This window comes from Kitasatospora sp. NPDC085879, from assembly GCF_040686255.1.
Taxonomy (GTDB): domain Bacteria; phylum Actinomycetota; class Actinomycetes; order Streptomycetales; family Streptomycetaceae; genus Kitasatospora.
In genome coordinates, this window is sequence record NZ_JBFBJZ010000050.1 from 1 (window position 1) to 54,182 (window position 54,182).

The following is a 54,182-nucleotide window of genomic DNA, read 5'->3' on the forward strand; positions in this document are numbered from 1 at the left end:
AACGGCCCGCACCGACGTCGCGGTCGGCACCTCCAGCGAGGCGTCCATGTTCGACGCCACCGCCTTCGCCGGACCCCGCAACTGGACCAGCTCGGCGCCTGCCGCGTCGGTCGCCCGGGCTGCCGGCGCCGGTTCGGCGGCGGGGGCCGGCACGGAGACGGCGGCCGGTGCGGGGGCGGGCGCCGGGGGAGCGGTCACGGGCGCCACCGCGGGCGCGGGGACCGCCGCGGTGGCGGCGGGCGTTAAGGCGTTCTGCCCCTGGGCCGCCGCGCTCGCCGGGGCCGCCGCCCCGCCGGGCTTGTAGTCCGCGAACAGGTCCCACCAGGCCCGGTCCACCGAGTTCGGGTCCTGGAGGTACTGCTGGTAGATCTCGTCGACGAGCCACTCGTTGGGGCCGAAGGCCGAAGGGCTCGAAGAGTTGACGGGCACTTCAGGGTGTGGCGACACGGCGCTAACCGCCCTCTTCCGCTTCATATTCGGGATGTTGGACAAACGATACGCGCCCCCGCTCGGGCCCACGCACCGTGTACGGCGGAAACCGGGCAGCGCGCCGGAACGGGCGTAAAAGGCGCATCCTGGAGCGCATTTGACGGATCGCCGGACACCGTCGCGGGGCACCTCGGCGACGGATGCGCCGGAGCGCCCGGCGTGGCACGCCGGGCGCTCCGCACACGGGCCTGGTGGTCCGTCAGGGCCGGCCGTCGTGGTGGACCCGCCGGCTGCGGATCTGCCAGTCGCCATCCACCCGGACGAGTTCGTCGTGGCAGCGGGTGCTGCGGTCGAGCACCGGGGCCTCGCCGAGCCGGACGGCGAGCAGCATCGCGTAGCTCTGGGCGCGCACCGTCCGCTCGTCGACCCGGTCGACGACGAGCATGCCCATCCAGTGCCGGTGCCGGACGCCGTCGGCGTCGAGCTGCTGCTGGGCGCGGCGGATCACCCCGACGATCTCCTCGCGGCCGTGCGCGGGGCGCGGGTTGACGTTGTTGGAGATGGTGGCGTCCTCGGTGAAGGTCTCCACCCAGGCGTCCACCTGCCCGGCGTCGATCAGGTGCATGTGGCGGGCGTAGAAGTCCTGGATCTCCGCGTAGAGCTCCGGGGTGGCCGGCGCGGCGGGCGCCGTCTGCTGGGACATCGGTCCTCCGGGGTGGCTTCGTGGTCGTGGCAGGGGCCGGCGGTCGGCGCCGCGGCCCGGTCAGTCCTGCGCGGCGGCGCCGAACCAGCGGTCGAGGGCGTCCGCCAGGCCGTCGGTGGCGCCCGGCTCGGCACAGGCCCAGGCCACGTAGCCGTCCGGGCGGACGAGCAGCGCGGCCGCGTCCGGGGTCTTCGCCCGGTCGGCGGGCGTGGCCGCCACGTGGGCGAGCCGGTCGGTCCGGCCGTCCGCCCACGCGGCGGGCAGGCCGCCGGAGAGGTCGATCAGCAGCCCCCTGCCCTCGGCGAGCAGCTCGATGGCGTTGACCGGGCCGTCGGGCGTCAGCAGCGGCAGCGGGGGCATCCGCCGCCCCACCAGGGCGTGCGACGGCTCGGGTTCGCCGCTCTCGCCGCGCATCGGGTAGCGGATGTCCAGGCCGGTGATCATCTCGCCGATGTACCGGTTGACCTGGTCCAGGTCCATCAGCTCGCTGAACAGCTCGCGCAGCGGGTCGATCTCCGGCGCCGGGTGCATCATCGCCAGCTGGGCGCGGGTGTTCATGCAGACCCGCTTCGCGATCGGGCGCCGCTCGGCCTCGTAGCTGTCGAGCAGGGTGTCGGGGGCCCAGCCGTTCAGCGTGCCGGCCAGCTTCCAGCCGAGGTTCAGCGCGTCCTGGATGCCGGTGTTCAGCCCCTGCCCGCCGGCCGGGAAGTGGACGTGCGCCGCGTCGCCCGCCAGCAGGACGGAGCCGGTGCGGTAGCGGTCCACCAGGCGGGTGGCGTTCCCGAAGCGGGACATCCAGCGGGCCTCGCCGATGGTCAGGTCGAGGCCGGAGACCCGCTTGGCGGCCGCCGCCAGCTCGTCCGTGGTCACCGGCACGTCCCGCGGGACGGGCTCGACGTCGAACTCCACCGCGACCACCCGGTACAGGCCGTCCCCCAGCGGGATCAGGCCGAAGAGCCCGCCCTCCAGCCGCAGCAGCTCGCGGCCCGAGGGCTGCTCGCCGAGCAGCTGCACGTCGCCCAGCATGGCGTTGACCGTGGAGGCGGTGCCGGGGAAGGGCACCTCGACGAGCTTGCGCACCGTGCTGGCGCCGCCGTCGCAGCCGACCAGGTAGCGGCTGTCCAGCCGGTAGGTGCCGTCCGGCCCCTCGACGCCGGCGGTCACCCCGCCCTCGCCCTGCTCCAGCGAGACCAGCCGGTGGCCGCGCCGGATGTCGACCTTCAGCTCCAGCGCCCGCTCGTAGAGGATCTCCTCCGTCCTGGACTGCGGGACCATCAGGGCGTAGCTGTGCTCCGCGTCGAGCTTGGTCATGTCGACCTTGCGCAGGCCGGCGAAGTGGCCCTTGGGCCACACCGGCACCTGGTCGCCGACCCGGTCCAGCAGGCCGCGCTGGTGCAGGACCTCGACGGTGCGGGAGTGCAGGCCCAGCGCCCGGGACTCGCCGGTGGGACGCTCCAGCCGCTCCAGGACGACGGTGTCGATCCCGGCGAGTCCCAGCTCGCAGGCGAGCATCAGGCCGACGGGGCCGCCGCCGGCGATCACGACCGCGGTCACGGCTTCACCCCGACCAGCACGTAGTCGCTGCCGATGGTGCGGATGCGCTGCCCGCGCTCGACGGTGAAGCCGGCCTTCTCAAGCAGCTCCCGGCCCTCGTCCACGCCGTACTCCGAACCGCCGGTGACGAGCGCGACCTGCAGGCTGCCCAGCAGCGAGCCGAGCTCCGGCGTGCCGTCGTCCAGCATCTGGTCGTAGACGACGACGGCGCCGCCCGGCCGCAGCGCGGCGAAGGCGCGCTCCAGCAGGAAGGCCCGGCGCTCGGGCGTCCAGTCGTGCAGCACGTGCCCGAAGACCAGCACGTCCGCCTCGGGCAGCGCGTCCTCGAAGAAGTCGCCGCCGTGGAAGGAGATCTGCTCGGCGGTGCCGAGCTCCGCCATGTGCTCGTCGAACAGCGGCTCCACGGCGGGCAGTTCGAAGACGCCGCCGCGCAGGTGCGGGTGGGCGGCCACCACGGCGGCGGCGATGTGGCCGCGGGCGCCGCCCACGTCCACGAAGGAGCCGTACCGCGACCAGTCCACCACCTCGGCCAGCTGCGGGCCGACCAGCGCGTGCGCGGAGTCCATGTGCGCCAGGAAGCGCCGGGCGGCGTCCCGGTTCTGGTAGAGCCGCTCGAAGGCGTCCGGGCCGGTGGCCCCCTCCGCCTTGGGCTCGCCGTCGCGCAGCGCCTCGGTGAGCCGGGCCCACATGCCGTAGTGCCGGGCGGCGGCCGCGCGCACCGACCCGCCCAGGTAGTACGGGGAACCGGGCAGCAGGCAGGCCGCGGCCGAGGCGCTGTTGCGGAAGGTGCCGGCGGTCTCCTCCAGCAGCCCGAGCGCGACCAGCGCGCGCAGGAAGTCCGGCACCAGCCGGTGGTTCAGCCCGAGCCGCTCGGCGATCGCCGCGGAGTCCGCCGGCGCCTCGGCGAGCAGCTCGAACAGCCCGGTCTCCACCGCGCTGTTCAGGATGCGCGACTGGGCGTAGGCGGTGTTCAGCCGGCCGATCGCGATCGCCTCCTCGTACGGCACGTACGGGGTGTTCACGGCGGTTTCGGTTCCCATCACAGACCTCCTCGGTCGTTCACCAATCGGGGGCACGCGCCCGCCCGGCACCCGGGCGGGACACGGTCGTTGTGGCGCCGCGTCAGCCGGCGGCCAGGCCGGGCAGCGGGTGGCCCTCGGCGCGCAGGCGCGCGGCGGCCGCGCGCAGCGCCTCCCGGTCCGCCTCCGGCCCGCGCGGCGCCGCGGGCAGCAGGGCCGTGACGGCGCTCTCGCCGCGTCGCACCCGGGCGTGCCGGCGGGCGAGACCGGCCAGGCTCTGCCCGGGGCCGGTCTCCAGCAGGAAGAAGTCGCCGGAGCCGAGCAGCCCGTCGAGCGCCGGGCCGAACAGCACCGGGTCGACCGGGTGCCGCGCCCAGAAGTCCGGATCGGCGGCCAGCTCCGGCGTGAGCGGTGCCGTCGAGTAGGCCGACCAGAGCTCGGTGCGCGGCGCACCGAGCCGCACCCCGGCGTAGACGTCGGTGCTCACCGCGGCACCGGCCGCGGGGCTGTGGAAGGCGGTGGTCGCCCGCACCTCCCGGCAGGTGTGGCCCGCCTCGCGCAGGTCGGCGGCGACCGCGGCCAGCGGCCCGGCGGAGCCGGCCAGCATGGTCTGGCGCGGCGCGTTCACCGCCCCGACCACCACGTCCTCCCGCAGGAAGGGCGCGAGTTCGGCGGCGGTGGCGGCGACGGCCAGCATGCCGCCGGGCGGCAGTGCGGCGAGGCGCTCGGCGCGGTCCCAGAGGACCGCGGCCGCGTCCCGGACGTCGAACACCCCAGCCAGGACGCCGGCGGCCAGCTCCCCGACGCTGTGGCCGAGCAGCGCCACGGGCGCCACACCCCACGCGAGGACCGTCCGGGCCAGCGCGTGGTCCACCGCGAACAGCAGCGGCTGGGCCCGGGTCACATGGTCGAGGGGCACTCGAGGACACTCCGCGAGCCAGTCGTCCCGCAACTGCGGGCCGACCGCGCCGAGCGCGTCGAAGACGGTGTCCATGGCCTCGGTGAACACCGGCTCCCAGCCGTACAGGCCGGTGGCCATGGCGTCGTGCTGCGAACCCTGCCCGGGCAGCAGCAGCGCGACGGGGCGGGGGCCCGCCGGGGCGGGCGGCCCGGGTACGGCTTCGGTCTCCGGCATGGGGGTTCCCTCCTCGTCGGCTGCCGGGGGTCCGGCCTCCGGGGGCGCCCCGCGGCGCCCGTCCGGCACTGTTCCAGCGGGACCTTGCAATCGGCTCAAGACGGCCTCGCGGGCTGCCGGACGGCGGCCCGGGGCGGCCCTTCGAGGCGGGGTCGACCCCGTGTTGATCGGGTGTCGACCCGACGTCGACCGGGTCTCGAGCCGCACTGGGGAGATTGGCCGGGATCCCCCATCGGCCGGCCGGCCGCCGGGCCCGAGCACGCGCGGAGGACCACATGGACAGTCACCAGACCGGCGCCCCCCTCTATGTCGCGGGGTGCGCCTCGTGGCTGCCGCCCGCCGTCACCGCCGAGCAGGCGGTGGCCGCGGGAGAGGTCGGCGCGCGGGACGCCGCCCGCACCGGAGTGACCTCGGTGACCGTCTCCACCGGCCACAGTGCACCGGAGATGGCCGCGCTGGCGGCCCGCGTCGCGCTGCGCCGGGCGGACTGCCCGCCGCAGGACGTCGGGCTGGTGCTGCACGCGAGCCTCTACGACCAGGGGCACGACCTGTGGGCCCCGGCCTCGTACGTGCAGCGCCGGGCGCTCGGCGAACTGCCGGAGCACGCACCGGCGATGGAGGTGAAGCAGGTCTCCAACGGCGGCATGGCCTCGCTCGAACTGGCCGCGGCCTACCTCCGGGCCGGCACCGACCGGCCCGCAGCCCTGCTCACCAGCGGCGACGTCTTCTGCCCGCCCGGCTTCCACCGCTGGACCAGCGACCCGGGCACCGTCTACGCGGACGGCGGCGCGGCCCTGGTGCTCTCCCGGGACGGCGGATTCGCGCGCCTGCTCGGCCGGTTCAACGTCTCGGAGCCGCGCCTCGAAGGCATGCACCGCGGCGCCGCACCGTTCGCCCCGGCGGAGTCGGGCCTGCGCCGGGTCGTCGATCTCGACACCCGCAAGCGGGAGTTCCTCGCCGGGACGGGCCGGGCGGCAGCCGTCGCCTGGGTCGGCGGCGGGCAGCGCCGCGCCCTGGCGGGCGGGCTGGCGTCGCTCGGCCTGGAGGTCGGCGACATCGCCCGCTTCGTCCTCCCGCACCTCGGCGGACGCCGGCTGGCGGCCACCTACTTCCAGCCCTTCGGCATCGACCCGGAGCGGTCGACCTGGCCGTGGAGCCGGTCGATCGGCCACCTCGGCGGAGGCGACCAGTTCGCCGGTCTGGCGCACCTGGTGGAGACCAAGCAGGTCGGCGCGGGCGACCGGGTGGTGCTGGTCGGCGTGGGCGCGGGCTTCTCCTGGTCCTGCGCCGTCCTCGAACTGCTGGCGTGCCCCGACTGGGCCGCCTCCGACACCTGGCCGGACGAGGCGGAGGACGCCCCCGGGGACGGGGCCGGCACGGGCGGCTGAGCACCCGCCGGGGGGCGGTGCCGGCCCGTCCGGCACCGCGGGCACGCCGACGTGCCGGACCGCCCCTGTCCCGGGCTGGTCCGGCCGCTGCTGCCCGCCGGCGTCCGCACCGCCGGTGTCACGGCGGTGGGCGCCGCCTCCCGGCGGGCATGCGGAACGGGACCGCGCCGTGCTTCCGGCGCGGTCGCGGCATCGGTCAGGAAGCGACCGCGTGCCCGGCGAAGCGGTCCAACAGCAGGGTGCGGCTGCGCCGTTCGGCGTCCAGGGCGGGGTCCGAGACGATGATCGCCTGGTGGAGCCGGTACATCCTGGGTGAGGGCTCCAGGCCGAGCTCGTCGATGAAACGGCTCCGCAGCCGCTGGTACACGTCCAGGGCGTGCGGTTTGCGGCCGGAGCGGTAGAGCGCCAGCATCAGCTGGGCGTGCAGGTTCTCGTGCAGCGGGAACTCGCCCACGAGAGATGTGAGTTCGCTGATCAGCTCGTGGTGGCGGCCGAGTCTGAGGTCCGCCTCGATCCGCTGCTCGAGCGCGACGATACGGCCCTCCTGCAGGCGTAACGCCTCGACTTCGAGGAGCGGGCCCAACTGGACGTCGCAGAGCGCCGGCCCGCGCCACAGGGCGAGGGCGGCCCGCAGGGTCGACGAGGCCTGCTCGTCCTCCCCGCGGGAGAGCGCCTGCCGCCCCTCCGTGCAGAGCCGGTCGAAGGTGTGCAGGTCGAGCCCGCCGTTGCTGCGCAGTTGGTAGCCGCCCGGGCAGGTGACGAGCTGGGACTTCGCGGCGGCCATCGAGCCGCCGGCGGCCTGCATCAGCTGCTTGCGCAGCAGCAGGATGTAGGTCTGGATCGTGGTGGACGCGCTGGTCGGCGCGTCCTCTCCCCACAACTCCCGCTTGAGCGCGGAGGACGGGACGATCCGGTTGGTGTGCAGTACGAGCAGTGTCAGGACCTTGCGCGGCTTGGGAGCGGTCGGTGCGACGGGTATTCCGTTGAGCTCCACCTCAAGCGGTCCAAGGACGCGAGCAATCACAGGACATCCTTTGCTAGGAATTCACCGCTGAACAACGCTCGCACGTGGGATCTGAAATCACCGGCGTGGGCGGTGACCGTGCAGATAAACATACCCAGGCGAACCAATTTTCCCCCTTGGCTCTCCAACATCGACGACTTCGCCATCAATCGCGGAAAGTCGCTGCCGACCGCCTCATTGCGGCAGCAATTTGACTCGCAGTCAGGACGCTATAGCACGACCGCGCGGACTGTCCAGAGTAACAATCGTGCAGCCCTGCGGGCGGCCGGGTAAAAGACTTGGTAAAAAGGCCTGCTCGTGGCCGTTTCATTTGCTAAGCAATCCATCCCCATCACCGCGGGTGACCGTGTCGCATCGCAGCGTGCAAGTTCGCACGTGCGGGACCTCTAGGCGGCTTCAAGGGTTCCTGTAGCGCCGGCCGAGATTCTCGACCTGTACAGGCAGGGGGAGCTCCGGACGACTCGCGCTCCACAGACCCGCGTTCCGCCGAGGAGTGGCCAATGAATCGAAGAGTAGTCGTGACCGGAATAGGTGTAATGGCGCCCGGGGGTTCGGGGACGGCGGCATTCTGGGACCTGATCTCGTCCGGCCGCACCGCCACCCGGCCAATAACCGCGTTCGATGCCACGGGGTACCGCTCCAGGATCGCCGCCGAATGCGACTTCGATCCCGCTGTGCACGGGCTCACGCCGCGCGAGGTTCGGCGGATGGACCGTGCGGCGCAGTTGGCGACGGTCGCCGCACGTGAGGCGCTGCAGGACAGTGGAATTTCGGCCGCCGGCGTCCAGCCGCACCGGATCGGAGTCTCGCTCGGCAGCGCGGTCGGCTGCAGTGTGAGCCTCGAGGAGGAGTACGCAATTGTGAGCGATTCCGGCCGAAAATGGCTGGTCGACCACGCGTATACCTCACCCCATCTTTTCGGCCATTTCGTCCCCGGTTCGCTGGCCGCCGAGGTGGCCTGGGCGAGCGGGGCCGAGGGGCCGGCCGCCGTCATCAGCGACGGCTGCACCTCGGGGCTGGACGCCCTGGGCCACGCCGCGGACCTCGTCCGGGAGGGCACCGTCGACGTGGTGCTGGCCGGCGGGACGGACGCCCCGATCAGCCCGATCACGGTCGCCTGCTTCGACGCGATCAAGGCGACGACACCGCGCAACGACGACCCCGAGCACGCCTCCCGGCCCTTCGACAGGACCAGGAACGGCTTCGTGCTCGCCGAGGGCTCCGCGGTCATGGTGCTGGAGGAGTACGAGCACGCCCGACGCCGCGGTGCACGGATCTACGCCGAGTTCGCCGGTTTCGGGACACGCAGCAACGCGTACCACATGACCGGTCTGCGCGCCGACGGGCGGGAGATGGCCGAGGCGATCCGCATCGCGCTGAACGAGGGCCGGGTGGCTCCCGAGGACATCGGCTACGTGAACGCGCACGGCTCCGGCACCAAGCAGAACGACCGCCACGAGACCGCAGCGGTCAAGCTCTCGCTCGGCGAGCACGCCCGGCGGACCCCGATGAGCTCCATCAAGTCGATGGTCGGGCACTCGCTCGGCGCCATCGGCGCCATCGAGGTCGCGGCCTGCGTCCTGGCCATGCAGCACGACCTGCTGCCCCCGACGGCCAACCTGCACGAGCCGGACCCGGAGTGCGACCTCGACTACATCCCGCTGAAGGCCCGGGAGAAGCGGGTCGACGCCGTGCTGAGCATCGGCAGCGGCTTCGGCGGCTTCCAGAGCGCCGTCGTGCTCACCCGACCGGAGAGGACCGCGGCATGACCGGGACGACCGTGGTGACCGGCCTGGGCGTGATCGCCCCCAACGGCGTCGGCACCGAGGAGTACTGGGCCGCGCTGCTGCGCGGCGAGAGCGGGATCCGGCCGGTCGAGCGCTTCGACGCCTCCGGCTACCCCACCCGGCTGGCCGGCGAGATCCCGGAGAAGGCCTTCTCGGCCGGCGACCACCTGCCCAAGCGGCTGCTCCCGCAGACCGACCGGGTGACCCGGATGGCCCTGGCCGCCGCGGACTGGGCGCTGGCGGACGCCGCCGTGGACCCGGCCGAACTGCCGGACTTCGCGATGGGCGTGGCGACCGCCAACTCGGCCGGCGGGTACGAATTCGGCCAGCGCGAGCTGCAGCACCTGTGGGGGTCCGGCCCGGAGTTCGTCAGCGCCTACCAGTCCTTCGCCTGGTTCTACGCGGTGAACACCGGTCAGATCTCCATCCGCAACGGCCTGCGCGGCCCGAGCGCCGCCGTGGTCGCCGAACAGGCCGGCGGCCTCGACGCCCTCGGCCACGCCCGACGCTCGATCCGCAAGGGCACCGCGCTCATGGTCAGCGGCGCGATGGACAGCTCGCTCTGCCCGTGGGGCTGGATCGCCCACCAGTCCACCGGACTGCTCAGCACCCGCAACGACCCCGACCTGGCCTACCTGCCCTTCTCCGAGCTGGCCTGCGGCCACCTGCCCGGCGAGGGCGGCGCCATCCTCGTCCTGGAGGACGCCGGGCAGGCCCGCGAGCGGATCGCCCGGGGCGCCGCGCGGGTCTACGGCGAGATCGCCGGCTACGCCGCGACCTTCGACCCGCCGCCGGACTCCGGCCGCCCGGACACCCTCCGGCGTGCCGCCGAACTCGCCCTGGCGGACGCGGGCGTGGAGCCCGCGGAGGTCGACGTGGTCTTCGCCGACGCCGCCGGAAGCCCGGACGCGGACGGGGCCGAGGCACGGACCCTGCGCGAGCTCTTCGGCGAGCACGCCGTCCCGGTCGCCGCGCCGAAGGCCGCCACCGGCCGGCTCGGCTCCGGCGGCGCCGCGCTCGACGTCGCCACCGCCCTGCTGAGCCTGCGCGACCAGGTCGTCCCCCCGGCCGGGCCGGTGACCGCAGCCGCCGACCGGCACGGCATCGACCTGGTGGTCGGCGCGCCCCGCCCCGCACGGCTGCGCACCGCGCTGGTGCTGGCGCGCGGCCACGGCGGCTTCAACAGCGCCCTCGTACTCCGGACGCCCGCGTGACGCGGCCGTCCGGCACCGCCGGCGCCTGCCGCCCGGCACCACCGACGAACGGAGTGAAGCCATGAGTGAGGCCGTGAAGGAACCGCTGACCCTGGAGGACCTCGTCGCGATCCTGCGCGAGAGCGCGGGCGAGGACGAGGAGGTCGACCTGGGCGGCGACATCGCCGACGTCCCGTTCACCGACCTCGGCTACGACTCGCTGGCCCTGCTGGAGACGGCCGGCCGGGTCCAGCGGGAGCACGGGATCGTCCTGGACGACGAGGCCATGGCCGCGGCCGAGACCCCGCGGCTCTTCCTGGCCGCCGTCAACGAGGTGCTGTGCGGCACCGCGACGAACGCCGGCTGACCGCGTCCGGGGACGGGCCCTCGACGTCGAGCGAGCTGCGGTGGTGCCGCCCGGAGCGGCACCACCGCACCCCGCGCGACCATGACATGTTCCGGCTGGAATAATTGACGGCGCCTCAACTCCTGTACGAACCACGACACTGAAGGCCTGATGTCCTACCTTCTCCACATCGACTCCTCGGCCATGAACACCGGCTCCGTCTCCCGCGAGGTGGCCGAGACCTTCCTCGCCACCTGGCAGAAGGAGCACCCCGAGGGCCGCGTGGTCCACCGCGACCTCGGGGCCGCGCCGGTGCCGCACCTGACCGCCGACGGGATCGCCGCCCGCTTCGCCGATCCGGCCGCCCGCACCCCCGCCCAGGCAGAGGCCATGGAGCTGCAGGAGGAGCTGCTCGAGGAACTCCTCGGTGCCGGCGCCTACCTGTTCACCGTGCCGATGTACAACATGTCGATCCCCTCGACCTTCAAGGCGTGGCTCGACCAGATCATGATCCCGGGCCGCACCCTCGGGGACCCGAAGACCGTGCCGACCGCCGGCCGCCCCGCGGTCGTCGTCGCCAGCCGCGGCGGCGCCTACGGCGAGGGCACCCCGCGCGCGGGCTGGGACCACGTGGTGCCCTTCCTGACCACCGCGCTCGCCGACGCGCTCGGCATGGACGTCGAGTTCGTCGTCCCCGAGCTGACCATGGCCCACCGCAACCCGGCGATGGCCGAGCTGCGCCCGGCGGCGGAGGCCTCGCGCACCCGCGCGCACCAGGAGGCCGACCTGCACGCGCAGAAGATCGCGGCACGCCTGCTCGTCTGACCGGCGACCGGCGTCCCGGGCGGCACCGCCCGGGACGCCGGTCCGGCGGAGGCCGTGCCTCAGGCCGTGCGGCGGCGCCGGTGGACGGCCAGCGCGGCGGCGGTGGCGCCCGCCGCGACCCCGAGCCCGGCGGCCGCCGGCAGACCGACCTTGGCCGCCTTGCGGCCGGTGCGGAAGTCGCGGACCCGCCAGCCGTGCGTCCGGGCGTGCCGGCGCAGCGAGGCGTCCGGGTTCACCACGTACGGGTGGCCGACCAGGCTCAGCATCGGGATGTCGTTGGCGGAGTCGCTGAACGCCGCGCAGCGGGAGAGGTCCAGTTGCTCGCGCCGGGCCAGCGCCTGCACCGCCGCCGCCTTGGCCGGGCCGTGCAGCAGACCGCCGACCAGCCGGCCGGTGTACTCGCCGTCCGAGGTCTCCGCGACGGTGGCCAGGGCGCCCGTCATGCCCAGCCGGCGTGCGATGATCCGGGCGATCTCCTGCGGCGCCGCGGTGACCAGCCAGACCCGCTGCCCGGCGTCCAGGTGCATCTGCACCAGCGCCCTGGTGCCCGGCCAGACCTTGTCCGCGATGACCTCTTCGAAGATCTCCTCGCAGATCTGCTCCAGTTCGGCCGTCCGCTTGCCGGCCACCAGGCCGAGCGCGGTGTCCTGGGCGTCCGCGATGTGCGCCGGGTCCTCCGAGCCGTGCAGCCGGAACCAGGCCTGCTGCCAGACGAAGCGGGCGACGTCGCGGCGGGTGAAGAAGCGCCGCCGGTACAGGCCGACGCCGAGGTAGAACATCGCGGCGCCGCGCAGGATCGTGTTGTCGCAGTCGAAGAACGCGGCCGCCCGCGCGTCACCGGGCGTCGGGGTGTGGTCCTCGGACGGCGCCTTCCTGGCCCGCGCGGCCTTCTCCGCCTCTCTGGCCTTCTCCGCCTTCTCCGTCGTCACGGCCGGCCCGGTGCCCGTTGCGCTCCCCGCCGCGCCGTTGCGCTCCGCGCGCTGCGCGGCGACGGCGAGCAGGTCGGCCTCGGCCGCGTCGGCGGCGGCCTCGCCCGCCAGCGCGGTCCGCTCGTCGGGGGAACGCCTTGCGAGGTGGAGCCTTCGTAGCGCGGCCATGGACCGAGCATAGCCAGGGCGGGGCGGTGTTCCCGTGACGCCCGCGTGCAGGAGCCGTTAACGGTGTGCATCGGCGCCGTGACCCGCGCCGGGGGGCGCACAATGGCCGGGTGAGCCTGCTGCGACGCGACAAGAACAAGAAGCCCGCCGACCGGGTCGTCACCCTGATCGGCAAGCCCGGCTGCCATCTCTGCGACGACGCCCGCACCGTGCTCGTCCGGGTCACCGGCGAGCTCGGCGCCGCCTTCGAGGAGAAGGACATCACCCAGGACGAGGCGCTGTACCGCGAGTACGCCGAGCAGATCCCGGTCACCCTGATCGACGGCCGTCAGCACGACTTCTGGCGGGTCGACGAGCGCCGCCTGCGCGCCGCCCTCGGCGCCTGACGCGCCTGCCGCCTACGGCCGCCGGACCCCGCCGACCGCTGCCGGACCCCGCCGCGCCCACCGCCACCCCCGCCGATCGGCGGGGGTGGCGGACCGAATCGTTGCCGACCCGATAGAGATCACCCGCCGAATCGGTGAATTCGTCGGCTTACGATCGAGCCTGTTTCGTGTCCGCCGGGGGCCGCAGGCGAAGGAGAGAGCGCGATGGGCGGCTATGCCGTCGTCGACGTCGAGGCCACCGGCCGCAGCCCCTGGCGGCACCGGGTCGTCGAGGTCGCGGTCGTCCTGCTGGACGACGGGCTCCGTATCGAGGAGACCTTCTCCACCCTCGTCGATCCCGGCGGGCCGGTCGGGCCCACCCATGTGCACCGGATCGCCCAGGACGACGTGGTCGGCGCCCCGCGCTTCCGCGAGGTCGCCCCGTACCTGCTCGACCTGCTCGCCGACCGGGTCATGGTCGGCCACCACGTCACCTGCGACCACGCCTTCCTGGAGCGCGAGTACGCCCGGATCGGGGTGCCGCTGCCGCCCGTCCCGCTGCTCTGCACCATGCGCCTGGCCCGTACCCGGCTGCCCGCCGCCACCGGTTGGGGCCTCACCGCCTGCATAGAGGCGGCAGGCCTCGGCTGGTACCCGGCGCACACCGCGATGGGCGACGCCCGGGCCGCCGCCGACCTGCTCCGCCACTACGCCCGAACCGGCGCGCTGCCGCCCGCCGACCACCGGGAGCCGCCGCAGGACGCCGCCCCGGTGCCCTGGCCCCGGCTCGGCCGGGCCCGCTCGCTGGCGGGCGGCGCGCCCGTGCCGCTGCTGCGCCGCGAGGCCCCGCTCGGCCCGTGGCCGCAGGGAGTGACCGGATTCGGCGCAGCCGCTCCGGTGCACCCCGGAACGGTACCGGTCACGCAGGGAGGCGAGTGATGCGCATCACTGTGCAGGGACAAATCGGACACCATCTTTGTGCACACGTTCACAAACGCATAGCCTGGCTGCCTAAGCCCAGCTTCACCCTCGGGAGCACCGTGGCAATCGGCCGACCCACCCAGAGCAGTTCGCAGGCGCCCGACACCGGCGCCGCGCGCCGACCCTCGCGTGCCCGGGGCATCCCGGAGGCGACCGTCGCCCGCCTCCCCCTGTATCTGCGGGCGCTGACGGCGCTCTCCGAGCGCTCCGTCCCCACCGTCTCCTCCGAGGAGCTGGCCGCCGCCGCCGGCGTCAACTCCGCCAAGCTCCGCAAGGACTTCTCCTACCTCGGCAGCTACGGCACCCGCGGCGTCGGCTACGACGTCGAGTACCTGGTCTACCAGATCTCCCGTGAGCTGGGTCTCACCCAGGACTGGCCGGTCGTCATCGTCGGCATCGGAAACCTCGGCCACGCCCTCGCCAACTACGGCGGCTTCGCCTCCCGCGGCTTCCGGGTCGCCGCCCTGCTCGACGCCGACCCCGGCGTCGTCGGCACCACCGCCGCAGGCCTGCCCGTCCGGCACATGGACGAGCTGGAGTCCATCGTCGAGAGCCAGCAGGTCTCCATCGGCGTGATCACCACCCCGCCCGGCGCCGCCCAGCAGGTCTGCGACCGCCTCGTCGAGGCCGGCGTCACCAGCATCCTCAACTTCGCCCCCACCGTGCTGACCGTCCCGGACGGCGTGGACGTGCGCAAGGTCGACCTCTCCATAGAGCTCCAGATCCTCGCCTTCCACGAGCAGCGCAAGGCCGGCGAGGAGCCCGGCGGCGGCGACTCCGTGCTCGACCGTGCCCCCGGCCCGGTCCGCGCCGCGGCCGCCAAGCTGCGCCGCGCCGCCGGCGCCGCCAAGGGCGAGCCCGCCAAGGGCGCCGACCGCTCCGCCCAGGGCCGCGCCGCCAAGACCGCCGCCCAGAACGCCGCCGGCCCCACCGCCGGCGGCGAGGGCGACCTCTCGGCGGTGATGCCGGCATGAGCCTGCTCGTCGTCGGACTGAGCCACCGCACCGCCCCGGTCGGCGTGCTGGAGCGCGCCGCCCTCACCGGCGAGGTCCCCACCCGCCTGCTGCACGACGCCGCCGCCTCGGCCACCGTCGCCGAGGCCGCCCTGGTCAACACCTGCAACCGGATCGAGCTCTACGCGGACGTGGACAAGTTCCACGCCGGCGTCGCCGAACTCTCGCTGCTGCTCGCCCACCACAGCGGCGTCGACCTGGAGGAGCTCACCGCCCACCTCTACGTCCACTACGAGGACCGCGCCGTCCACCACCTCTTCTCGGTGGCCTGCGGCCTGGACTCGATGGTCGTCGGCGAGGGCCAGATCCTCGGCCAGCTGCGCGACGCCCTGGCCCGCTCCCAGGACGAGCACACCGCCGGCCGCGGCCTCAACGAGCTCTTCCAGCAGGCCCTTCGGGTCGGCAAGCGGGCCCACAGCGAGACCGGCATCGACCGGGCCGGCCAGTCCCTGGTCACCTTCGGCCTGGAGCAGGTCGCCGCCGGCGCCGGCGAGATCGCCGGCAAGCGCGTCCTGGTGGTGGGCGCCGGTTCGATGAGCTCGCTCGCCGCCGCCACCCTCGTCCGCGCAGGCGTCACCGACCTGCTCGTCGCCAACCGCACCGCCGAGCGCGCCGAGCGCCTGGTCGGCAACCTCGGCACCGGCCGCACCGTCGACTTCGCCAAGGTCCCCGAGGCGCTCGCCGACGTCGACCTGGTGGTCTCCTGCACCGGCGCCGCCGGCGTGGTCATCACCGCCGAGCAGGCCGCCGCCGCCGTCGCCGCCCGCACCGGCGAGGGCCCGCTCGCCTTCCTCGACCTCGCGATGCCGCGGGACGTCCACCACGACGTCCACGAGCTGCCCGGCGCGCTCCTGGTCGACATCGAGAGCCTGTCCCACGCGCACTCCGCCGACGGCCCGGGCGCCGCCGACGTCGACGCCGTCACCGGCATCGTCGCCGACGAGGTCGCCGCCTTCGGCGCCGCCCAGCGCGCCGCCCGGATCGCCCCCACCGTGGTCGCGCTCCGCTCGATGGCGTCCGACGTCGTCATCGGCGAGCTCGCCCGCCTCGAATCCCGGCTGCCCGACCTCGACGAGCGCTCCCGCGCCGAGATCGGCCAGACCGTCCGCCGCGTCGTCGACAAGCTGCTGCACGCACCCACCGTGCGGGTCAAGCAGCTCGCCGCCGAGCCCGGCGGCGCCTCGTACGCCGAGGCGCTGCGGGAACTCTTCGACCTGGACCCGGCGGCCGTGCACGCCGTCTCCGGCACCCCGGCCTCGTCGCCGGGCACCGGCCAAGCCCCCCGCGGCGGAGCGGCCGGATGAACCCCGTCAACCCCCACCGGCACGACCTGGACGAGCACCTCATGAATGGTCAACTGAGCAGCCCCCCGGGCGCCCCCGAGCAGCCGCTGCGCCTGGGCACCCGACGCAGCGCCCTGGCGATGGCGCAGTCCGGCATGGTCGCGCGCGAGGTGAGCCGGGTCACCGGCCGCCCGGTGGAACTCGTCGAGATCACCACCTTCGGCGACACCTCCCGGGAGGCGCTGGCGCAGATCGGCGGCACCGGCGTGTTCGTCTCGGCGCTGCGCGACGCCCTCCTGGAGGGCCGCATCGACCTCGCCGTGCACTCCCTCAAGGACCTCCCCACCGCCGCCCCGGCCGGCCTGCTCCTCGCGGCCGTCCCGGAGCGCGAGGACGTCCGCGACGCCCTGGTCGCCCGTGACGGGCTCACCCTCGGCGAACTCGTCGAGAAGCTCGCCGGCAGCGGCCGCACCGCCCGCGTCGGCACCGGCTCCCCGCGCCGGATGGCCCAGCTGAACGCCTGGGCGGCCGCCCGCGGCACCGCCCTGGAGACCGTCGCGATACGCGGCAACGTGGACACCCGGATCGGCTACGTCGCCTCCGGCGAGCTGGACGCCGTCCTCCTCGCCACCGCCGGCCTCAACCGGCTCGGCCGCGCCGCCGAGATCACCGAGCACCTCGACCCCGAGCTGATGGTCCCGGCCCCCGGCCAGGGCGCCCTCGCCGTGGAGTGCGTGGACGCCGGCCTCGCCGCACAGCTCGCCGCGCTCGACCACACGCCCACCCGGGCCGCGGTCGTCGCCGAACGCGCCCTGCTGGCCGCCCTCGAGGCGGGCTGCTCGGCGCCCGTCGCCGCGCTGGCCGTCTGGGCCGGCACCGAACTGCAGTTGGAGGGCGTGGTCGGCACCACCGACGGCGCCACCCTGCTGAGAATGACCGCCACCGGCCCGCTCGTCCTGGACGAGACGGCCGAGGAGCAGGCGGCGGCCCTCGGCCGCGCGCTCGCTGCCCGGCTGCTCGACCAGGGGGCGGCCGGCCTGATGGGGGAGCGAAACCGATGAGCCCCACCGCCGCCACCAGCCCGTCCAACGGCCCGGCCCAGCCGGCCGGCCGCTGCACCTTCCTGGGAGCCGGCCCGGGCGACCCCGGTCTGCTCACCCTCCGCGCGGTCGACGTGCTGGCCTCCGCCGACGTCCTGATCGCCGACCCGCTCACCGCCGCCGCCGTCCGCGCGCACTGCCCGGCCGGCGTCCAGGTGCACAACCCCGCCGAGGAGGCCGGCCTCGACGTCGCCAGGCTCGTCGCGGACGCCGTCCGGGCGGGCAAGCACGTGGTGCGCACCGTCGACGGCGACCCGGGCCTCGACGGCTGCGCCGCCGAGGAGATGCTCGGCTGCGCCGGCGCGGAGATCGCCTTCGAGGTGATCCCCGGTGTCGCCCAGTCGGTCGGCGTGCCGGCCTACGCGGGTGTGCCGCTGCGCAGCAGCCAGGGTGCCGACGTGCGCTTCGTGGACGCCGCCGCGCTGCTCGGCGGCGTCGGCGTCGACCTCGGCGCGCTGGAGACCACCCTGGTCGTCCGCACCACCCTCGGCCAGCTGCCGGCCACCGCCAACGCGCTGGTCGCCAACGGCCGCAAGCCGGAGGCGGCGCTCTCCGCCACCCTGTCGGGCACCACCACCCGCCAGCGCACCTTCACCTCCACGCTGGCCGGCATCGCCGCCGACCTGAAGGCGGCCCGGGTGCTGCCCTCCCCGGTGTCGGCCCCGGTCGACCCGGCCACCCCGGTGATAGCCGTGGTGGGCGAGCAGGTCGCCCACCGCGCCTCGCACTCCTGGTTCGAGACCAAGCCGCTGTTCGGCTGGAACGTCCTCGTCCCGCGGACGAAGGAGCAGGCGCACGGCCTCTCCGACCAGCTGCGCGGCTACGGCGCCGTCCCGCAGGAGGTGCCGACCATCGCGGTGGAGCCCCCGCGCACCCCGCAGCAGATGGAGCGCGCCATCAAGGGCCTGGTGACCGGCCGCTACGAGTGGATCGCGTTCACCTCGGTCAACGCCGTGAAGGCCGTCCGGGAGAAGTTCGAGGAGTACGGCCTGGACGCCCGCGCGTTCGCCGGCATCAAGGTCGCCGCGGTCGGCGAGACGACCGCCCAGGCGCTGGTCGACTTCGGTGTGAAGCCCGACCTGGTGCCCTCCGGCGAGCAGTCCGCCGCCGGGCTGCTGGAGGACTGGCCGCCGTACGACCCGGTCTTCGACCCGATCGACCGGGTGCTGCTGCCGCGCGCCGACATCGCCACCGAGACGCTCGTCGCCGGCCTGGTCGAGCTCGGCTGGGAGGTCGACGACGTGACGGCGTACCGTACCGTGCGCGCCTCGCCGCCGCCGGCCGAGACCCGCGAGGCGATCAAGGGCGGCGGGTTCGACGCGGTGCTCTTCACCTCGTCGTCCACCGTGCGGAACCTGGTCGGCATCGCCGGCAAGCCGCACAACGTGACCGTCATCGCCTGTATCGGCCCGGCCACCGCCAAGACGGCGGAGGAGCACGGCCTGCGGGTCGACGTGATGGCGCCCGCGCCGTCCGCCGCCGCACTGGCCCAGGCCCTCGCCGAATTCGGCGCCCGGCGCCGGGACACCGCGGTCGCCGCCGGCGAGCCGGTCTACCGGCCGAGCGAGCGCCGCCCCGGGTCGCGCCGCAAGGCCGCCCGCTGAACCCCGCCGCCGGGGAGGTACCGAGCCTCCCCGGCGGCTCCGTGTCGTACCGGAGAGAGAAGCAGCAGTTGTCCGCCGAATTCCCGACCGTACGCCCGCGCCGCCTCCGCTCGACCCCGGCGATGCGCCGGCTGGTCGCCGAGACCCGCCTGCACCCGGCCGAGCTGATCCTGCCGGCCTTCGTCCGCGAGGGCATCACCGAGCCGATGCCGATCACCTCGATGCCCGGCATCGTCCAGCACACCCGGGACACCCTGCGCCGGGCCGCGGTGGAGGCCGCCGAGGCCGGCATCGGCGGCATCATGCTGTTCGGCGTCCCCGAGGTGCAGGACGCCGTCGGCAGCGAGGGCACCAACCCGGACGGCATCCTGCAGCAGGCGATCCGCGACGTGGTCGCCGAGGTCGGCGACCGGCTCGTCGTCATGTCCGACCTCTGCCTGGACGAGTACACCGACCACGGCCATTGCGGCGTCCTCGCCGAGGACGGCTCCGTCGACAACGACGCCACCCTGGAGCGCTACGCCGAGATGGCCGTGGTGCAGGCCGACGCCGGCGTCCACCTGGTCGGCCCCTCCGGCATGATGGACGGTCAGATCGGCGTGGTCCGGCGGGCCCTGGACGAGGCCGGCCACCAGGACACCGGCATCCTCGCCTACACCGCCAAGTACGCCTCCGCCTTCTTCGGGCCGTTCCGCGAGGCGGTCGGCTCCTCGCTCAAGGGCGACCGCAAGACCTACCAGCAGGACCCGGCCAACGCCCGCGAGTCGCTGCGCGAGCTGGAGCAGGACGTCGCCGAGGGCGCCGACCTCGTCATGGTGAAGCCCGCCATGGCCTACCTGGACGTGCTGCGGCAGATCGCCGACGCCTCCCCGGTGCCGGTCGCCGCGTACCAGGTCTCCGGCGAGTACTCGATGATCGAGGCCGCCGCCGCCAACGGCTGGGTGGACCGCGAGCGGATCATCCTGGAGACGCTCACCTCGATCCGCCGGGCCGGCGCCGAGCAGATCCTCACCTACTGGGCCGTCGAGGCCGCCCGGATGCTGGCGTAGCAACGCCGGGAGGCCGGGCCGCGGGGTCAACCCGCGGCCCGGCCTCCGGTGCGTCTGCGGCCGGTCAGCCGATGTGCGCCTCGCCATCGGCGCCGCCACCGATGGACGTGCTGGTGGCCCAGCCCCAATCCTGGCCGATCACGGAGATGTTGCTGGTCTCGGCCCAGCCGTGGCCCTCGCCCGCGACGAACGGGTCGTCGGCGGTGGCGACCAGGCCGGCGCCGCCGCCCGCGTCCACGTGCGCCTGGGCGGGCGCCGCGACGCCGGCCACGGCCAGTGTGCCGACAGCGGTCAGCAGGGCCTTGCCGAGCACGGTCTTCATGATGGAGGGGTCCTCTCTACGACGGTGATGCGGACTCGACTGATCACAACAAGCCGCCCCGGCCCGGCAACCACGCACCCGGCATGACGCACCGTCACCCGAACGCCCTCCGTGGGGACCGCTGTGCGGAACGGACCCGGCGGACGGCGGGGGAGGGGTGACCGCGGCCCGGCCGGCGGACACCCGGCCGGGGGAACGGCAACCGCCGGACCCGGAGGAGCGACTCCCCCGAGCCCGGCGGCGGATCGGACCGGCAGGATCAGCCGATCAGGTGGGAGACGCCGCCGTCGCCGCTGCCCACGGTGTTCTGGCCCACCACGCAGGTCTGCTGCGGCTGGTTGTTGAGGACCGGGACCTCGATCGGCACGGCGAGGCCGACGACCGCGCCGACCGCGATGTTGTGGACCTCGGGCAGGCAGAGGTTCGGGTTGTCCAGGGTGTGGTAGTTCGGGCTGTGGTCACCGGTCGTTCCGGTGGCGTTGGTGCCGCCGTTGCCCTGGATGGAGGTGGCGGCACCGTCGGCGTCGCCGATCGCCATCGCGGGAGCGGCGGCCATGGCGACACCGGCGGCGGCGACGCCGGCGGCGGCGAGAGCCTTCTTGATCATCTCTGCGTTCCTTCGTGGGATCTTCTGAATGGGATGGAGCCTCGCCCCGGCGGGTGGCTCACGCCGGGCGTTTCTGCGCCGGTGCGGCCGGGGGAGCGGCCGCACCGGGTGGTACGGGATCGGGGCGGGGGCCCCGAGAGTGCGGCGGGTGTGCGTCAGCCGACCAGGTGGGAAACGCCGCCGTCGCCGCTGCCGAGGGTGCCCTCGCCGACCACGCAGGTCTGCTTGGGCTGGTTGTTGAGCGCGTCGACCTCGACCGGAACCGCCACGCCGAGCACGGCCACACCGATGTTGTGGATCTCGGGGAGGCAGACGTTCGGGTTGTCGGCGAAGTGGAAGTTGGGGCTGTGGTTGCCCCAGGTGCCGGTGGCGTTGGTGCCGCCGTTGCCCTGGATCGAGCCGGCGGAGCCGTCCGCGTTGCCGATCGCGCCGGCCGGAGCCGCGGCGGTGGCCAGGGCGGCGGCCGCCAGGCCCAGGCCCGCGAAGGTCTTCTTCAGCATGGGAGATACCTCTCTGAAATGCTCGGGTGCGGCGGCCCGGCGGCCGTGCCCGGTGTCTGTGGATTCCGGTCGCGTCGCCGTCGAGCTGCGACATCCGGTTCAAAGAATGACGGCAGGGAAAGTTACGCAGATTCTTCGCAGGCGTCTGATTGATCATCAGGTCGGTGGTATTCCAGTCCGATTATTAGCCCGTACCGGTTAATCGACGCAATCCCGCCCGTGGTCGGTCGTTGCGCAGATTGCTTTTCCGCAGGGCTCTCCCCTCGGAACCGCTCCGGTAGAACGCACTCGGACAGAACGGTGAATTGCATGAAGCTTTCCAAGCGGGCCACCGGCGCCCTGCTGCTCGCGGTCGGTGCCGGCGTCGTCTCCGCGCAGGGCGCGGCCGAGGCCCGCCCGATGACCCCCGGCGAGGTGGCGGCCGTCGAGAACGGCCTGGCGGGCCAGGAGGTGCCGTTCAACGTCCCGCTGCCGCTGCTCACCCAGACCGGAACGCTCTCCGGCGGGCTGCCCGCCTCGCCGCTGGAGCCGCCGGTGCCCGAGGAGCACCCGGGCGCCCAGCTCCTCCCGGACCGGATCGTCCCCGCGGTCAACATCGGCCGGGTCGGCCCGGCCGTGGACGCCGTGGTGCCGCTGCCCGCCGCCGACCGGAGCACCGAGCTCGGCCAGGCCGTCCTCAACGTGCCCGCCGCCCCGATCCGGACGGCCGGCCCCGCCCTGGAACTCGGCCAGCCGCTGCGCTACGCCACCGACCACAGCGGGGAGTTCGCCGACGGCGCGCTCTCCTTCGGCGAGCTGGACCCGCGGCTGGTGACCGCGCCGGTGCAGGCCGTGCCCGGCGCCAAGGCCTCGCTCGGCGGCGACGACCAGCGGGTCTCGGTCACCGACACGGCCGGCAACCTGACGGCGGCCGCCACCGGTGCGCTCTCCTCCGACGTCCTGGCTCAGCCCGCGTTCTGACCCGCGGCCCGAACGGCGGGAGCCCGGCACCCCCCGAGGGCGCCGGGCTCCGTGGCGTGCGCAGGCGCCTCCGGGGCGGCTCAGCCGGGCAGCAGGCCGAGCGTCGGGCCGACCACCGGCAGGCTCTGCGGGCCGCCGCCCGCGCTGAGCGGCGAGGTCAGCGGCGCGGTGCCGACCGTCGGCACCCCGTTGTCGGGCTGAACGGCGACGCCGTTGTTCAGCACGTCGGCCGAGGACTGCGCCCACGGGTCGAGCCGCAGGTTCTTCACCGGGGCCACCGCGTAGCCGAGCGCACCGGTCGTGCCGCCGACCACCTGCCCGGTGTCGGGGGACTGCAACTGCGCGGCCGGCCGGGGCAGCCCGGCCGGGGCGGTCTGCTCGGCGGCGGAGGCCGGGCCGGCCGCCGCGCCCACGGCGGCGGCCGCGCCGAGCGCGGCCAGCAGGCCCGTTCGGGCCGTCTTCAGCACCATGGAGGAATCCTTCTCGTCGGTGGGATGGGTGGCCGCCGGCCGGACGCCCTCGCGGGGCCGGGCCGCGGCGCCGACGCGAACTGCCCCCCGGCCGGCGGCCGGGGGGCAGACGCACGAGTCGTGCCGATCGCGGTGATCAGCAGTCCTCCTCCTCGACCTGCGGCGGCGCGTCCACGTTGGCGCAGGTGTTGCCGAACGCGGGGTTCAGCAGGCCGACCACGTTGACCGAGTTGCCGCAGACGTTCACCGGGACGTGCACCGGCACCTGGAGCAGGTTGCCGGACAGCACGCCGGGCGAGCCCGATGCGACGCCCTCGGCGCCGGAGCTGGCGCTGGCGGCGCCGGCACCACCGAGCACGATGCCGGCGGCGGCGGTGAGAACGGCGGCCTTCTTCACGTTCTGCATGGGAGTCGATCTCCTAATCACACACGGGGAGGGTGCGCCGCGCCCGGCGGGACCGGGCGCGGCGCGGACACGACGTCAGTCGACGGCTTTTCAGCCGGCGTTGGCGCAGGAGTTGCCGAACGCCGGGTTCAGGGCGCCGATCACGTTGACGGTGTTGCCGCACAGGTTGACCGGGACGTGCACCGGGACCTGGACCAGGTTGCCGGACAGCACGCCGGGGGAGCCGGCGGCGACGCCCTCGGCGCCCGAGCTGGCGGCGGCGACACCGGCGCCGGAGGCGAACAGGCCGGCGGCGGCGATGGTGAGGACGGTGGCCTTCTTGAACGTGCGCATGGGGTTTCGTTCCTTAGGTTCGTGCCCGGATTTCCTTGTGGAGACCGGGCGCCGGGCGAATCGGTATCATCGCCCGACATTTCCTGGGTGCTCCGTGATTGTCACTCCCGCGGCTCAACTGGCGTGTGTCGCCCGTGGCTTGGGCGAGCCGTCGGCCGCTCTATGTCGTGCGCGCCGCCACCGATTCCCGCACGGCCGGGAATTGGTGCACCGAGGCGCTGCCAGAAGGCGCCCAAAGGCCCCTCCTGGGAGTCCTGCGGACCGGCCCGCGGGCCGGCGCGGCCGCCCGGTCGGCGGCCCGGGGTCAGATGTTGGCGCAGGCGTTGCCGAACGCCGGGTTCAGCAGGCCGATCACGTTCACGGTGTTGCCGCAGACGTTGACCGGGACGTGCACCGGGACCTGGATCAGGTTGCCGGACAGCACGCCGGGGGAGCCCGTGGCGACGCCCTCGGCCGCCGCACCCGAGGCGGACGCGGCGGCGGCGCCGCCGAACAGCATGGCGGCTGCGGCCGCGGTGCCGAACACGCCGTAGGCGATCTTGCGCATGGTGCAGTCTCTTTCTGTTCGCGAGTCCCGCGCCGTGCGCGCCGCGGATCGGTCGGACGCCGCGGCCCGCTCGGGCGGGTGGGACCGGGCCGGACCGGGAGCCCCGGGCCGGACCGGTCGAGCCGGTACGCAGGGAAGAACGACCGTGGCCGCCGGGGGAAACGGGCTGATCCCACGATCACCCGAATGCCTTCACTACTACGTCCGGGTGAATGTGCCGGCGTGTTCGGTACCGCGCCGAGCAGGCGTCGTTGGGCCCGGTGCACGCCCCGTGCCCTTCCGTGCGGAGCCCGAGCGGTCCACCCGAGCGGCCCATGGAAGACCTGTATCAACGAGGAGACTCATATGAGCGTCAAGAAGGCCGCCGCTGTCGGCGCCGCCGTCGTGGGCATCGTCGCTGCCGGTGCCGGCACCGCGATGGCGAGCGCCGGCGCCGAGGGCGCCGCGGCCGGTTCCCCGGGTGTCGCCTCGGGCAACAACATCCAGGTTCCGGTGCACGTCCCGGTCAACCTGTGCGGCAACTCGATCGACGTCATCGGCCTGCTGAACCCGGCGTTCGGCAACTCCTGCGCCAACGTCGGCTGACCAGGCCGCAGCGCCTGACGGCCGGTCACCGGCCGAGTCCGCACGCAACGGGCCGCCGCTCACGCCCCTTCCTCCTGGGGCGCGGGCGGCGGCCCGTTCGTCGTGCGCCGAGCCTTGTTGGACGGAGTGTCAGTTCCTAACATGTGAGCCGGGCTCATATTTCTCCGAGCCTGCCCGGCCTTCCCCGAGGACCTCGCCTGGGGCCACAACCTGGTCGTCCCGACGTTCAGCGACGCACTGCGCGAGGCGGCGGGCCGGGTGCCCGGCGTGCGGTACCTCGACCAGCGGCGGGTCAGCTACGGCCACGAGGTGTGCGCGAGCTGGACGAGCTCGCCGTACGAGTACACCAACGGCGACGTCATCGACGTCTCGGAGCGCACCCGAAACGGCTGCGACCAGGAGATCGGCATCCCCGGGGTGTGCATGAACATGGTCCGGCAGTCGTACCACCTGCGGGTGGCCGGCTACCGCGGTGAGGCCGGCTGCCTCGCCCAGTTCTACCGCCGGCCCGCGCTCGACCAGGCCTACTGCACCCTCGACCGGACCAACACCACCTCGATCGCCCCGCTCACCGCCGGCCGGCCCTTCCCCGACGCCCCCGAGGACGGCTCCTGGTACCGGCTCACCAACGCGGCCACCGGCCGGCCCCTCGACATCGCGGGCGGCGGCACGTACGGCGACGCCACCGACGGCCGCGCCGCCATCACCTACCGGCCGACCGGCGGGCTCAACCAGTCCTTCCTGCTGAGGGCGGCCGCCAGCGGCACCTTCGAACTCGCCTCCACCGCCAACCGCGCCATGTGCCTGGACGCCACCGGCGGATCCACCGCCCCCGGCACCCCGCTCGTCCAGTGGCACTGCCACGGCGGCGGCAACCAGCACTGGCTGCTGCTGCCGACCGAGGACGGCCGCTACCGGATCGCCGACTCCCAGGACCGCACCGAGGTCGCCACCCTCACCACCACCCTCGACGCCCAGGGCAACCGCACCCTCGCCCTCGCCCAGGACGCCGGTACCGCCGACCAGCTCTGGCAGCTCGACAAGCTCGGCATCTCCTACCTCCCCTGACCGGCCCGCGCCGGTGGGCAGGCACCCCGCCTGCCCACCGGCGCGGTGTCAGCCCGCGTCCGGCTGGTGGAGGAGCGGCGATCGCACTGTCAACCGACGGTTGACAGTGCCGCGGTGTCAACCTACGGTTGACACATGGCGAATCCAGTCCAGATGACGCATCCCGTCCGTCTCGACGACCTGATCGAGACCATCAAGAAGGTTCACAGCGACGCGCTCGAGCAGCTCGCCGACGCCGTCCTCGCCGCGGAGCACCTCGGCGAGGTGGCGGACCACCTGATCGGCCACTTCGTGGACCAGGCCCGGCGCTCCGGCGCCTCCTGGACGGACATCGGCAAGAGCATGGGGGTCACCCGGCAGGCCGCGCAGAAGCGCTTCGTGCCCAAGGGCCCGGGCGAGGCCTCGGACCTCGACCCCAGCCAGGGCTTCGGCCGCTTCACCCCGCGGGCCCGGAACGTGGTGATGGCCGCCCAGAACGAGGCCCGCGCCGCCGGCAACGCCGAGATCACCCCCGCGCACCTGGTGCTCGGGCTGCTCGCGGAGCCCGAGGGCCTCGCCGTCCAGGTGCTCGAGGCCCAGCAGATCGCCCCGGAGGCGGTCCGCGAGGCGGCCGAGGCGGTGCTGCCCGCGGCCGCGGACGAGCTGCCCGAGCTGATCCCGTACGACGCCCGGGCCCGCAAGGCCCTGGAGCTGACCTTCCGCCAGGCGCTCCGGATGGGCCACAACTACATCGGCACCGAACACATCCTCTTCGCCCTCCTGGAGTTGGAGGACGGCACCGGCCCGCTCTCCGGCCTCGGGGTCGACCGCACCGCCGCCGAGTCCCTGCTCGCCGAGGCCCTGGCCGCCTTCGCCGCCGCCCAGGGCGGGCAGGCCTGACGGCAGCACGAAAGGGGCGTGCGGTGGTGCCTCCCGGACGGGAGGGCGCCACCGCACGCCCCTGTCACATGCCCTGGCTCAGGGCCAGACGAGGCAGTACAGCTGGTGGCCGGCGTCGTGCAGGCGATTGGCGAAGTCCTGCCACTCGTGCAGCATCTGGTAGATCACGAAGGCGTCGCGCGGGCCGCGCCGGTCCGGCACGGTCGACCAGATGAAGGCGGCGGCGCCGAGCTGCGTCTCGTCGGCCTTGCGCAGCGGCTCGACCACGTTGTGCGGCAGCTGCACGACGGCGTAGTCGGGGTGCAGGACGACCAGCTCCAGCGGCGGTACCTGGTGCAGCGGGACGCCCTGGATGCCGGTGAGCACCATCGCGCTCATGGTCTCGGGTTTGATCTTGGTGGAGAGGTGGCCGTTGAGCGAGCCACTGGTCTCCATCAGGTCGCCGAGCCGGCCGAGCGAGCCCAGCTCGCCGGCGTCGAGGCCGAGCCCGCCGGGCCCGAGGGCGGTCGGGACTCTCGCCGCGGTGGCCCGGTCGGGTGCGCCGAAGTACTTGTAGGTGACTCCCACGCGTCCCTCGCCCCGCCTTCCCCTGCCGCCTGTACCCGTACCCCCGCCGTGCGCGGCCTCCGCGGAGGGACGGGGGGCACCCGTGGCCTCCTCGAAGCCGTCCTGCGCCTCGGACACTCGGACCATCCTCACCGGAATTCGCCGGAATCGACAGACCCCCACACGCCCGGTGTCCCTCCGAACGTGCCACTTACCCGTCTTGTGCCGCCGTACACACTGCGAGCCGCAGCGCCCCGTGACCGCGTCGCCGCGGTCGGCCGGCCGGTTCGAACGGTCGCCCCCCGGCGTCCGTCGCCCCGATCCGGGGCGTGCGCCCCGCTGTGCCCAGGACCTCCGGCCCACCGGCCGGACTCCTTCGCGACGGTCGCACGGACAACCGTACAGTCCGAACCCCTTGCAGAGGCAGCAGCACACGGATCATCGTTCCAGATGATCGGGCCGGGCATGCAGAGTGCAAGGACACGATTTGAGAGCATGTTCAGGTGACCAACCCCGTGAGCAACCCCGAGAGCAGGTCCGACGGCGACCCGCGGACCAGTCCCCCGAGCTATCCGTACGAGGCTCCGCAGTCCCGGTCGCTGTTCGAGCGCGCCTCCGTCGTCACCCCGGGTGGCGTGAACTCGCCAGTCCGTGCCTTCCGTGCGGTCGGCGGTACCCCCCGCTTCATGGTGTCCGGCATCGGCCCCTACCTGACCGACGCCGACGGCCGGGAGTACGTCGACCTGGTCTGCTCGTGGGGGCCGATGATCCTCGGCCACGCGCACCCGGCGGTGATCGAGGCGGTGCAGCGGGCGGTCGTCCGCGGCACCTCCTTCGGCACCCCCGGCGAGGGCGAGGTCGAGCTGGCCGAGGAGATCACCGCCCGGGTGGCACCGGTCGAGCAGGTCCGCCTGGTCTCCAGCGGTACCGAGGCCACCATGTCGGCGATCCGGCTGGCCCGCGGCTTCACCGGCCGCGCGAAGATCGTGAAGTTCGCCGGCTGCTACCACGGCCACGTGGACGCGCTGCTGGCCGCGGCCGGCTCCGGTGTGGCGACCTTCGCCCTGCCGGACACCCCCGGCGTCACCGGCGCCCAGGCCGGCGACACCATCGTGCTGCCGTACAACGACCTGGAGGCCGTCCGGCAGGCCTTCGCCGCGCACCCGGGCGAGATCGCCTGCGTGATCACCGAGGCCTCGCCCGGCAACATGGGCGTCGTCCCGCCGCTGCCCGGCTTCAACCGGGGCCTCGCCGAGCTCTGCAGGGCCGACGGCGCGCTGTTCGTCTCCGACGAGGTGATGACCGGCTTCCGCGTCTCCAAGGCCGGCTGGTACGGCCTGGAGGCCGCCCGCGAGGGCTGGGCCCCGGACCTCCTCACCTTCGGCAAGGTCATGGGCGGCGGCTTCCCGGCCGCGGCCTTCGGCGGCCGCGCCGACGTGATGGCCCACCTCGCGCCGGCCGGCCCGGTCTACCAGGCGGGCACGCTCTCCGGGAACCCGATCGCCACCGCGGCCGGCCTCGCCCAGCTGCGCAACTGCACCGACGAGGTGTACGCCACCGTCGACCGGGTCGCCGAGCAGGTCTCCGGCCTGGTCGCCGAGGCGCTCGCCAAGGAGGGCGTGGCGCACCGGCTGCAGAAGGCCGGGAACATGTTCTCGGTGTTCTTCACCGAGGAGCAGGTCACCGACTACGACGAGGCCCGCCGCCAGCAGGCGTTCCGCTTCAACTCCTTCTTCCACTCGATGCTGTCCCAGGGCGTCTACCTGCCGCCCTCGGCCTTCGAGTCCTGGTTCGTCTCGTCGGCCCACGACGAGCGGGCGATCGACCGGATCGCCGCCGCCCTGCCCGCGGCCGCCCGCGCCGCCGCCGAAGCCACCGAGGAGGCCGCGTGAGCGAGACCACCGTCGTCCACCTGATGCGCCACGGCGAGGTGCACAACCCGGAGGGCATCCTCTACGGGCGCCTCCCCGGCTACCACCTCTCCGAGCTCGGTCGGCAGATGGCCGACCGGGTCGCCGAGCACCTCGCGGACCGGGACATCACGCACGTGGTGGCCTCGCCGCTGGAGCGCGCCCAGGAGACCGCCGAGCCGATCGGCAAGGCCCACGGCCTGGAGGTGGCCGTCGACGAGCGGCTGATCGAGGCGGACAACATCTTCCAGGGCAAGACCTTCGGCGTCGGCGACGGCTCGCTGAGGAACCCGGGGTACTGGAAGTACCTGACCAACCCGTTCAAGCCGTCCTGGGGCGAGCCGTACATCGAGCAGGTCGTGCGGATGATGGGCGCGCTCGCCGCGGCCCGGGACGCCGCGCGCGGCCACGAGGCGGTCTGCGTCAGCCACCAGCTGCCGATCTGGATCGTCCGCTCGTTCGCCGAGCGCCGGCGGCTGTGGCACGACCCGCGCAACCGGCAGTGCTCGCTGGCCTCGCTGACCAGCTTCACCTACGAGGGCGACCGGATCGTGTCGATCGGCTACCGCGAGCCGGCCCGGGACCTGCTGCCGGCCCACCTGGTGGGCAAGGGCGGCAAGTCCAAGCCGGTCGGCAAGAGCTTCGGCGCCTGACGCCGACGGGCCCCGCGCGGTTCTCCGGCGGGGCCGCGGGGCCGCCCCGGAGGTGACCGCCGCCACAGCGGTGAAATGCCCCGAATAAGCGGATCATAAGTGTAGAAACAGCAGGTCAGAGGGGGTTCGGCCCGTAACGTCGGACCCCCTCAAACCTGCCCCAAGTCCCATGCGAAACTTTTCACATGTCTGGGACGACCCGCCGCCGCACCCGCCTGGCCGCCACGCTCGGTGCCGCCGCCGCGCTCGCACTGACCGCCTGCAGCTCCGGCTCGTCCGGCAGCGAGGGCCAGGCCGGCTTCGTCACCGGCGCCGCCGGCATCGCCACCGCCGCCCCCGCCGCGCGGACGGCCGCGCCCGCGATCTCCGGCAAGACCCTCGACGGCAAGCCGACGGCGCTCGCCGACTTCAAGGGCAAGATCGTCGTCCTCAACATCTGGGGCTCCTGGTGCGGCCCGTGCCGCGCCGAGGGCAAGAACCTCCAGGAGGTCTCCCAGAAGTACCAGGACAAGGGCGTCCAGTTCCTCGGCATCAACACCAGGGACGTGAACCCCGCCAACGCCGTCCGCTTCGAGCAGCAGACCGGCATCACCTACCCGAGCCTGTACGACCCGGACGGCACCGAGATCCTGCGCTTCCCCAAGGGCAGCCTCAACCCGCAGTCCATCCCGACCACCATCGTGGTCGACCGCGAGGGTCGGCTCGCCGCCCGCGCGATGCGCGCACTCTCCACCGAGGACCTCGAGAAGATGATCACGCCGGTCCTCGCGGAGCAGCAGTGAGCACGCTCGCGGCCTTCGGCACCAACGAGACGGTCTTCAGCGGAGCACTCGTCCTCGCCCTGCCGATCGCCCTCGCCGCCGGGCTGCTCTCCTTCTTCTCCCCGTGCGTGCTGCCGCTCGTCCCCGGCTACCTCAGCTACGTCACCGGCTTCTCCGCCGTCGACCTCGCCGACGCCACGGGGGCGCGCCGCGGGCGCATGCTGCTCGGCGCGCTGCTGTTCGTCCTCGGCTTCACCGCGGTCTTCGTCTCCACCGGCGCGCTCTTCGGCTTCTTCGGCAACACCCTCCAGCAGTACCAGCGCACCATCAACATCGTGCTGGGCGCGCTCACCGTCCTGATGGGCCTCGCCTTCATGGGGCTGCTGCCCGGCTTCACCAACCGCGAGGTGCGCACCCACCGCCGCCCCGCGATCGGCCTGGCCGGCGCCCCGCTGCTGGGCCTGGTCTTCGGCGTGGGCTGGACGCCGTGCATCGGCCCGACGCTCTCCTCGATCCTCAACCTCTCGGCGGCCCAGGCCAGTGCCGGGCGCGGCGCGCTGCTGATGACGGTGTACTGCGCCGGACTCGGCGTACCGTTCATCCTTGCCGCGCTCGCCTTCCGCAAGGCGCTCGGCGCGTTCGGCTGGGTCAAGCAGCACTACCAGTGGGTGATGCGGATCGGCGGCGGCATGCTCGTCGTGGTCGGCCTGCTCCTGGTCACCGGCGTGTGGGACGTCCTGATCGACCACATGCGGCAACTCAGCGGCGACACCACGATCGGAATCTGACCGTGAGCGACACCAGGACCGTGACCACCGACGGCGGCGAGCCCGACGTCGAGCGGCTCAGCACCGCCCCCGAGGAGGCGGAGGCCCCGGTCGGCATCGGCGTCCTCGGCTGGTTCCGCTGGACGTGGCGCCAGCTGACCTCGATGCGGGTCGCGCTGATCCTGCTCTTCCTGCTCTCGCTGGCGGCGATCCCCGGCTCGCTGATCCCGCAGAACAGCCAGAACGCCTTCAAGGTGCAGACCTGGAAGGCCGCCCACCGAGGCGTCACCCCGCTCTACGAGAAGCTCCAGCTGTTCGACGTCTACAGCTCGGTCTGGTTCTCGGCGATCTACATCCTGCTGTTCGTCTCACTGGCCGGCTGCATCGTCCCGCGCACCTGGCAGTTCGTCGGCGTGCTGCGCGCCCAGCCGCCGGCCGCCCCGCGCAACCTGACCCGGATGCCGGTCTACGCGGCCTGGCGCACCTCGGCCGACCCGGAGGCGGTCAACGCCGCCGCCCACCGGCTGCTGCGCCGGCGCCGCTTCCGGGCGAACCTCTCCGGCGGCGCGGTCGCCGCGGAGAAGGGCTACCTGCGCGAGGTCGGCAACCTGCTCTTCCACTTCTCGCTCTTCGCCCTGCTGGCCGGCTTCGCCTGGGCCAGCCTGGGCAGCGGCCAGGGCGGCAAGCTGATGATCGAGGGCCAGGGCTTCGCCAACACCACCACCCAGTACGACGACTTCACCGGCTCCGCCTTCTACACCGTCGCCGACCTGGACGCCTTCGGCTTCAAGCTGGACGGCTTCACCGCCCGGTACCAGACCTCCGGCGAGCAGATCGGCAGCGCCCGTCAGTTCACCGCGCACATCCGCTACTGGACGGGCACCGACTCCGAGAAGCTGACCAAGGGCGACATCGAGGTCAACCACCCGCTGGAGATCGGCAGCTCCAAGGTCTTCCTGATCGGCCACGGCTACGCCCCGGTGGTCACCGTGCGGAACGCCAAGGGCGAGGTCGTCTACACCGGCCCGACGCCGTTCCTGCCGCAGGACAGCAACCTCACCTCCACCGGTGTGATCAAGGTCAGCGACTACGGTGCCAAGGACGGCAAGGACGTCGACCTCGGCTTCAACGGCTACTTCCTGCCGACCGCGCCGGTGAACTTCGACAAGACCGGCCCGATCTCGCTCTTCCCGGACGCCGCCGAGCCGATGCTGGTGCTCACCGCCTTCGCGGGCGACCTGGGCACCGACTCCGGCCTGCCGCAGAACGTCTACCAGCTCGACACCACCCACATGTCCCAGCTGAAGCAGGACGGCGACATCGCCCGCGTCCGGCTCAAGCCGGGCCAGGGCTGGGAGCTGCCGGACGGCTACGGCACCGTCACCTTCGACGGCTACAAGCAGTGGGCCAGCTTCAACGTCTCCCACCGCCCCGGCAACGCGGTCGCGCTGGCCGGCGCGATCTGCGCCATCCTCGGCCTGATCGGCTCGCTGTTCGTGCAGCGCCGCCGGATCTGGGTCCGCGCCACCACCTCCCCGGACGGCACCACCCTGGTCGAGTTGGCGGGCCTCGCCCGCAGCGAGTCCGCCAGGACGGCCGAGGAACTGGCCGAGTTCGCCGTCGAGCTCCAGGACGACGCCCCGGCCCTCGACGAACCGGACACCCCGTCCGGCGAGCCCGACCCCGAGGCCGAGCCCGCCGGTATCCCGGCACCGGCAACCCCCGCACCGGCAACCCCCGCAGACCCGGACTCCAAGGAGTAGACGGTGAATCTCGCCTCGGTCGACCCTCACCTGGCCGACCTCTCCAACAAGCTGATCTACTCGGTGATGGCCGTGTACACCCTGGCGATGTTCGCCCACCTCTTCGAGTGGACGTTCGGCAGCAAGGGTGCGATCGCCGTCCGCTCCGCCGAGCAGTCCGGCGGCCTGGCCGAGACCCTGGCCGCCGCGGAGGAGTCCAAGGCCACCCGCAAGGTCACCGTCACGGTGGCCACCGCGGACGGCGGCACCACCACGCTCACCCGCACCGCCCTCGCCGACGCCGGCGCCACCGTGGTCACCAGCGGCCGCGGCGACGGCGACCCCGTCGACGGCCCCGGTGCCGCCGGCGGCAGCGAGAAGGGCGACCTCGCCGGCCGGATCGCCGTCTCGCTGACCGTGCTCGGCGTCCTGCTGCACGCCGGCGGCGTGTTCACCCGCGGCCTGTCGGTGATGCGCTGGCCGTGGGGCAACATGTACGAGTTCTCCTGCGCCTTCGGCCTCACCATGATGCTCGCCTACCTGGGCCTGCTGGTGGCCGGCAAGAAGGTCCGCTGGCTGGGCCTGCCGGTGGTGCTGGCCGTCCTGCTGACCCTGGGCGTGGCCGTCTCGGTGCTCTACACCGACTCCGAGCAGCTCGTCCCCGCCCTGCACTCGTACTGGCTGGGCATCCACGTCTCCACCGCGATCATCTGCGGCGGCGCGCTGTACGCGGCCTTCGTGGCCACCGTCCTCTACCTGGGCAAGGACTCCTACGAGCGGCGGGTCGAGGCCGGCCTGCCGGGCGGTCCGCTGCGCATCCCGGTCTCGGTCTGGGAGCGGCTGCCCGCGGCGTCGACCCTCGACAAGCTCTCGTACCGGATCAACGCCCTGGTCTTCCCGCTCTGGACGTTCACCATCATCGCCGGCGCGATCTGGGCCGAGGCGGCCTGGGGCAAGTACTGGGAGTGGGACCCGAAGGAGACCTGGTCCTTCATCACCTGGGTCGCCTACGCCGCGTACCTGCACGCCCGGGCGACCGCCGGATGGCGGGGCCGAAAGGCGGCCTATCTGGCCCTGTTGGCCTTCGCCTGCTGGCTGTTCAACTACTACGGCGTCAACATCTTCGTCACCGGCAAGCACTCCTACGCCGGCGTCTGAGCCGTTGTCGGCCCGCGTACGGGCGGCGGCCGGCCCCGGCCGGCGCCGCCCGAGCGGACCGTTCCACCGAAGAACCGTGAGGGATCGCCCGTCCGGTCGTTGACCAGGACGTCCAGTCAGCCGCGAGGAGGGGCCGCCATGGAGAGCGACGAGGTCATGCTGACCGTCCGGATCACCGCTGCGGAGAGAGCACTGCTCCGGCGGCTGGCCCAGGGCCATCGCAGCGACGTGTCCGAGGTCGTCGCCGACGGGTTGCTGGACATCCTGCCGACCCTGCACTGCGCCCAGGACGCCTACCGGCTGGTGGCCGCCCTGCGGGCGCCCGCGCCGTGTGCGCAGACCGTCTGGCTGCCCACCGACCTCGCCGACCTGCTCGGTCCGGCGGCCGGCCGGATCGCCCAGACCACGGGCGTGAGCCTCGGCTCGTCCTGCGTCGTGCTCGGCGCCGCCGTCCGGCTCTGGCTGGGCCAGGACCCGCAGCTGCTCGCCGAGCACCTCTCCACCATGCACGAGGGCCGTCCGGCCGCCCTCGCGGCCGCGTAGCGGCTCCCGTGACGCGCCTCGGGCCTCCTGCACGGTTGACCGTGCGGGAGGCCCGAGGTTTCTGTCGTCAGGCGGCCTGCTGCCAGCTGACCGGCGAGTAGTACGCCGGGCGGCGCTCCAGGCGCTGCCAGTTGGCGATCGGCTCGACCGCGGGCGCGGCCGCGATCTGCTGGGCGGCGGCCGCCCGGGCGAGCAGCACCGCGGTCAGCGCGGCCAGCTCCTCGTCGGTCAGCGAGCCGCGGACGATGCGGACAAGGGATTCGGCGGAAGCGCTCATGGTCCTTGTTTCTCCCCCATGGTGAAGTCTGACGGGTTCCGAACGGCGTAAGAACCGGTTACATCGGAGGGTTGCCGTGCTTGCGGCTGGGCAGGTCGGCGTGCTTGGTGCGGAGCATGGCGAGCGAGGCGGCGAGCACCTGCCGGGTCTCGGCGGGGTCGATGACGTCGTCGACGAGGCCGCGCTCGGCCGCGTAGTACGGGTGCATCAGCTCGGTCTTGTATTCCTTGATCTTCTGGGCGCGCATCGCCTCGGGGTCCTCGGCGGCGGCGATGTTGCGGCGGAAGATGACGTTGGCGGCACCCTCGGCGCCCATCACGGCGATCTCGTTGGTGGGCCAGGCGAACGACAGGTCCGCGCCGATCGAGCGGGAGTCCATGACGATGTAGGCGCCGCCGTAGGCCTTGCGCAGGATCAGCGAGATCCGCGGCACGGTCGCGTTGCAGTAGGCGTACAGCAGCTTCGCGCCGTGCCGGATGATGCCGCCGTGCTCCTGGTCGACACCGGGCAGGAAGCCCGGCACGTCGAGCAGGGTGACGATCGGGATGTTGAAGGCGTCGCACATCTGGACGAAGCGCGCGGCCTTCTCGGAGGCGTTGATGTCGAGCACGCCGGCCAGCGACTGCGGCTGGTTGGCGATCAGGCCGACCACGTGCCCGTCGATCCGGGCCAGCGCCACGATGACGTTGGTCGCCCAGCGCTCGTGGACCTCCAGGTACTCGCCGTGGTCGACGACCTCCTCGATGACCTTGCGCATGTCGTACGGGCGGTTGCCGTCCGCGGGCACCAGGTCGAGCAGGCTGTCGTTGCGGCGCTCCACCGGGTCGTCGGTGGAGCTCGTGGGCGGCATCTCCCGGTTGTTCTGCGGCAGCAGCGAGAGGAGGTAGCGGACCTCCTCGATGCAGGACTGCTCGTCGTCGTAGACGAAGTGCGAGACACCGGACACCGCGGAGTGGACGTCGGCGCCGCCGAGGCCGTTCTGGGTGATCTTCTCGCCGGTGACGGCCTGGACGACGTCCGGGCCGGTGATGAACATCTGCGAGGTCTCGCGGACCATGAACACGAAGTCCGTCAGGGCGGGGGAGTAGGCCGCGCCGCCGGCGCACGGGCCGAGCATCACCGAGATCTGCGGGATGACGCCGGACGCCTTGGTGTTGCGCTGGAAGATGCCGCCGTAGCCGGCGAGGGCGGTGACGCCCTCCTGGATGCGGGCGCCGGCGCCGTCGTTCAGCGAGACCAGCGGGGCACCGGCCGCGATGGCCATGTCCATGATCTTGTGGATCTTCTGGGCGTGGGCCTCGCCCAGCGCGCCGCCGAAGATCCGGAAGTCGTGCGCGTAGACGAAGACCGTCCGGCCGTGCACGGTGCCCCAGCCGACCACCACACCGTCGGTGTGCGGCTTCTTGGCCTCCAGGCCGAAGCCGGTCGCCCGGTGCCGGCGCAGCGGCTCCACCTCGTGGAAGGAGCCCTCGTCCAGCAGCAGGTCGATCCGCTCGCGGGCGGTCAGCTTGCCCTTCGCGTGCTGCGCCTCGGTGGCCTTCTCGCTCGGACCCCGCCGGACCTGCTCCCGGAGCTCGTGCAGCTCGGCCACCCGCCCGCGCGCGTCGGCCGGGATCGCGGGGATCTCTCCGCCGACCGGCGCATCGTGCAGAACCGTCATCTCGAACCACTCCAAGTGTGAGGGAACTGTCCCGGCAGGCGGCCTGCGTACGCGGCTGCTGCTCCGGCGAACACTTCTTCACCTACGACACTACGAGGGAGGGCCGCCGCCTCTCGGCGTCGATTCCGTACAAGGTCGGGCCCCAGAAGCTGTTCAGGGCTCACAGTCGGCGACACCCGGCACACCCTCCGCGGGTGCACCGCCGCGGTATCCGCAGCGGTCGTCACAGGGGGTGGTCGACCCGTCGATCGTCCAGGTCAGGACAGGTGCCGACACCCGCCGGAGACGGCTCACCCCCGGTCCGCGGGACGGGCCGGGGGTGTGCGGTTCCTGAGGGCGCGCGGCCGCGGGAAGGCATCAGGATGGTAGGGAAGCGCCAAATTCGACTCAGCCGCGCGGATCGTCCTCCGGCTCGTCCTTTCGGCGCAGTTCCTCCTCGCGTCGGCGCAGGTCGGACTCCCACTGCTTGAGCATGTCCTCGTGTCGCTCGTTGTCCTTCTTCAGCGAGGCCAGGAACTCCGGGTTGTCGTCCGGCGCGACGAAGCGCTCGCCCGGCCGCTCGTACTCGGGGAAGCCCGCCGTCGGCCCGGACGGCCAGGGGACGGCCCGGCCCCGGGAGCGCGCGCGGTTGCGCCCGGCCGCCAGCCAGGCGATCGACCCGACCAGCGGGAAGAGCAGCACGATGATCACCCAGGCCACCTTGGGGAGGTAGCGGACGTCCTCCTCGGATGTGGTCAGGCAGTCGATGAACGCCCACACCCACAGTGCGAGCAGAACCAGTGGCGGCAGAATCCTCAGCACGGCGTCGATCTCCCCCGGAACGGCGAACAGGGCCCCTCTTGGCGGGGCCAGGTTAACCGGTGTCGGATACTGACAGGCATGGCATACGACGATCTCCGCTCCTTCCTCCGCGCCCTGGAGCGCGAGGGCGACCTCAAGCGGATCAAGACCGAAGTGGATCCGTACCTGGAGATCGGGGAGATCGTCGACCGGGTGCAGAAGGCCAAGGGCCCGGCGCTGCTCTTCGAGAACGTCAAGGGCGCGTCGATGCCGCTGGCGATGAACGTCTTCGGCACCGAGCGGCGGCTCGCCAAGGCGCTCGGCCTGAAGTCCCCGGACGACATCTCGGAGAAGATCGCCGGTCTGCTCCGGCCCGAGCTGCCGCAGGGCTTCACCGGCTTCCGGGACGCCTTCGGCAAGCTCGCCTCGATGGCCCACGTGCCGCCGAAGAGCGTGAAGTCCGCCGACGCGCCCGTCCACGAGGTCGTCCTCACCGGCGACGACGTCGACCTGGAGCAGCTGCCCGCCCTCTTCACCTGGCCGCTCGACGGCGGCTCCTTCTTCAACCTGGGCCTGACCCACACCAAGGACCCGGACACCGGCGTCCGCAACCTCGGCCTCTACCGGCTGCAGCGCCACGACAAGCGCACCATCGGCATGCACTGGCAGATCCACAAGGACAGCCGCAACCACGCCGCGGTGGCCGCCGAGCGCGGCGAGCGGCTGCCGGTCGCGATCGCCTTCGGCTGCCCCCCGTCCGTCAGCTACGCGGCCACCGCGCCGCTGCCCGGCGACATCGACGAGTACCTGTTCGCCGGCTTCGTGCAGGGCGAGCGGGTGCGGATGGTCGACTGCAAGACCGTCCCGCTGCAGGTGCCCGCCGACGCCGAGGTGGTGCTGGAGGGCTGGCTGGAGCCCGGCGAGATGCTGCCCGAGGGCCCGTTCGGCGACCACACCGGCTTCTACACCCCGCAGGAGCCCTTCCCGGCGCTGACCATCGACTGCGTGACGATGCGCCGCCGCCCGCTGCTGCAGTCCATCGTGGTCGGCCGGCCGCCGACCGAGGACGGGCCGCTCGGCAAGTTCACCGAGCGGTTCTTCCTGCCGCTGCTGAAGATCATCATCCCGGACATCGTCGACTACGACCTGCCCGAGGCCGGCGGCTTCCACAACTGCGTGATCGTCTCGATCGACAAGAAGTACCCCAAGCACGCCCAGAAGGTCATGCACGCCATCTGGGGCGCCCACATGATGTCGCTCACCAAGCTGATCGTCGTGGTGGACGCCGACTGCGACGTGCACGACTACCACGAGGTCGCCTGGCGGGCCCTCGGCAACGTCGACTACAGCCGCGACCTGACGGTCGTCGAAGGCCCGGTCGACCACCTCGACCACGCCTCCTACCAGCAGTTCTGGGGCGGCAAGGCCGGTATCGACGCCACCCGCAAGCTGCCCGAGGAGGGCTACACCCGCGACGGCGGCTGGCCCGAGATGGTCTCCTCCGACCCGGAGACCGCCGCCCTGGTGACCAAGCGCTGGAAGGAGTACGGACTGTGACCACGGCCGCCTTCGAGGTACCGCCCGGCAAGGTCAAGTCCTTCCTGCGGCTGGTCATGATCGAACACTCGGTGTTCGCGCTGCCCTTCGCGTACATCGCCGCGCTCACCGCGATGTTCCTCGCCGACAGCCGCGTGCACTGGGGCGAGCTGTTCGTCGTCACCGTCTGCATGGTCGGCCTGCGGACCTTCGCGATGGCCGCCAACCGGATCATCGACCGCGAGATCGACTCCCGGAACCCGCGCACCGCGGGTCGCGAACTCGTCACCGGCGCGGTCTCGCTCCGCACCGCCTACATCGGCTCCGGCATCGCCCTGATCGTCTTCCTCGGCGCCGCCGCCCTGCTCAACCCGCTCTGCCTGGCGCTCGCCCCGGTCGCCGTGGTTCCGATGGTCGTCTACCCGTACGGCAAGCGCTTCACCGACTTCCCGCACGCCATCCTGGGCCTCGCCCAGGCCGCCGGCCCGATCGGCGCCTGGCTCGCCGTCACCGGCACCTGGTCCTGGGACGCCGTGGTGCTCGGCCTCGCCGTGGGCATCTGGATCGGCGGCTTCGACCTGATCTTCGGATGCCAGGACGTCGCCGCGGACCGTGCCGAGGGCGTCCGCTCGGTGCCGGCCCGCTTCGGCATTCCGGCGGCCCTCTACGGCGCCCGCGCCTGCCACCTCGTCACCACTGCCCTGCTCGTCTGGTACGCCGTCCGCACCGACGCCGGCCCGGCCTTCTGGGTCGGCCTCGCCGTGGTCGTCGGCGCCTTCCTCTACGAGCACAGCATCGTCAAGCCCGGCGACCTCTCGCGCCTCAACCGCGCCTTCTTCACCACCAACGGCTTCGTCGGCATCTCCCTCTTCGGTTTCGCCCTCCTCGACCTGATCCTCCGCGGCCTGACCATCTGACGCGGCCGGGAGGTGCCCCCACGCGCCGCCGGTGTCGCCCCCTATGTGCCGGTGCCGTCCCGGAGGGCGAGGCGGGCGTAGGCGCGGACGTCGGCGTCGGGGTCTGCGAGGCGTTCGCGGAGGGCCGGCTCGACGCCGGGTTCCGCGGCCGCCGGGGTCAGGCTCCGGACGGCCGCCTTGCGGACGTCCGCGTTGCCGTCCCCGAGCAGGGCGAGCAGCGGCTCCGTCCGCCCCGCCGCGGCGAGTGCCCCGGCGGCGGCCCTGCGGACCTGCCAGGCGTGGTCCGGGCGGGCCGCGAGGTCGGCCAGGGCGGGCGGGCAGCCGATCCCGGCGGCTCCCTCGAAGGCCGCGGCCCGCACCAGCGGGTCGCCGTCCCGGGCGAGGCGCAGCAGCGCCCGGTCGGCCACCGGGTCGCCGATGGTCCCCAGTCCTTCGCCGACGGCCACCCGCACCTCGCGGGCCGGGTCCGTGGCGACCCCGACCAGCGCGGTGGCGGCGTTCAGCGAGACGAGCCCGCGGACGGCCTGCAGCCGGACCGGTATCTCCTCGTCCGCCGCGCCCGCGGCGAACAGCGCGGGGGAGCCCGTCCGCAGCACCCGGGACAGTTCCAGCACCCCGGCCCGGACGACCGGGTCGGCCGAGCGGGCGGCGTCGGCGAGGGCGGGGCCGAGCGAGGGGTCGAGGACGTCGGCGAGTTCCCGCAGGCCGGCCACGGCGGCGGCCCGCACCCGTCCGTCGGGGTCGTGCAGGGCGGTGGCCAGGGCCGGGCCGGTGCCGTCCGCGGCGTGTTCGGTGAGCAGGTCGACGGCGGTGCGCCGCACGTCGGCGGAGCCGTCCCGCAGGTAGGGGGCGAGGTCGTGCGGGCCGGGCCCGTCCTCGGCGAGCCGCAGGAGTTCGAGCAGCCGGGGCGAGCCGGCGGCGGGGCCGGTCGCGGCGGGTGCGGTGGTGGGCCCGGTGGAGGTGCCGGTACGGCCGACCGCGAGGGCGTGGACCTCGCCGATCAGCTCGATCTCGCCGCCGGGCGGCTCCAGTCCGTCGACCGGGACGAGGTAGGGCGCGACCGGGCGGGTGAGGAACTCCATGGCGCCGTCGGCGTTCTTCCGCAGGTTGAGGTGGCGGAACCAGCGTCCGTCGTCCCGTCCGGGGTGGTCGACGCGCTCGTGGTAGAGCCCCCAGCGGCTCTCCTCGCGGGCGAGCGAGGAGCGGGCGGCCATCTCGGCGCAGTCCCGGATGAAGTCGACCTCGACGGCCCGCATCAGCTCGTGCGGGGTGCGGGCGCCCATCGCGGCGATCTCGCCGCGCATCCGCTCGAAGTGCTCCAGGGCCACCGAGAGCCGGGCGCCGGTCTTGGGCGGGGCGACGTAGTCGTTGACGAAGCGGCGCAGCTTGTACTCGACCTGGGGCTGCGGCGGGCCGTGCGGGTTCCGCAGCGGGCGGTAGACCAGCTCGTGGGCGGCCTTCAGCTGGTCGTCGGGGAGTTCGGCCCGCTCGGCCGGAAGGTGGGCGGCGGCGTGCGAGCCGGCGAGGTCGCCGAAGACGAAGGCGCCGATCATGTAGTTGTGCGGCACGCAGGCGAGGTCGCCCGCCGCGTACAGGCCGGGCACGGTGGTGGCGGCGTTCTCGTCGACCTGGACGCCGCTCGCCGAGTGCCCGCCGCACAGGCCGATCTCGGAGATGTGCATCTCGACGTCGTGGGTGCGGTAGTCGTGGCCGCGGCCGGCGTGGAAGGTGCCGCGGCTGGGGCGCTCGGTGGTGTGCAGGATGCCCTCCAGCGCCCGGACGGTCTCCTCCGGGAGGTGGGTGGTCCGCAGGTAGACCGGTCCGCGGTCGGAGGCCAGTTCGGTGGCGAACTCGGCCATCATCTGCCCGGACCAGTAGTCGGAGTCGACGAACCGCTCGCCGTGCCGGTTGACCTGGTAGCCGCCGAAGGGGTTCGCCACGTAGGCGCAGGCCGGCCCGTTGTAGTCCTTGATCAGCGGGTTGATCTGGAAGCACTCGATGCCGCTGAGCTCCGCGCCGGCGTGGTACGCCATGGCGTAGCCGTCGCCTGCGTTGGTGGGGTTCTCGTAGGTGCCGTAGAGGTAGCCGCTGGCGGGCAGGCCGAGCCGCCCGCACGGCCCGGTCGCCAGGACGACCGCGCCCGCCCGGACGGTGACGAACTCCCCGCTGCGGGTGTCGAGGCCGGCCGCGCCGACCGCCCGGCTGCCGGAGGTGAGCACCCGGACCGGCATCACCCGGTTCTCGATCGTGATCCGCTCCCGCATGTGCTTCTGCCGCAGCACCCGGTAGAGCACCTTCTTGACGTCCTTGCCCTCCGGCATGGGCAGCACGTAGCTGCCCGAGCGGTGCACCTGGCGCACCTGGTACTCGCCGTACTCGTCCTTCTCGAACTTCACGCCGTACCGCTCCAGGCGCTGCACCATGGCGAAGCCGCGGACGGCGGTCTGCCGGACGGTGCGCTGGTCGACGATGCCGTCGTTGGCGCGGGTGATCTCGGCGACGTAGTCGTCCGGGTCGGCACGGCCGGGGACGACCGCGTTGTTGACGCCGTCCATGCCCATGGCGAGGGCGCCGGAGTGCCGGACGTGCGCCTTCTCCAGCAGCAGTACGTCGGCGCCGGCCTCGGCGGCGCTGATCGCGGCCATGGTGCCGGCCGTCCCGCCGCCGACCACCAGCACGTCGCACTCCAGCCGCCGCGCATCCGCGAGGTCGGGGATCTCCATCAGGTGCCACCTTTCGCGGCCGCGTTCACCGGCCGGCCAGTTCCGTGAGGATCCGCCCGCGCAGGGCGAGCACGGCGGGGTCGGCGCGGCGCGAGCCGTCCCGCGGGTGCGGTACGTCGTGGACGGCGGCCAGGGTGCCGCCGCCGAGGACGGCCACCCGGTCGCCGAGCAGCAGGGCCTCGTCGACGTCGTGGGTGACGAAGACGACCGTGCAGCGCTGCCGCTCCCAGACGGACAGCAGCAGGTGCTGCATGGCGGCCCGGGTCTGGGCGTCGAGCGCCCCGAAGGGCTCGTCCATCAGCACGGCCCGCGGTGCGCCGACCAGCGCCCGGGCCAGCTGGACGCGCTGCCGCTGGCCGCCGGAGAGTTCTCGCGGCAGCCGGTCGGCGAGGCCGTCCAGGCCCACCCGGCCGATCCATTCGGCGGCCGGCGCGCGGCGCAGGGCGCGCGGCACCTTGCGGACGGCGAGCGGGAGTTCGATGTTGCGGCGGACGGTCCGCCAGGGCAGCAGGCCGTCGTCCTGGAAGACCAGGGCGCGCTCCGCGCCCGGGCCGCGGACGGGCTCGCCGTCGGCCAGCAGCTCGCCGCCGGTGGGCCGCAGCAGGCCGGCGAGCGCCCGCAGCAGGGTGGACTTGCCGCCGCCGGAGGCGCCGACGACGGTGAGCACCTCGCCGGGGGAGACGTCCAGGTCGACGCCGTGCAGCACGGGTTGCCCGGGGTGGCCGAGGCCGAGGCCCCGGGCGGTCAGTCGCAGGCTCATCGGCCGTCCCCTCTCGCGTCGGTGTCGCCGGGGCGCGGCGGCAGCCAGGCGGTGAGCCGCCGGCCGGCCAGTTCGACGGCCCCCGAGGTGAGCCAGCCGAGCAGGCCGATGGTGGCCATCCCGACGAAGACGCCGGGGTAGTCGAGCACGGTGTACGCCTGCCAGGTGCGGTAGCCGACGCCGTACTGCCCGGAGACCATCTCGGCGGAGATCACGCAGATCCAGGACACCCCGATGCCGACCGACAGGCCGCCGACCACGCCCGGCAGGGCGCCGGGCAGCACCACCGAGGCCAGCACCCGGGCGCGGCCGCCGCCCATCGTCCGCACCGCCTCCTCCCAGCGCGGCGGGACGGCCCGGACGGCGTGCCGGGTGGAGACGGTGATCGGGAAGAACGCGGCGGTGCAGGTGATGAAGACGATGCCCTGCTCGTTCTCCGGGAAGAGCATGATCGCCACCGGGACGAGGGCGATCGCCGGGACGGGCCGGACCAGCTCCAGCACCGGCCCCAGCAGATCGGCGGCCCACCGCGAGCGGGCGGTCAGCACGCCGATCGCGGTGCCGAGCACGGCGGCGAGCAGGAAGCCGAGGCCGATCCGCCGCAGGCTGTCCGTCAGGTCCTGCCAGTACTGGCCGGTGCCGAGCTGCCGGCCGAAGGCGTCCCAGACCTGCAGCGCCGTCGGCAGGTGGTCGAAGCGCACCCACAGCCGCGCCTGGTGGGACGTCAGCAGCTGCCACAGGCCCACGAAGCCGAGCAGCGACGCCGCCCGTACCGCGCGCCGGCCGGCCCGCCGGGGGAGCGCCCGCGCGGCGGGGCCGGTGCCGGCGGTCGCCGGCGAGGCCGGCCGCAGCACGGTGCTCATGCCGCCGCCAGGGCTTCGGCCCAGCTCACCGCGCGGGCGCCGGGGTGGGCGGCGAGGTGTGCCCGGGCGCCGTCCTCGGTGGTGAACGGCAGCAGGGCGGCGCCGTCCTCCACCCAGTGGTCCTTGTCGGCGAACCAGCGGGTGCCGGTGGCGGCGTCCGGCACGTAGGCGGCGCGGAGCTTCTTCCCGGCGGCCGTCGCGGCCTTCACCGCGCGCAGCAGGCAGACCGGGTCGGCCGCGGGCCGGGTGGTGTCCTCGCCCTGGAACCAGAGTTCGCCGGCCTGCCGCGAGTCGGTGACGGGCCGGCCGCAGGTCTCGTCGGTGCCGGTGATCCGGGCCGGCGGGACGTCCGGCGGCGCGGCGGCGGCCAGGTACGACGGGTCGACGAACTTCTCCAGGTCGAGGGCCTTCAGCACGCCCACCGACGCCAGGAAGGGCACGTCCTCGCGGAGCGCCGCCACGAGCTCGGGCCGCAGCGGGGTGGCGAAGGTGGCGATGCCGTTCGGGCCGTTGTACAGGTGCACCACCTCGGCGGGCAGGCCGGTGGCCTCGGCGACCGTGCGGCTGGCCTCCAGCGGGTGCTCGTTGAGGTACCGGGTGGCGTCGGCCTGGGCGTTCAGGAAGGCCCGGACGACCTCCGGGTGCTCGGTGCCGTACCTCTGCCGGACGACCACGCCGTGCAGGGTGGGCCGGCCGAGCGCGGCGCCGTCGTACAGCAGCCGTCCGTCGCCGGCGAAGACCACCGCGCCGGGCCAGGCGACGAACTGGGCGAGCGCGTCCACGCCGCCGGCCTTGAGCGCGGAGGCGCCGACGGCGGGCTGCTGGTTCTGCTTCCGGATGCCGTCGTCGGGGACGCCCGCCCGGCGCAGCGCCTGGACGAGGGTGCCGTCGGCGGCCGAGCCGACCGAGGTGGAGACCCGCTTGCCCCTGAGGTCGGCCAGGGTGTGCGCGGGGGAGTCGTTCGGCACGACCACGCCGTTGAGGGCACCGAGCAGGTTGTAGCCGGTCACCGAGACCAGCCGGGTGCCGGGCCCGCCGGCCTGCTGGGCGCGGGAGCCGTTGATCAGCAGCGGATAGTCGCCCATCGAGCCGATGTCGATCTTGTCGGCGAGCATCTGGGCGGTGATCGGGGCGCCGGAGTCGTAGTCCTGCCAGGCGACCTTGTAGGTCCTCCCGTCCTTCCGCCCCTGCTCGGCGAGCCGCTGCTCGAACCAGCCGCGGGCGCGCAGCAGGGTGCCCGCGGTGACGGTGTTGATGGTCTTCGACTGGTAGCCGACCACGACCTGCACGGTGCCGCCGTCGCCGGTGGCGGAGGCGGAGGAGCAGGCGGTCGCGGCGGCGAACAGGGCGGCGGCCAGCAGCGGCCGGGTGACGAGTCCTGGGCGGGGCATGGCGGGGATCTCCTCAGCGCAGCAGGTAGGGCATGTTGACGGTGACGGCCCCGGTGGGGCAGCGGGCGGCGCACGGGCCGCAGTACCAGCACTCGTCGACGTGCATGTAGGCCTTGCGGGTGTCCGGGTCGATCGCCAGCGAGTCCAGCGGGCACATCTCGACGCAGAGCGTGCAGCCGTCGATGCAGAGCGAGGGGTCGACGGTCACGGGCACGTCGGAGCGGTGGTCGGCGAGCGCCATCGGGCGGTCTCCCTACGGGGTGTCGCGCAGCAGCCGGCCCTGCATGGTGATCCGGTCGCCGCGGAAGCGGACGTATTCGAGGTCGACGGGCCGCCCGTCGGCGAGCGTGGTGAGCCGCTCCAGCATCAGCAGGGCGGCGCCGCGCGGGACTTCCAGGACGCTCGCGGAGTGCGCGTCGGCGCTGACGGCCTCCAGGGTGATGTCGGCGCTGCCGAGCGGCTGCCCGGCGGCCTCCTCGATCAGCCGGAAGACGTCGGTGTGCGCCAGGTCGGCGGCGTCCAGGCCGGCGCCGAGGTCGGGCGCCAGGTAGGTCAGGTCGAGCGAGAGCGGCAGCCCGTTCAGCCGGCGCAGCCGCTCGACGTAGACGACGTCGGCGCCGTCCGGCAGGCCGAGCCGGCGGGCGACCGGGCCGGGCGCGCGGACCGGCCCGAAGGCGCGGACCTCGTTGACCACCTCGCCGTGCTCGTGCAGCGTCTCGGCGAGACCCTGGAGCCGGTTCAGGCCGTGCGGCACCTTGTCGGCGACCACCAGCGTCCCCGAGCCCGGTACCCGGCGCACCAGGCCCTCGCCGCGCAGCAGGTCCAGCGCCTCCCGGACGGTGTTCCGGGACTCGCCGAACTCCTCGGCCAGCCGCTCCTCGTGGGGCAGCGCACCGGCGGCGAACACGCCGGCCAGCACCTGGCGGCGCAGCACGTCCGCGACCTGCCGGGCACGGTCGGCGCGCAGCCGCCGCACCGCGGGGCGGACGCTGTTCTCGCTGGTCATCGCGGCTGCTCCGGGGTCGGGTGAGGGGTGGGGACGGGGTCGGCCACGACCATAGGGCCGCGGCGATGGCGGCCGGGTTGCCGCAGCATTACGCCACCTGACGGCCCGTCGGGGGCGGCCGCGACCTGCGGCGACGGTGCCGCGCACGGGTGAACTGCCACCGCGCGCCGCGCGCTCCGGGCGCCGCGGCCCGGAGCGAGGGATCATGGAAGGGCGGCAGGAGCCCCGCTACCCCGAGGAGTGGTCACCGATGATCGGCAAGCTGCAGTGCGTCGTCCTGGACTGCCACTACCCGGCCGGGCTGGCCCACTTCTACGCGGCCGTGCTGGGCGGCGAGATCGACCGTCCCGACCCGCGCTGGTCGCTGGACGCCGAGTGGTCGACCGTCCACACCCCGGACGGCATGGTGCTGGGCTTCCAGCGGGTCGACGACTTCCGTCCGCCGATGTGGCCGGACCCGGCCCACCCGCAGCAACTCCACCTGGACATCGACGTCGAGGACCTCGACGCCGCCGAGGAGAAGGTGGTGGCGCTCGGCGCGGTGCTGAAGGCCGCCGAGTCCGGCTGGCGGGTGTACGTGGACCCGGCCGGCCACCCGTTCTGCCTGGTCGGCCCGGGCGGCGACGCGGCCTGACCGGGGGCCGGTGCGCGGCCCCGCGGCGGCGGGTGATAGGTGTTCGTACCGCCTGTCGTCCGCCTGGGAGGGGTTCGCGTGCCGAAGGGCCGATTCTCGCGCCGCCGTACCGTCGTACTGTCCGTCACCGCCGCGGCGGTGCTGGCCGGTGCGGCGCTGACCGCCCACGCGGACGTCTTCGGACCGGGCGAGGGCGCCCCGCCGGCCGCCGAGGCCCCGCCGGCCGCGGAGAGCAGCGCGCCCGGCACCGACCCCGAGCCCTCCGCCTCCGCGGCCGGGACGGGCGGCGGCAGCACCGGTCCGTCCGCCCCGGCGTCGTCCGCCGCCGCCTCGCCCTCCACGACCGCCTCGCCCACCGCCCCCGCGTCCGCTCTGCCGGAACTGGGCTCGCCCGCGGTCGCCGCCGGCGGCGGGATCAGCAACCAGCCGGTCTTCACCGGCCTCGCCTTCGACACCTGCACCGCCCCGGCGCTGTCGGCGATGAACGCCTGGCGCACCGCGTCGCCCTACGGCGCGGCCGCCGTCTACATCGGCGGCAGGAACCGCGGCTGCGCCCAGCCGCAGCTGACCTCCTCCTGGGTCGCCTCGGTGACGGCCTCCGGCTGGCGGCTGATCCCGCTGTACGTCGGCGCGCAGCCGCCGTGCCAGACCGGCAGCAGCCCGGAGAAGCTCACCGCGGGGACGGCGGTCTCCCTCGGTACGGCGGACGGCGCCGACGCCGCCACCAAGGCCGGGGCGCTCGGGATGAAGCCCGGCAGCACGCTCTACCTGGACGTGGAGGCCTACAACGCGGCCGACACGGCCTGCGCGGCCGCGGTCCTCGCGTACACGCAGTCGTTCGACCGGGCGGTGCGGGCCCGCGGCTACCAGCCCGGCTTCTACGGCTTCGCGGGCTCCAGTGCCGCAGGCATCGCCAAGGCGGCCGCGGAGGGTGCCCCGGACCTGCCGGTCGCGCTCTGGTACGCCAAGTACGACGGCGTCGAGGACACCACGAGCAGCTTTCCCTTCGCCGCCGACCTGTTCACCGGCCACCGCCGCGGCCACCAGTACCGGATCAACCAGAAGGAGACCTACGGCGGGGTCACCCTGACGGTGGACCGCAACGCCTGGGACGCGCCGGTCGCCCTCGTCGGCTGAGCCGCCGGGCCGCTACCCGGCCGGGAGGACCAGCGGGTCGCCGACCCGCAGCCGGCCGGCGGCGGCCACCGTGGCCAGGGCGTCCAGCCGGGTGTCGTGGCCGCGGGCGATCGCCCGGAGGATGTCCGGGGAGTGCGGCAGGCCCGGCTGGGCCGCCCCGACCATCGCGCAGCGCTCGCTGGCGCGGACGAAGGCGAGGCGCACCCCATGGCCGAACCGGCCCTCGCGGCCGAACCAGGTGTCCTCGGTGAACGGCGGGGTGCCCGGCGGGGTGCGCAGCAGGATGTTGGGCCGGAACCGCCGCTCGTCGACGACGGCGGTCGGGACCTCGGCCCGCACCCAGTCCAGGGTGGCGGTGGTGAGCACCGAGACCGGCAGCTGGTCGAAGTGCGAGACGGCGTCCTCGCGGGCCAGCGCGACGTCCTCGCGCTCCAGGTAGGCGCGGAGGAAGGCGTCCGGGTCCTCGACCGGGCTGCCCAGCGGGTCGAGGAGTTCGGGGCCGTCGAGCCGGTGGCCGAGCCGGGAGGTCAGCCGCAGCAGGCCGTCCATCCGCCGGAAGCGCCGGGTGTTCTTGCCGGAGCCGAACCGGCCGGAGCCGTCCCGGACGGTGTAGAGCCGGTCGCCGGCCAGTCCGCGCAGGTCCACCTCGACCGCGTCGAGGAGTTCGCCGCCGGTGGACTTCACCGGGTAGCGCCAGATGCGCTCCACGACACCGGAGATCTCTGCCATGGCGGGAGCCTATCCGGCGGCCCCGATGGTGGTCTAGACCTATTGGCGGTCCGTCAGCCCACCCGCGCCACCGCCCGCACCGGCGCGCCGTCCGCAGCCGCCAGCCGCAGCGGGAACAGCGACACCTCCACCGCCGCCCCCGCCTCCCGGGCCGCCAGCAGCGGGGTCAGATCGGTGAGGTTCTCGGCGATCACCCCGCCGCCGGGCCGGCCCAGCAGCACCCGGTGCGCCGCCAGCGTGGGCTCCTCCCCGGCCGGGTCGTGCTCGTCCGCCAGCTCCGCCAGCAGCGCCGCCACCGCCGGGTCGGCCGGGCCCGGGTCCGGCGTCCGGTCCACCGAGAGGGCGTCCACCCCGACGGTCCGCACCCCCGCCGCCACGATCGCCTCCGCGGCCTCCCGGGACAGGTACGGGTGCGCCAGGTAGTGCTCGCTGCCCCAGTGCCGCGGCCAGCCGGTGGCCAGCAGCAGCACCGCGCCGGGCGCGCACTCGGCCAGCGCCGGGGCGAGCTGATCCGCCGTCACCGCGCTGCGCGGGGCCATCCCGCGCAGGTCCGCGACCACCGCGGGCCCCGTGAACAGCTCCAGCGGCAGCCCGTCCAGCGTCGGCCAGGTGACGTCCACGTGGTACGGGGCGTCCACGTGCGTCCCGGCCTGCGAACCCAGATGCAGCGCCAGCACGTTGACCCCGGCGGTGTCCGTGGTGAGGGCGGGCCGCAGCTCCACCTCCGGGTCCCCCGGGTAGACCGGCATGCCGGTGGTGAGCGGATGGGTGAGGTCGATCAGCGTCGGCGCCATGCCGTCCATCCTGCCCCGCCCGGCCCGCCCGCCGCAGCGGTGTCGGGACAGCGGCCCGCCCCGGCGGACCGGGGCCCGGCACGGTCCGAGAGCGAGGGCCTAGGGTCGGGGGCATGAACGATTCGCAGGTGCGCAGGCCGTGGGTGGTGGGGGTGTCCGGCGCGTCCGGGACGCCGTACGCGGCGTCCGTGATCCGGGCGCTGCTCGCGGCGGGCGAGACGGTCGACCTGGTGGTCTCCCGGGCCGCCCGGCTGACCATCCTGGACGAGACCGGCATCTCCTACCGCGACGCCCACTGGCGCGAGGACCTGGCCCGCTGGATCGGCACCGACGACCTGGACGGCGTCCGCCACTGGGCGGCCGGCGACTTCGCGGCCGGCCCGTCCTCCGGCTCCTACCCGGCCAAGGGCATGCTGGTCGTCCCCGCGACCACCGGCGCGGTGGCCGGCATCGCACTCGGACTCAGCAAGGACCTGCTCCAGCGGGCCGCCGCCGTCACCCTCAAGGAGCGCCGCCCGCTGGTGGTCTGTCTGCGCGAGACACCCCTCGATGGGGTGACGTTGAAGCACCTGGTCGAGCTGGACGCGCAGGGCGCCGTGGTGCTGCCCGCTTCGCCGGGCTTCTACGCGGGCGGCTCCACCGCCCGCGAACTGGTCGACTTCGTGGCCGGCCGGGTGCTCGACGCGGTCGGTGTGCCGCACACGCTCTACCGCCGCTGGGAGGGCGAACTGGGCGCTGCGGCCAAGGCAGAGTGAGACGGTGCGGATCGGGAGAGTATGTTCTTTGCGATATCCGGGTTGATCGGCGCACGCCGCCTTCGAATCCGGATGGTTATCTCGGGTCCGGTGAGGTTCGGAAGGGCGCTGGCAGGTATATGGACACAGTGGACAGACAGCTCATCCAGGCACTGCGGGAGAACGGCCGCGCCTCGTACGCGGAGCTCGGCCGGTTGGTCGGCCTGTCCGGTCCGAGCGTGACCGACCGCATCAACCGTCTGGAGCAGGCCGGGGTGATCACCGGCTACCGCGCCACCGTCAACCCGGCCTCGCTGGGCTTCGGCGTGACCGCCCTGATCGGCCTTCAGCTGACCGACGCCGCCGACCACGAGGACGTGGCCCACCGCCTCAAGGACCTTCCCGAGGTGGAGGACTGCTGGTTCATCGCCGGTGACGACTCGTACATGCTCAAGGTGCGCGTCCCGGACGTGGAGGGGCTGGAATCGGTCGTCAAGCGGATCTCCGGCACGAAAGGCGTGGCCCGCACCCGTACGACCGTCGTACTGTCCACCAAGTGGGAGAGCCGGGTCAGCGACCTGCCGCTGGACACCGGCGAGTGACCCGCCGGACGACGAGGGAGTGACGGGATGACGCTGGTCGGACTGGAGGAGCTGCGCGCCGCGCAGCAGCGGATCGCCGGGGTCGCGGTACGCACCCCGCTGCTGCCCTGCCCGTGGGCGGCGGACGGCGAACGCCGGCTCTGGCTCAAGCCGGAGAACCTCCAGCCGACCGGCGCCTTCAAGATCCGCGGCGCCTACAACCGGCTCGCCGCGATGACGGACGAGGAGCGCGCCCGCGGCGTGGTCGCCCAGTCCAGCGGCAACCACGCGCAGGCGGTCGCCTACGCCGCCGGGCTGCTCGGCATCAAGGCCGTCATCGTGATGCCCGACACCTCGCCGCAGGTCAAGGTCGAGAACACCCGGGCGTTCGGCGCCGAGGTCGTCCTGGTGCCCCCGGGCGAGCGCGACACGCTGCCCGCCGAACTGGTCGAGAAGCACGGCTACGTCTGGGTCCCCCCGTACGACGACCGGCACATCATCGCCGGCCAGGGCACCGTCGGTCTGGAGATCGCCGAGGACGCCCCCGACGAGCTGGACACCGTGCTGGTGCCGGTCAGCGGCGGCGGCCTGGTCTCCGGCACCGCCGCCGCGCTCAAGCTCGCCTGCCCCGGCGTGCGGATCGTCGGCGTGGAGCCCGAGCTCGCCGCCGACGCGCAGGCCAGCCTGCGGGCCGGCGAACACCTCAGCTGGCCGGTCGCCGACACCTACCGCACCATCGCCGACGGACTGCGCACCCCCTCGGTCGGCCGGCTGCCCTTCCAGCACCTGCAGGCCTACGTCGACGACATCGTCACCGTCACCGAGGACGAGATCCGCGACACCGTCGCCCTGCTGGCCCGCCGCGGCCGGCTGGTCGCCGAGCCGTCCGGCGCGGTCGCCCCCGCCGCCTGGTTCCACCGGGCCTCCGAGGTCGGCGGCCGGGTCGCCGCGGCCGTGGTCAGCGGAGGCAACCTGGACCCGGCGCTCCTCGCCGAGCTGCTGGCGCGCTGACGCCGGAACCGGGGCCCGCGCCGCGCCGCAGGCTTCCCGCGCCCCTGTGGCCGGGCCCCGCATACCGAGGCGTAGGCTCGGTTCCGGCATTGTTTCGGCAGGTACGAGAGGCGGGGTCACCGCATGGACGCAGGGCTCAAGCGCGAGCTGGAGGCGAAGGTCTACGCGGGCGAGCGGCTGACCCGCGAGGACGGCATCGCGCTCTACGAGAGCGACGACCTCGCCTGGCTGGGCGGCCTCGCGCACCACGTGCGGACGCAGAAGAACGGCGACGTCGTCCACTTCAACGTCAACCGCCACCTCAACATGACCAACGTGTGCAGCGCCTCCTGCGCCTACTGCTCGTTCCAGCGCAAGCCGGGCGAGAAGGACGCGTACACCATGCGCATCGAGGAGGCCGTCCGCCTGGCCAAGGCCATGGAGGTCGACTCCCTGACCGAGCTGCACATCGTCAACGGCCTGCACCCGACCCTGCCCTGGCGCTACTATCCGCGCTCGCTGCGCGAGCTGAAGGCGGCGCTGCCGAACGTCTCGCTGAAGGCCTTCACCGCCACCGAGATCCACTGGTTCGAGAAGATCAGCGGCCTGTCCGCCTCCGAGATCCTCGACGAGCTGATCGACGCCGGCCTGGAGTCCCTCACCGGCGGCGGCGCGGAGATCTTCGACTGGGAGGTCCGCCAGCACATCGTCGACCACGCCACCCACTGGGAGGACTGGTCGCGGATCCACCGCCTGGCGCACGAGAAGGGCCTCAAGACCCCGTGCACCATGCTGTACGGCCACATCGAGGAGCCCCGCCACCGGGTCGACCACGTGCTGCGGCTGCGCGAGCTGCAGGACGAGACCGGCGGCTTCCAGGTCTTCATCCCGCTGCGCTACCAGCACGACTTCCACGACTCCAAGGACGGCGTCGTCCGCAACCGGCTGATGGACCGCACCGAGATGGCCACCGGCGCCGAGGCGCTGAAGACCTTCGCGGTCTCCCGGCTGCTCTTCGACAACGTCCGGCACGTCAAGGTGTTCTGGGTCATGCACGGTGTCACCACCGCGCAGCTGGCGCTCAGCCACGGCGCCGACGACATGGACGGCTCGGTCGTCGAGTACAAGATCACCCACGACGCGGACAACTTCGGCACGCCGAACAAGCTCGGCCGTGACGACCTGCTCGACCTGATCCGCGACGCGGGCTTCCGCCCGGTCGAGCGGAACACCCGCTACGAGGTCATCCGCGAGTACGACGGCCCGGACCTGACGCGCCGCGAGACCCCGCAGGCCATGCGCCTCTGACCTCCTGTCGGCCTGCTGGGCCGGGACAGGCCGCCGCACCGGGGCCCGTCGGCACCTCGCCGACGGGCCCCGGCGCGTGTCCGGCACGCGCACGCCCCGGTCGCGCCAACACCCCTGCACGGCACGCCGGATCGGCCCCGCCCACACCCCTGCCACCCCGCGGACCGCGTATGCTCACAGGCTCACCACACGGCCCGGGTTTCACCTCAGCCCGGGACTTTGGGAGGATCGTCCCCATGTCCGGTTCCCATCGCGCCACCACCCAGCACCGTCCGGCCGACGTGCCGGGCCCCCGCAGCAGTGCGGACGGCCAGGGGCCACGGCCGCGCGGACACCGGCGCAAGGCCAAGCAGCGCCGCGGCGGCAAGGCCCTGATGGGCGGCACGGCGGTCCTGCTCGCCGCGGCCGCGGGCTGGTTCACCGTCGGCCAGGGCCGGGGCGTCCCCTCGTTCGCCAGCGCCGGCGCCCCGGAGCGCCCCGAGGCGGACGTGACGCACGCCGACATCGCCCCGCTGTCGGCCGGCGGCCACACCGAGGGCCCGGCCGCCGCGGACCGCTCCGACCGCAACGACGGCGCGGTGGCGGTCATCCCGGGCCTCGGCCCGTCCTTCCTCGCCAAGATCCCCGCCGAGACCAACCAGGTCGTGGTCGCCTCCGGCAAGGGCGCGGACTCCGCGGACACCACCGTCACGCTCTGGACGCGCACCCCG

Annotated in this window: 57 protein-coding genes and 1 pseudogene (1 of these 58 running past the window's edge); 32 read left to right on the forward strand and 26 right to left on the reverse strand. The window is 73.6% G+C overall.

The genetic code is table 11. The features are described 5' to 3' along the window. From kgd to AB0P35_RS29950, 5 genes and pseudogenes are all read right to left on the reverse strand, one after another. A pseudogene (gene kgd, locus AB0P35_RS29930) lies at window positions 1–474 on the reverse strand (multifunctional oxoglutarate decarboxylase/oxoglutarate dehydrogenase thiamine pyrophosphate-binding subunit/dihydrolipoyllysine-residue succinyltransferase subunit); the annotation flags it as partial. A gap of 214 nt (window positions 475–688) precedes the next feature. Further along, window positions 689–1,132, reverse strand: a complete 444-nt coding sequence (locus AB0P35_RS29935; RefSeq protein WP_363516887.1) for a nuclear transport factor 2 family protein — start codon at window positions 1,130–1,132, stop codon at window positions 689–691. A 60-nt stretch (window positions 1,133–1,192) separates the two neighbouring features. Continuing rightward, the gene (locus AB0P35_RS29940) at window positions 1,193–2,686 is read right to left on the reverse strand and encodes an FAD-dependent monooxygenase (RefSeq protein ID WP_363516890.1); all 1,494 of its coding nucleotides are present in this window, start codon (window positions 2,684–2,686) and stop codon (window positions 1,193–1,195) included. Beyond that, on the reverse strand, window positions 2,683–3,726 hold the full coding sequence (locus tag AB0P35_RS29945; RefSeq protein WP_363516893.1) for a methyltransferase: 1,044 nt from the start codon (window positions 3,724–3,726) through the stop codon (window positions 2,683–2,685). The genes AB0P35_RS29940 and AB0P35_RS29945 overlap by 4 nt, the downstream gene beginning before the upstream one ends. A gap of 82 nt (window positions 3,727–3,808) precedes the next feature. Then, entirely contained in the window at window positions 3,809–4,840 is a 1,032-nt protein-coding gene (locus tag AB0P35_RS29950; protein ID WP_363516896.1) for an acyltransferase domain-containing protein, read from the reverse strand. Window positions 4,841–5,115: 275 nt separating this feature from the next. Between AB0P35_RS29950 and AB0P35_RS29955 the strand changes: the two genes are divergently transcribed. Further along, entirely contained in the window at window positions 5,116–6,228 is a 1,113-nt protein-coding gene (locus AB0P35_RS29955) for a ketoacyl-ACP synthase III family protein (RefSeq protein WP_363516899.1), read from the forward strand. 196 nt (window positions 6,229–6,424) lie between these two features. Here AB0P35_RS29955 and AB0P35_RS29960 read toward each other — a convergent pair whose 3' ends face one another. Beyond that, the gene (locus tag AB0P35_RS29960) at window positions 6,425–7,222 is read right to left on the reverse strand and encodes an AfsR/SARP family transcriptional regulator (RefSeq protein ID WP_306454406.1); all 798 of its coding nucleotides are present in this window, start codon (window positions 7,220–7,222) and stop codon (window positions 6,425–6,427) included. 530 nt (window positions 7,223–7,752) lie between these two features. On the opposite strand from AB0P35_RS29960, the gene AB0P35_RS29965 reads away from it, so the two are divergent. The 4 genes from AB0P35_RS29965 to AB0P35_RS29980 all read left to right on the forward strand — a co-directional run bounded on the left by AB0P35_RS29965 (window position 7,753) and on the right by AB0P35_RS29980 (window position 11,403). Continuing rightward, the gene (locus AB0P35_RS29965; RefSeq protein ID WP_095874316.1) at window positions 7,753–9,021 is read left to right on the forward strand and encodes a beta-ketoacyl-[acyl-carrier-protein] synthase family protein; all 1,269 of its coding nucleotides are present in this window, start codon (window positions 7,753–7,755) and stop codon (window positions 9,019–9,021) included. Continuing rightward, on the forward strand, window positions 9,018–10,253 hold the full coding sequence (locus AB0P35_RS29970) for a ketosynthase chain-length factor (protein WP_363516904.1): 1,236 nt from the start codon (window positions 9,018–9,020) through the stop codon (window positions 10,251–10,253). The genes AB0P35_RS29965 and AB0P35_RS29970 overlap by 4 nt, the downstream gene beginning before the upstream one ends. 61 nt (window positions 10,254–10,314) lie before the next feature. Next, the gene (locus tag AB0P35_RS29975; RefSeq protein WP_363516907.1) at window positions 10,315–10,599 is read left to right on the forward strand and encodes an acyl carrier protein; all 285 of its coding nucleotides are present in this window, start codon (window positions 10,315–10,317) and stop codon (window positions 10,597–10,599) included. A gap of 150 nt (window positions 10,600–10,749) precedes the next feature. After that, the gene (locus AB0P35_RS29980) at window positions 10,750–11,403 is read left to right on the forward strand and encodes an NAD(P)H-dependent oxidoreductase (protein ID WP_363516910.1); all 654 of its coding nucleotides are present in this window, start codon (window positions 10,750–10,752) and stop codon (window positions 11,401–11,403) included. A 59-nt stretch (window positions 11,404–11,462) separates the two neighbouring features. Here the strand turns inward: AB0P35_RS29980 and AB0P35_RS29985 are convergent, their stop codons facing one another. Next, window positions 11,463–12,500: an HAD-IB family hydrolase gene (locus tag AB0P35_RS29985; RefSeq protein WP_363516913.1), complete on the reverse strand. Its 1,038-nt coding sequence runs from the start codon at window positions 12,498–12,500 to the stop codon at window positions 11,463–11,465. Between the two features lie 110 nt (window positions 12,501–12,610). On the opposite strand from AB0P35_RS29985, the gene AB0P35_RS29990 reads away from it, so the two are divergent. From AB0P35_RS29990 to hemB, 7 genes are all read left to right on the forward strand, one after another. Then, a complete protein-coding gene (locus tag AB0P35_RS29990) occupies window positions 12,611–12,886 on the forward strand; it encodes a glutaredoxin family protein (protein ID WP_095874320.1) in 276 nt (91 codons plus the stop codon). 204 nt (window positions 12,887–13,090) lie between these two features. Further along, entirely contained in the window at window positions 13,091–13,804 is a 714-nt protein-coding gene (locus tag AB0P35_RS29995) for a 3'-5' exonuclease (protein WP_363516916.1), read from the forward strand. Window positions 13,805–13,905: 101 nt separating this feature from the next. Continuing rightward, complete coding sequence (locus tag AB0P35_RS30000; protein ID WP_363516919.1) at window positions 13,906–14,820, forward strand: redox-sensing transcriptional repressor Rex; 915 nt, start codon at window positions 13,906–13,908, stop codon at window positions 14,818–14,820. Further along, entirely contained in the window at window positions 14,817–16,163 is a 1,347-nt protein-coding gene (locus AB0P35_RS30005) for a glutamyl-tRNA reductase (protein WP_363516922.1), read from the forward strand. Before AB0P35_RS30000 ends, AB0P35_RS30005 begins: the two co-directional genes overlap by 4 nt. Before the next feature lie 41 nt (window positions 16,164–16,204). Further along, the gene (gene hemC / locus AB0P35_RS30010) at window positions 16,205–17,203 is read left to right on the forward strand and encodes a hydroxymethylbilane synthase (protein ID WP_095875593.1); all 999 of its coding nucleotides are present in this window, start codon (window positions 16,205–16,207) and stop codon (window positions 17,201–17,203) included. Continuing rightward, window positions 17,200–18,846, forward strand: a complete 1,647-nt coding sequence (locus AB0P35_RS30015; protein WP_363516925.1) for a bifunctional uroporphyrinogen-III C-methyltransferase/uroporphyrinogen-III synthase — start codon at window positions 17,200–17,202, stop codon at window positions 18,844–18,846. The genes hemC and AB0P35_RS30015 overlap by 4 nt, the downstream gene beginning before the upstream one ends. Before the next feature lie 68 nt (window positions 18,847–18,914). Further along, window positions 18,915–19,895, forward strand: a complete 981-nt coding sequence (hemB, locus tag AB0P35_RS30020) for a porphobilinogen synthase (protein ID WP_095874324.1) — start codon at window positions 18,915–18,917, stop codon at window positions 19,893–19,895. Window positions 19,896–19,959: 64 nt separating this feature from the next. Here the strand turns inward: hemB and AB0P35_RS30025 are convergent, their stop codons facing one another. The 3 genes from AB0P35_RS30025 to AB0P35_RS30035 all read right to left on the reverse strand — a co-directional run bounded on the left by AB0P35_RS30025 (window position 19,960) and on the right by AB0P35_RS30035 (window position 21,324). After that, entirely contained in the window at window positions 19,960–20,217 is a 258-nt protein-coding gene (locus tag AB0P35_RS30025; protein WP_363516928.1) for a hypothetical protein, read from the reverse strand. Between the two features lie 259 nt (window positions 20,218–20,476). Continuing rightward, window positions 20,477–20,824, reverse strand: coding sequence for a hypothetical protein (locus AB0P35_RS30030; protein WP_030267856.1), 348 nt, complete (start codon window positions 20,822–20,824; stop codon window positions 20,477–20,479). A gap of 155 nt (window positions 20,825–20,979) precedes the next feature. After that, the gene (locus AB0P35_RS30035; protein WP_095874326.1) at window positions 20,980–21,324 is read right to left on the reverse strand and encodes a rodlet layer protein; all 345 of its coding nucleotides are present in this window, start codon (window positions 21,322–21,324) and stop codon (window positions 20,980–20,982) included. Between the two features lie 309 nt (window positions 21,325–21,633). On the opposite strand from AB0P35_RS30035, the gene AB0P35_RS30040 reads away from it, so the two are divergent. Next, window positions 21,634–22,284 (forward strand): hypothetical protein, encoded by a 651-nt coding sequence (locus AB0P35_RS30040; protein ID WP_363516932.1) that lies wholly within the window; start codon window positions 21,634–21,636, stop codon window positions 22,282–22,284. An 80-nt stretch (window positions 22,285–22,364) separates the two neighbouring features. On the opposite strand, the gene AB0P35_RS30045 is transcribed toward AB0P35_RS30040, so the two are convergent. From AB0P35_RS30045 to AB0P35_RS30060, 4 genes are all read right to left on the reverse strand, one after another. Beyond that, complete coding sequence (locus tag AB0P35_RS30045; RefSeq protein WP_095874328.1) at window positions 22,365–22,754, reverse strand: hypothetical protein; 390 nt, start codon at window positions 22,752–22,754, stop codon at window positions 22,365–22,367. A 136-nt stretch (window positions 22,755–22,890) separates the two neighbouring features. Continuing rightward, on the reverse strand, window positions 22,891–23,160 hold the full coding sequence (locus tag AB0P35_RS30050; protein ID WP_095874329.1) for a chaplin: 270 nt from the start codon (window positions 23,158–23,160) through the stop codon (window positions 22,891–22,893). Between the two features lie 90 nt (window positions 23,161–23,250). Then, entirely contained in the window at window positions 23,251–23,493 is a 243-nt protein-coding gene (locus AB0P35_RS30055) for a chaplin (protein WP_095874330.1), read from the reverse strand. Window positions 23,494–23,797: 304 nt separating this feature from the next. Continuing rightward, the gene (locus tag AB0P35_RS30060; RefSeq protein ID WP_363516937.1) at window positions 23,798–24,040 is read right to left on the reverse strand and encodes a chaplin; all 243 of its coding nucleotides are present in this window, start codon (window positions 24,038–24,040) and stop codon (window positions 23,798–23,800) included. Window positions 24,041–24,385: 345 nt separating this feature from the next. Between AB0P35_RS30060 and AB0P35_RS30065 the strand changes: the two genes are divergently transcribed. The 3 genes from AB0P35_RS30065 to AB0P35_RS30075 all read left to right on the forward strand — a co-directional run bounded on the left by AB0P35_RS30065 (window position 24,386) and on the right by AB0P35_RS30075 (window position 26,572). After that, window positions 24,386–24,625 carry a chaplin gene (locus AB0P35_RS30065; RefSeq protein WP_095874332.1) on the forward strand — a complete coding sequence of 80 codons (240 nt, stop codon included), beginning with the start codon at window positions 24,386–24,388 and terminating at the stop codon, window positions 24,623–24,625. Window positions 24,626–24,892: 267 nt separating this feature from the next. Beyond that, window positions 24,893–25,693, forward strand: a complete 801-nt coding sequence (locus AB0P35_RS30070) for an RICIN domain-containing protein (RefSeq protein WP_363516940.1) — start codon at window positions 24,893–24,895, stop codon at window positions 25,691–25,693. Window positions 25,694–25,828: 135 nt separating this feature from the next. Next, window positions 25,829–26,572 (forward strand): Clp protease N-terminal domain-containing protein, encoded by a 744-nt coding sequence (locus AB0P35_RS30075; RefSeq protein ID WP_363516943.1) that lies wholly within the window; start codon window positions 25,829–25,831, stop codon window positions 26,570–26,572. Between the two features lie 78 nt (window positions 26,573–26,650). Here AB0P35_RS30075 and AB0P35_RS30080 read toward each other — a convergent pair whose 3' ends face one another. After that, window positions 26,651–27,139, reverse strand: coding sequence for a hypothetical protein (locus AB0P35_RS30080; RefSeq protein WP_095874334.1), 489 nt, complete (start codon window positions 27,137–27,139; stop codon window positions 26,651–26,653). A gap of 494 nt (window positions 27,140–27,633) precedes the next feature. Here AB0P35_RS30080 and hemL point away from each other — a divergent pair, with 494 nt between their 5' ends. The 7 genes from hemL (at window position 27,634) to AB0P35_RS30115 (ending at window position 34,652) form a co-directional block, all read left to right on the forward strand. Continuing rightward, entirely contained in the window at window positions 27,634–29,010 is a 1,377-nt protein-coding gene (hemL, locus tag AB0P35_RS30085; RefSeq protein WP_363516999.1) for a glutamate-1-semialdehyde 2,1-aminomutase, read from the forward strand. Between the two features lie 23 nt (window positions 29,011–29,033). Next, a complete protein-coding gene (locus AB0P35_RS30090; protein ID WP_095875596.1) occupies window positions 29,034–29,681 on the forward strand; it encodes a histidine phosphatase family protein in 648 nt (215 codons plus the stop codon). Between the two features lie 185 nt (window positions 29,682–29,866). Further along, on the forward strand, window positions 29,867–30,463 hold the full coding sequence (locus AB0P35_RS30095) for a TlpA disulfide reductase family protein (RefSeq protein ID WP_363516946.1): 597 nt from the start codon (window positions 29,867–29,869) through the stop codon (window positions 30,461–30,463). Beyond that, complete coding sequence (locus tag AB0P35_RS30100; RefSeq protein WP_363516949.1) at window positions 30,460–31,230, forward strand: cytochrome c biogenesis protein CcdA; 771 nt, start codon at window positions 30,460–30,462, stop codon at window positions 31,228–31,230. Before AB0P35_RS30095 ends, AB0P35_RS30100 begins: the two co-directional genes overlap by 4 nt. A gap of 2 nt (window positions 31,231–31,232) precedes the next feature. Further along, window positions 31,233–32,972, forward strand: coding sequence for a cytochrome c biogenesis protein ResB (locus AB0P35_RS30105; protein ID WP_363516952.1), 1,740 nt, complete (start codon window positions 31,233–31,235; stop codon window positions 32,970–32,972). A 3-nt stretch (window positions 32,973–32,975) separates the two neighbouring features. After that, window positions 32,976–34,109: a c-type cytochrome biogenesis protein CcsB gene (gene ccsB, locus AB0P35_RS30110; RefSeq protein WP_363516955.1), complete on the forward strand. Its 1,134-nt coding sequence runs from the start codon at window positions 32,976–32,978 to the stop codon at window positions 34,107–34,109. A gap of 138 nt (window positions 34,110–34,247) precedes the next feature. Further along, entirely contained in the window at window positions 34,248–34,652 is a 405-nt protein-coding gene (locus tag AB0P35_RS30115) for a hypothetical protein (protein ID WP_095874339.1), read from the forward strand. A 67-nt stretch (window positions 34,653–34,719) separates the two neighbouring features. Here AB0P35_RS30115 and AB0P35_RS30120 read toward each other — a convergent pair whose 3' ends face one another. From AB0P35_RS30120 to AB0P35_RS30130, 3 genes are all read right to left on the reverse strand, one after another. Beyond that, the gene (locus AB0P35_RS30120; protein ID WP_095874340.1) at window positions 34,720–34,929 is read right to left on the reverse strand and encodes an acyl-CoA carboxylase epsilon subunit; all 210 of its coding nucleotides are present in this window, start codon (window positions 34,927–34,929) and stop codon (window positions 34,720–34,722) included. 58 nt (window positions 34,930–34,987) lie between these two features. Then, window positions 34,988–36,589, reverse strand: a complete 1,602-nt coding sequence (locus tag AB0P35_RS30125) for an acyl-CoA carboxylase subunit beta (protein ID WP_363516959.1) — start codon at window positions 36,587–36,589, stop codon at window positions 34,988–34,990. A 387-nt stretch (window positions 36,590–36,976) separates the two neighbouring features. Beyond that, complete coding sequence (locus AB0P35_RS30130) at window positions 36,977–37,390, reverse strand: PLD nuclease N-terminal domain-containing protein (protein WP_363516962.1); 414 nt, start codon at window positions 37,388–37,390, stop codon at window positions 36,977–36,979. A gap of 78 nt (window positions 37,391–37,468) precedes the next feature. Here AB0P35_RS30130 and AB0P35_RS30135 point away from each other — a divergent pair, with 78 nt between their 5' ends. Beyond that, window positions 37,469–38,926, forward strand: coding sequence for a menaquinone biosynthesis decarboxylase (locus AB0P35_RS30135; protein ID WP_363516965.1), 1,458 nt, complete (start codon window positions 37,469–37,471; stop codon window positions 38,924–38,926). Further along, window positions 38,923–39,822 carry a menaquinone biosynthesis prenyltransferase MqnP gene (gene mqnP / locus AB0P35_RS30140; RefSeq protein WP_363516968.1) on the forward strand — a complete coding sequence of 300 codons (900 nt, stop codon included), beginning with the start codon at window positions 38,923–38,925 and terminating at the stop codon, window positions 39,820–39,822. Before AB0P35_RS30135 ends, mqnP begins: the two co-directional genes overlap by 4 nt. Before the next feature lie 41 nt (window positions 39,823–39,863). Here mqnP and AB0P35_RS30145 read toward each other — a convergent pair whose 3' ends face one another. From AB0P35_RS30145 to AB0P35_RS30170, 6 genes are read right to left on the reverse strand one after another with little or no spacing between them, the layout of a single operon-like run. Beyond that, window positions 39,864–42,545 (reverse strand): fumarate reductase/succinate dehydrogenase flavoprotein subunit, encoded by a 2,682-nt coding sequence (locus AB0P35_RS30145; RefSeq protein WP_363516971.1) that lies wholly within the window; start codon window positions 42,543–42,545, stop codon window positions 39,864–39,866. A gap of 25 nt (window positions 42,546–42,570) precedes the next feature. Continuing rightward, entirely contained in the window at window positions 42,571–43,305 is a 735-nt protein-coding gene (locus AB0P35_RS30150) for an ABC transporter ATP-binding protein (protein WP_095874346.1), read from the reverse strand. Then, window positions 43,302–44,168 (reverse strand): ABC transporter permease, encoded by an 867-nt coding sequence (locus AB0P35_RS30155; RefSeq protein ID WP_363516974.1) that lies wholly within the window; start codon window positions 44,166–44,168, stop codon window positions 43,302–43,304. Before AB0P35_RS30155 ends, AB0P35_RS30150 begins: the two co-directional genes overlap by 4 nt. Further along, on the reverse strand, window positions 44,165–45,559 hold the full coding sequence (locus AB0P35_RS30160) for an ABC transporter substrate-binding protein (protein WP_363516977.1): 1,395 nt from the start codon (window positions 45,557–45,559) through the stop codon (window positions 44,165–44,167). The genes AB0P35_RS30155 and AB0P35_RS30160 overlap by 4 nt, the downstream gene beginning before the upstream one ends. 13 nt (window positions 45,560–45,572) lie before the next feature. After that, on the reverse strand, window positions 45,573–45,800 hold the full coding sequence (locus AB0P35_RS30165; RefSeq protein WP_095874349.1) for a ferredoxin family protein: 228 nt from the start codon (window positions 45,798–45,800) through the stop codon (window positions 45,573–45,575). Window positions 45,801–45,812: 12 nt separating this feature from the next. Continuing rightward, on the reverse strand, window positions 45,813–46,565 hold the full coding sequence (locus tag AB0P35_RS30170) for a GntR family transcriptional regulator (protein WP_095874350.1): 753 nt from the start codon (window positions 46,563–46,565) through the stop codon (window positions 45,813–45,815). A 250-nt stretch (window positions 46,566–46,815) separates the two neighbouring features. Between AB0P35_RS30170 and AB0P35_RS30175 the strand changes: the two genes are divergently transcribed. Together AB0P35_RS30175 and AB0P35_RS30180 are read left to right on the forward strand one after the other, a co-directional pair. Continuing rightward, on the forward strand, window positions 46,816–47,199 hold the full coding sequence (locus tag AB0P35_RS30175) for a VOC family protein (protein ID WP_363517002.1): 384 nt from the start codon (window positions 46,816–46,818) through the stop codon (window positions 47,197–47,199). Between the two features lie 372 nt (window positions 47,200–47,571). After that, window positions 47,572–48,336 (forward strand): DUF1906 domain-containing protein, encoded by a 765-nt coding sequence (locus AB0P35_RS30180; RefSeq protein ID WP_363517005.1) that lies wholly within the window; start codon window positions 47,572–47,574, stop codon window positions 48,334–48,336. Between the two features lie 12 nt (window positions 48,337–48,348). Here the strand turns inward: AB0P35_RS30180 and AB0P35_RS30185 are convergent, their stop codons facing one another. Together AB0P35_RS30185 and AB0P35_RS30190 are read right to left on the reverse strand one after the other, a co-directional pair. After that, a complete protein-coding gene (locus AB0P35_RS30185; RefSeq protein WP_363516981.1) occupies window positions 48,349–49,065 on the reverse strand; it encodes an MOSC N-terminal beta barrel domain-containing protein in 717 nt (238 codons plus the stop codon). Window positions 49,066–49,118: 53 nt separating this feature from the next. Beyond that, on the reverse strand, window positions 49,119–49,859 hold the full coding sequence (locus AB0P35_RS30190) for a cyclase family protein (RefSeq protein WP_363516984.1): 741 nt from the start codon (window positions 49,857–49,859) through the stop codon (window positions 49,119–49,121). 113 nt (window positions 49,860–49,972) lie between these two features. Here AB0P35_RS30190 and AB0P35_RS30195 point away from each other — a divergent pair, with 113 nt between their 5' ends. The 5 genes from AB0P35_RS30195 to AB0P35_RS30215 all read left to right on the forward strand — a co-directional run. Continuing rightward, complete coding sequence (locus AB0P35_RS30195) at window positions 49,973–50,614, forward strand: UbiX family flavin prenyltransferase (RefSeq protein ID WP_095874354.1); 642 nt, start codon at window positions 49,973–49,975, stop codon at window positions 50,612–50,614. 119 nt (window positions 50,615–50,733) lie between these two features. Continuing rightward, the gene (locus AB0P35_RS30200) at window positions 50,734–51,195 is read left to right on the forward strand and encodes an Lrp/AsnC family transcriptional regulator (protein ID WP_095874355.1); all 462 of its coding nucleotides are present in this window, start codon (window positions 50,734–50,736) and stop codon (window positions 51,193–51,195) included. Window positions 51,196–51,222: 27 nt separating this feature from the next. After that, entirely contained in the window at window positions 51,223–52,185 is a 963-nt protein-coding gene (locus tag AB0P35_RS30205; protein ID WP_363516988.1) for a threonine/serine dehydratase, read from the forward strand. Window positions 52,186–52,308: 123 nt separating this feature from the next. Next, window positions 52,309–53,472: an aminofutalosine synthase MqnE gene (gene mqnE / locus AB0P35_RS30210; RefSeq protein ID WP_363516991.1), complete on the forward strand. Its 1,164-nt coding sequence runs from the start codon at window positions 52,309–52,311 to the stop codon at window positions 53,470–53,472. 236 nt (window positions 53,473–53,708) lie between these two features. Next, window positions 53,709–54,182 carry the 5' portion of a hypothetical protein gene (locus AB0P35_RS30215; protein WP_363516994.1) on the forward strand. 459 nt of this gene lie beyond the right edge of the window, so only the first 474 of its 933 coding nucleotides appear in the window; the start codon lies at window positions 53,709–53,711; its stop codon lies off the right edge, out of view.

What these genes read in the sequence shown, in the direction of transcription:
- AB0P35_RS30165 (WP_095874349.1), bottom strand. Translation starts at nt 45,800, where the DNA reads ATGGCGCTCGCCGACCACCGCTCCGACGTGCCCGTGACCGTCGACCCC.
- AB0P35_RS30115 (WP_095874339.1), top strand. Translation starts at nt 34,248, where the DNA reads ATGGAGAGCGACGAGGTCATGCTGACCGTCCGGATCACCGCTGCGGAG.
- AB0P35_RS30170 (WP_095874350.1), bottom strand. Translation starts at nt 46,565, where the DNA reads ATGACCAGCGAGAACAGCGTCCGCCCCGCGGTGCGGCGGCTGCGCGCC.
- AB0P35_RS29980 (WP_363516910.1), top strand. Translation starts at nt 10,750, where the DNA reads ATGTCCTACCTTCTCCACATCGACTCCTCGGCCATGAACACCGGCTCC.
- AB0P35_RS30150 (WP_095874346.1), bottom strand. Translation starts at nt 43,305, where the DNA reads ATGAGCCTGCGACTGACCGCCCGGGGCCTCGGCCTCGGCCACCCCGGG.
- AB0P35_RS30175 (WP_363517002.1), top strand. Translation starts at nt 46,816, where the DNA reads ATGATCGGCAAGCTGCAGTGCGTCGTCCTGGACTGCCACTACCCGGCC.
- AB0P35_RS30030 (WP_030267856.1), bottom strand. Translation starts at nt 20,824, where the DNA reads ATGATCAAGAAGGCTCTCGCCGCCGCCGGCGTCGCCGCCGCCGGTGTC.
- AB0P35_RS29945 (WP_363516893.1), bottom strand. Translation starts at nt 3,726, where the DNA reads ATGGGAACCGAAACCGCCGTGAACACCCCGTACGTGCCGTACGAGGAG.
- AB0P35_RS30090 (WP_095875596.1), top strand. Translation starts at nt 29,034, where the DNA reads ATGCGCCACGGCGAGGTGCACAACCCGGAGGGCATCCTCTACGGGCGC.
- AB0P35_RS30050 (WP_095874329.1), bottom strand. Translation starts at nt 23,160, where the DNA reads ATGCAGAACGTGAAGAAGGCCGCCGTTCTCACCGCCGCCGCCGGCATC.
- AB0P35_RS30160 (WP_363516977.1), bottom strand. Translation starts at nt 45,559, where the DNA reads ATGCCCCGCCCAGGACTCGTCACCCGGCCGCTGCTGGCCGCCGCCCTG.
- AB0P35_RS30040 (WP_363516932.1), top strand. Translation starts at nt 21,634, where the DNA reads ATGAAGCTTTCCAAGCGGGCCACCGGCGCCCTGCTGCTCGCGGTCGGT.
- AB0P35_RS30025 (WP_363516928.1), bottom strand. Translation starts at nt 20,217, where the DNA reads ATGAAGACCGTGCTCGGCAAGGCCCTGCTGACCGCTGTCGGCACACTG.
- AB0P35_RS30065 (WP_095874332.1), top strand. Translation starts at nt 24,386, where the DNA reads ATGAGCGTCAAGAAGGCCGCCGCTGTCGGCGCCGCCGTCGTGGGCATC.
- mqnE (WP_363516991.1), top strand. Translation starts at nt 52,309, where the DNA reads ATGGACGCAGGGCTCAAGCGCGAGCTGGAGGCGAAGGTCTACGCGGGC.
- AB0P35_RS29995 (WP_363516916.1), top strand. Translation starts at nt 13,091, where the DNA reads ATGGGCGGCTATGCCGTCGTCGACGTCGAGGCCACCGGCCGCAGCCCC.
- AB0P35_RS30055 (WP_095874330.1), bottom strand. Translation starts at nt 23,493, where the DNA reads ATGCGCACGTTCAAGAAGGCCACCGTCCTCACCATCGCCGCCGCCGGC.
- AB0P35_RS30095 (WP_363516946.1), top strand. Translation starts at nt 29,867, where the DNA reads ATGTCTGGGACGACCCGCCGCCGCACCCGCCTGGCCGCCACGCTCGGT.
- AB0P35_RS30200 (WP_095874355.1), top strand. Translation starts at nt 50,734, where the DNA reads ATGGACACAGTGGACAGACAGCTCATCCAGGCACTGCGGGAGAACGGC.
- AB0P35_RS30145 (WP_363516971.1), bottom strand. Translation starts at nt 42,545, where the DNA reads ATGGAGATCCCCGACCTCGCGGATGCGCGGCGGCTGGAGTGCGACGTG.
- AB0P35_RS30135 (WP_363516965.1), top strand. Translation starts at nt 37,469, where the DNA reads ATGGCATACGACGATCTCCGCTCCTTCCTCCGCGCCCTGGAGCGCGAG.
- AB0P35_RS30075 (WP_363516943.1), top strand. Translation starts at nt 25,829, where the DNA reads ATGGCGAATCCAGTCCAGATGACGCATCCCGTCCGTCTCGACGACCTG.
- AB0P35_RS29970 (WP_363516904.1), top strand. Translation starts at nt 9,018, where the DNA reads ATGACCGGGACGACCGTGGTGACCGGCCTGGGCGTGATCGCCCCCAAC.
- AB0P35_RS30060 (WP_363516937.1), bottom strand. Translation starts at nt 24,040, where the DNA reads ATGCGCAAGATCGCCTACGGCGTGTTCGGCACCGCGGCCGCAGCCGCC.
- AB0P35_RS29985 (WP_363516913.1), bottom strand. Translation starts at nt 12,500, where the DNA reads ATGGCCGCGCTACGAAGGCTCCACCTCGCAAGGCGTTCCCCCGACGAG.
- AB0P35_RS30195 (WP_095874354.1), top strand. Translation starts at nt 49,973, where the DNA reads ATGAACGATTCGCAGGTGCGCAGGCCGTGGGTGGTGGGGGTGTCCGGC.
- AB0P35_RS30155 (WP_363516974.1), bottom strand. Translation starts at nt 44,168, where the DNA reads ATGAGCACCGTGCTGCGGCCGGCCTCGCCGGCGACCGCCGGCACCGGC.
- hemC (WP_095875593.1), top strand. Translation starts at nt 16,205, where the DNA reads ATGAATGGTCAACTGAGCAGCCCCCCGGGCGCCCCCGAGCAGCCGCTG.
- AB0P35_RS29975 (WP_363516907.1), top strand. Translation starts at nt 10,315, where the DNA reads ATGAGTGAGGCCGTGAAGGAACCGCTGACCCTGGAGGACCTCGTCGCG.
- AB0P35_RS29935 (WP_363516887.1), bottom strand. Translation starts at nt 1,132, where the DNA reads ATGTCCCAGCAGACGGCGCCCGCCGCGCCGGCCACCCCGGAGCTCTAC.
- AB0P35_RS30005 (WP_363516922.1), top strand. Translation starts at nt 14,817, where the DNA reads ATGAGCCTGCTCGTCGTCGGACTGAGCCACCGCACCGCCCCGGTCGGC.
- AB0P35_RS30015 (WP_363516925.1), top strand. Translation starts at nt 17,200, where the DNA reads ATGAGCCCCACCGCCGCCACCAGCCCGTCCAACGGCCCGGCCCAGCCG.
- AB0P35_RS30045 (WP_095874328.1), bottom strand. Translation starts at nt 22,754, where the DNA reads ATGGTGCTGAAGACGGCCCGAACGGGCCTGCTGGCCGCGCTCGGCGCG.
- AB0P35_RS30120 (WP_095874340.1), bottom strand. Translation starts at nt 34,929, where the DNA reads ATGAGCGCTTCCGCCGAATCCCTTGTCCGCATCGTCCGCGGCTCGCTG.
- AB0P35_RS30125 (WP_363516959.1), bottom strand. Translation starts at nt 36,589, where the DNA reads ATGACGGTTCTGCACGATGCGCCGGTCGGCGGAGAGATCCCCGCGATC.
- AB0P35_RS29965 (WP_095874316.1), top strand. Translation starts at nt 7,753, where the DNA reads ATGAATCGAAGAGTAGTCGTGACCGGAATAGGTGTAATGGCGCCCGGG.
- AB0P35_RS30185 (WP_363516981.1), bottom strand. Translation starts at nt 49,065, where the DNA reads ATGGCAGAGATCTCCGGTGTCGTGGAGCGCATCTGGCGCTACCCGGTG.
- AB0P35_RS30035 (WP_095874326.1), bottom strand. Translation starts at nt 21,324, where the DNA reads ATGCTGAAGAAGACCTTCGCGGGCCTGGGCCTGGCGGCCGCCGCCCTG.
- AB0P35_RS30190 (WP_363516984.1), bottom strand. Translation starts at nt 49,859, where the DNA reads ATGGCGCCGACGCTGATCGACCTCACCCATCCGCTCACCACCGGCATG.
- AB0P35_RS30205 (WP_363516988.1), top strand. Translation starts at nt 51,223, where the DNA reads ATGACGCTGGTCGGACTGGAGGAGCTGCGCGCCGCGCAGCAGCGGATC.
- AB0P35_RS29950 (WP_363516896.1), bottom strand. Translation starts at nt 4,840, where the DNA reads ATGCCGGAGACCGAAGCCGTACCCGGGCCGCCCGCCCCGGCGGGCCCC.
- AB0P35_RS29955 (WP_363516899.1), top strand. Translation starts at nt 5,116, where the DNA reads ATGGACAGTCACCAGACCGGCGCCCCCCTCTATGTCGCGGGGTGCGCC.